Here is a 57269-nt window from a genome sequence, read left to right as displayed (position 1 = left end):
GCCGTATCAGGCGCTCTGGGCCGGTCTTGCCGCCGCCACCTCGCTCGCCATCGGCACCGAAAGCCTGCCCATTGTGGTCTCGGCCATCCTGGTCTTCGGCGTTCTGTTCGTGGCCTCGCCGGACCACAATGCCGCCGTGCGCAATTTCGGCCTCGCCTTCGGTCTGGGCACTTTGATCCATCTCGGCCTCGCCTTGCCGCCCGCGCTCTGGTTCGTGCCGGCATGCGATGCCAATTCCATTGTCTATGCCATGGCCGCCCTCGGGGCCGGGCTGGGGCTTGCCGGCCTTACCCTCTTGCCCTTGCATCGGGCCGGCTGGCCCCTGCGGCTGGCTGCCGCCATCCCCGCCGGCGCCGCCGTTCTGGTCTTGGTCGGGGCGCTCTTCCCGCACTGCCTTTCGGGCCCCTATGCCGGGGTCGATCCCTGGCTGGTCGAGCGCTGGCTGTCCCGTGTCGGCGAAGCCCTGCCGCTCTTGGCCGCCCTGGTCCGGCAGCCGTTCTACGTCGTTTCGGCCACCATCCCGGCCGCTATCGCACTGGCCGCCACGCTCTGCGCTGCCTGGCAGGCCAGGGGCGAAAAGCGCGCCGCCTGGCTGATCATGCTGGCTTTTTTCGCCGTGGCCATGGCTGTGGCCTTCATTCAGGTGCGCGGCCTGCGCCTTAGCCTGGCATTTGTCGGCCCGGCTGGGGCCTGGCTGATCCTTGCCGCCCGGGCCCATTATCTCCGTCATGCCAGCCCCGCCAGCATTGTGGGCCTGGCTGGCGCCTGGCTGAGCCTGACCGGCCTGCTCTGGGCGGCCCTGGTCAATCTGGCGCTCACGACAATCCCCGCCGCGGCCACTTTTGCAGCCGGCCCGGCTTCGGCCAATACCTGCCTGGTCCCCGCCGCCTATGCCGATCTGGCCGGCCTGCCGCCCGAGCGCATCATGACCCCGCATGACATGGGGGCCTTCATGCTGCTCTACACGCCCCATGCCGTGGTCTCGGCCCCCTATCACCGCAACAATCAGGGCCTGCTCGATACCTATCGCTTCTTCAACGGCCCGATCGCAGCGGCGCGCGGGATTTTACAGGCGCGCGGCATCACCCTGGTCGTCACCTGCGATCCCATGCCCGAAATGGATGGCCAGCCCGACGCCGCCCCCGACAGCTTCGTGCGCCTCGCCCCCACGGGCGCGCTGCCCGACTGGCTGGAAAATGTCAGCACGCCAGGTCCGCTCAATGTCTACCAGGTGCGGCCCGGGCCGTAGGTTGAGAGCCCCAATCCATCCGTCCAAAACCGTCAGAGCCCCAGTTCCGCCCGCGCCTTCCGCGTCAGCCGCAGCGTCACCAACCGGTGCGCCTCGACGAGATAGGCTTTGATCTCATCTTCGCTCAGCGGACTTTCGGCTGAGATCGCCACCCATCCCGCCCGGGCGAAATAGGGTGCCGGCCTGATGCCATCCAGCTCGGTCAACAGCTCATAGGCCATGTCGGAAACCTTGAGCCAGATATCGCCGGGGTCGCGATCGAGCAGGGCGAAAACCTTGCCGCCGATCTTGCCCACCGAATCGTCCCGCCATTGCCGCACCAGGGTCGCGCGCGGCAGGCTCAGGATGAACGCCTCGAAGCCCGGGCGATGCATGATGAGGGGATGTGTCATGCTCAATGCTAACAGTCTGCTAACCAAAACGCCGATCCGGTGAACCGGATCGGCGTAGGATCTTAGCCGATTCTTGCCCTATTCGGCGGCAACGCCCGTACCGATCGGGCACGAGACGCCCGTGCCCGCCAGGCCGCAATAGCCGTTCGGATTCTTCGCCAGATATTGCTGGTGATAAGTTTCCGCATAATAGAATTCGCCGGCCGGGGATATCTCGGTGGTGATGGCGCCCAGCCCCCGCGCCGTCAAAGCGGCCTGATAGACCGCCTTGCTGGCTGCCACGGCCTCCGCCTGTTCGGGCGTCGTGGTATAGATGGCCGAGCGATATTGCGTGCCCACATCATTGCCCTGCCGCATGCCCTGGGTCGGGTCGTGCTCCTCCCAGAAGGTCTTGAGCAGGGTCTCAAGGCTGATCGTCCCGGGGTCATAGACCACCTTGACCGCCTCGGTATGCCCGGTCATCCCCGAACATACTTCCTCATAGGTCGGGTTGGGCGTGCTGCCGCCCTGATAGCCCACCGCGGTCACGCTCACGCCGGGCAATTGCCAGAACAGGCGTTCGGCGCCCCAGAAGCATCCCAGCCCGAAATAGATTGTCTCGGCTTCAACCGGATAGGGTCCCTTGAGCGCTGCGCCATTGACATAATGCTGAGCGGCCACAGGCATTTGCGTGTCGCGGCCCGGCAGCGCATCGGCAGCGGCGGGAAGAGTGCTGGGCTTGGATTTAAAGAACATGGGATGCTTCCTTTCATGCCGTAAAGGCGAAGAAATCAGATCTGGTCCTGCCGCACGAAGCGCTCGCGCCGGGGTGTCCGCCCGGCCAGCGCCAGGACGATTCCGGGTACGCCGAACACGGCGAAAGCCGGATAGGTCAGCAGCGCATCAAGCCCCCGCTCCAGCAGGTCGGCAAAGAACCGGCTATCGAAAAAGCTGCGCACTGCATCAAGGCTTGCCCCATGCACCTGGGTCCAGGCATCGGCGAGGCTCGTGAACATCACTGCATTGGCGCCCAGCGAGCGGGTGCCATCGATAACCAGCAGAACCAGCGCCAGGCCGATCAGCCAGGTACCGGCAATTCGCAAAATAAGCCGCATCCGCTTTCCCTGTGCTGGACGGGGATAAGGTGTGGCTGGCTTACCCGTTCCTCCCGTGCACAACCTTCTTTTGCCATGCGGGCGGGTCGCCCCACAAGATGGGGAGCGCCCTCATGAAAAACAATCGTCATCTCTTTGACGTGATCCCTTGCGCCGAACCCGTTGATAAGTATATTGCGCCTCGCTCGCGCCGGCCTGACCGTCGGCCCCTCCGGCGATTCCAGCCCGGGGATAAGGCGATGCGGAGAGATGGCCGAGTGGTCGAAGGCGCACGCCTGGAAAGTGTGTAGGCGGGGAACCGTCTCAAGGGTTCGAATCCCTTTCTCTCCGCCATTTATCCCTTTCCGGCAGTTTCTCCACGTTGGCGCAATAGGCGAGCAATTTCCGTCCGGCACCCCTCTGTTCGGGGCTTTCTGCGGCGGGTTTCTCCGCCCGAAACGCAATATGTGCCCAGAATCCGGCCGTCTCCCACTGTGCTCAGACCGTAGGTCGGCTCGTAGGTCCTTATCCACTGGACTTGTCCCCCGAGCAGAGCGATGGTCCGCCCGACTTAACCAGTCGGAGGTTACGATGGCCCAGGGCAAGCGCGCGCTGTCTGCCCAGCAGGTGGCGGCGCTCAGCGACAATGGAACGCACCGCGTCGACAACCAGCTCTATCTGCAGATCCGTGAGCAGGGCACCCGCAGCTGGGTGTTCCGCTATAGCCGCAACGGCAAGACCCATTGGATCGGCTTGGGTCGGGCCAGCGACGTACCGCTGAGCCGCGCTAAGGAACTGGCGGTGGTGGAGCGGGCTAAGCTGGTCAATGGCGGCAGCCCGATCGAGGAGCGTCGCGCGGTCAAGGAGAGCCTACGGCTGGAACGCCAAGTCCAATCGGACGTCCCCACCTTCGCATGGTGCGCCGGGGAGTATATCGAAGGCCACCGGGCGAGCTGGAAGAACCAGAAGCATATCGATCAGTGGGAAAGTACCTTGCGCATGTATGCCGGACCAGTGATCGGCAAGCTGCCGGTCGACCAGGTGACGGTCGACCATGTCTATAAGATCCTCAAGCCGATCTGGCTGACCAAGCCAGAGACCGCCAGCCGGTTGCGTGGCCGCATTGAGAAGGTGCTGGGTTGGGCCGGGGCCAAGAAGTACCGGGCCGGTGAGAACCCGGCGCGCTGGCAGGGTGGTGAATTGAGCCATCTGCTGCCCGCCATCGGCAAGGTGCAGAAGATCGAGCACCACAAGGCCGTTCCCCATGCGGAGATGCGCGGCCTGATGGCCGATCTGCGTAAGCTGGAGAGTATTAGCGCAAAGGCTCTAATCCTGCTCATTCTCTGTGCCAGCCGGACTGGCGAAATCATCGGGGCCCGGTGGAACGAGATCGACCTGGATGCTGCGACATGGATCATCCCGGCCGAGCGCATGAAGGCAGGGGCCGAGCATCGCGTGGCGCTGTCGAGCGAGGCGGTAAAGTTGCTGAAGTCCATGGAACGTACCAGTGACTTGGTATTCCCTGGCCCCCGCGGGAAGCTCTCCAATATGGCGATGCTGCAGTGCCTGCGCGGCATCCGTGGTACCGGCGAGACTGTGCACGGCTTCCGAGCAACGTTTTCTACCTGGGCGCGTGACGAAACGGACTATCCTCGTGAGCTGATCGAAGCCTCGTTGGCGCATGCCGTGGGCAATGCAGTTGAGCAGGCATACAATCGGTCTGACTATCTGGCGAAGCGCCGTTCTCTCATGGACGCATGGGCTGCGTATCTGGCAGGGAAGGGCCAAAGGCCAACGTGAGCGCACAGGCGGCCAACGGCGGGATTACCACTCAGACTGGTGCTTGGACGCCATGGAGCTCCGATAACGGGCTGTGTGAGCCTTTGTGGCGATCAATATTGGCGATTGTAGTGTGTTGCGGTCAGATACGGGACGCTAACCCCCTATCGCGTCCGCTTTCCAATCCTTGAGCAGTAGGCCCGAGGGTTCATGTTTCCATTCGTGCGGTCCGCTCGCACTGCGGCCAGCGACAATGGCAGCAGCAGCGGAGGGGCTGGTGAAGACAACATCCTGAGTAAAGAGGAGCGATCCTGCTGGGGTCGCAGCAAGCGCCCCTCGTGCACGGAGTTGCTCCCGCAAACTCCGATAGGTGTCCGGCAAGGTAGCTGTGGTGGTTCGTCGGGCTGTAGAGCCGGCTAGAACAACAAACCCATCATCAGTCTCGGGGGCGCTGGCCGATGCCTCGCCAGTGGCAAAGACGAAAATGTCACTGCTGGCTGAGGGGAATTGAGAAGGAAGGACTCTATCGGGGCTCAACTGCCGGAAGATGTCAAAGCCAAACAGCGGCAGGATGAGCAGCGCCTGCTCGATGAACGTTTCCATATCCACTCGGTCAAATTCAGAAAGACCCTCGTATTCTGGAAACCGCTGGTTCGCCAAACGCGCTCGGCCGGCCTCACTTACCCGCTTGAGTAATTGGCTCTCCAGGAAACGGCTGCGCGACTTATCCAAGCTGTTATTGACCGTCACAACAAGGGCGAGGCGCTCAAAGTCCATCGTGTTCCGGTGCAGATGAGTTCGCATACGGCTGGCGACATCATCGGCTTCCCCGATATAGGTCAGCTTGCCGCCGGGCCGCTCCATATCCTCGCCGATCATGACATAGATCCCGCCATGGGCTGCTTCGGATCTCTTGAGCAGCTGTTTGACGCGGCTGGCCGGCGCACAGAGTATTTTCCCTGTCCAATTACCGGCATCGATGGCGATGAGCCCTTGGGGCGTTCCATCTTCAAGATAGACCCGAAGTGTGCGGGAGGCGAAAGCTGCAGCTGCGGTCATGGGCTTCTGCTGGTGGTAGCCAAGTGGGCAAAAGACCATAGAGAGATGAATAAATCCCTATTTGGGATAATCCCGCAATAGGATCAACTTGCTGCGCTCATCGTCCCTCTAGGCGCGGAATGAGCAGCTCCATCCACAGTCCAGAATATCAGGTTCTGCGAGAGCTGCTCGCTGCCCAGCGCAAATCTCAGGGGCTGACCCAAGCCGATGTGGCCAGCCTGATCGGTCGGCCGCAGTCCTTTGTCGCAAAGTATGAGGGCGGTGAACGACGCATCGATGTCGTGGAGTTTTTGGCTATTGCCCAAGCGCTCAATGCCGATCCGCAATCGTTGTTCTCGGCCTTCGTCAAGAACCTGGGCTAAGTCCGAACCGGTATCATGCGGCGCATAGACTTGTTCTGCAAATCACCGCTTTGTCCGTCCAGCAATGGACGAGAGCAGACATGGCTAGAGCAACACGACGGCAGGTGATTGTAGCAAGCGCCATGCTGGCTCTGTCCCCGGCTGGGTTCACACTGTCCCAATAAGCAGAATATCTCGGTGACCACGACCTGATCAGTCTTGGGCTTGAGCTGGAACGGCAAAAGCGCCGGGTTCGCAATCTCTATCGCCAATGGCAGCAGCAGGACACGCCTCGTGTCTGGACGGCATGGTCTGATGCTCGGACCGACCTGGAGCGGCTATGCGAGCAGATCGCGTGCGTGCCCGCCACCACGCTCCAGGGCATCGCCATTCGCTATGAGGCTCTCGCCGTGGGTCTATTGGATGACGACGTCATTATGGACGAGACCATTCGGCGCCAGGCTGTTCTCCTGCGGCGGTCCTTGGCACACATGGTCTCGGCCTGGTCAGATCGCTGATTGCGGCTGTAAAGCGAGATGGCTGCTTCGCGCCCTCATTTCGGCCGTTCACGCGGCTGAGAACAGTCCCGAAAAGCGGACATCCGTGTTGACTTGGCGAGCGTCGGGTCGAGTGGGACTGCCAAGCCATACCTACTTCCTTCTGTGCGCAATTAATTCTGTCGCAGTCGTGCGCTTAGCATCCAGGGTTCGAACACCTGTGGCACGATATCGACCTCATTGATCACGATGCTGAAGCCGCTCCGCTCCATTCTTCCGCTTTAGTCCCCGTCGCTGGGCGCGATGCCAAAAGGTGGCAAATCCAATAACCTCCTAGCGAGCCGATGAAAATTCGGCAGCCTATCGACGAACGCCTCGGCATATCCCTCGTTGAAGATTAGGCCCACCTCGCTCGCCTTGGCGAGCGGGATGATCTTGTCCATGGTCTCGGGCGGTGCCGTGAACAGGATGTTGGGAACGTCGCTTCGGTGCTCGGAAATTCCGACGATGCCGCCGTTGCATGAGCTGATGGGCGTGCCCCCAAGGGCGGAGATAGCCATGACCAAGCCAGCGACACCGGGATCGAGGTACGAGGTCGGCCCCATTGCCCCCATGTTCTCCTCGACGATCTCCTCGGCCTCGTCGGTGTCCCAATCGGCTTTTGCCAGATCGGCAAGCAATTGGGCCTCCTCTTCAACGCATTCGACCGCCTCGTCCATCGGAACGCCGCGATAGTCGGCATAGGCGTGGTTCAGGTAGATGCCATCCTCGGATGAGGCCTGCGCCTCCTCCAGGTCGCGCAACTCGCGAATGCCGTCGTCCCAGCGAATCTTTACACCTGCATCACGAAGCGGCATTCGCCTCTACTCCTATGTTCGGATCTGAGATCTCAGTCCGCTGGCGCGGAGAAGTCGAGACCGATCCTGGTGAATTCGACGCCCAATTTCTGGATCAGGTTCAACGCGTATTCGTATCGCAACTGGCCGACCAATCGGGCTTTTACGGGCTCGACTTCCATCTTCTGCCCCTTACCGGAAAGATAGCTGAGCTCGAGATCGGCGGTCCTGTCCTCGCCGATCTCGAACTTGCCATAGTCCTTGGCCATGAACAGCCTCCAAATGGGCGAACCGAACTCGCCGCCCCGGGGATAGACGCTGTACGTCTTGATAGCGTTGCCTTCCATCAAGAATATCAGCGTGTTGGAATTCACCTCGGCGCTCGAGTATTTCGGCTTCGGAGTGAGCCTGACAGCAACGAACGGCTTCACCGAAGCCTCACTGGAATCGCGAACGGCTGCAGTGGTCTTCTGCATGGGAACCAGGTCGCAAGACGGCGAAAGGCAGACCCACATCTCCTGATCGAACTTGAAGATGTGGCCGGGATGGAGATGCCAGCCCGAGATTTGCTTGGTTGAGATGTGCGCGTTGTAGTGTGCCAGCGCCTTATCCCTTTCCTTGACCGAGGACTTGATCGCGTAATGCTTTGAGAACCCTGGTCGTTTCGCGTTCGCTTCGCTCGGATCCGCCTCCAGCACCTGGAGGCCGAAAGAGACCGCCTTCTCGCCGATCAGATCCAGAAGACGCTCGGTATGACGAGCGGCGTGGCTCTCGAGAAGCGTCTTTCGGCGATTCTTGTGAGCGACGGGCGAAGTGTCTAGCGGGGCGCTGCGAAGCTCTTGGTAGTACTGCCAGTACGCGTGCTTGTCGCTCAGCGCATTGTCCTCGGCACCGGCGCCCTGCTTGCTGATCTCGGCGCGAATGCGGGAGGACATGAGCCTCGACGGGGACGGACGCCAATCCTCGATCGCAGCCTGGAGGATTTTCAGCAGTTCGGTGTTCTTCTTGTCGGCGAAGGCGATGAAGCCGCCGTTAGTCCGTATCCAAGCCTTGCGACGACTCCCCGGCACACTCCACCGCAGGTCCCTCGGCGGCGCTTCGTAGGCTGCAACCTTATCGTTGTGCAACGACATGCCCCATTCCATTACCTTGAGGCTATCATTGACATTCCAGCCAGCTCGGTCCGCGATTTCGCGATATGCTGTCAACTCGAGTGCCGACTTCATAAATTCGGCCGGCTTGCCGTCACTCATCACATGGCGCTGGAGTGCCACGTAGGCCGTCGCATTCAGCGCCGCCTTCAGTTCCTCGAGCACGTTCGCGAAACCCTGGTCACCGCTATCCTCTAGCGCTTCGATCAATACCAGGCCCTGAGCCACCCTGCCCGCCGGGATTGTCAACGGCGTGAGCAGTGACATCAGGATGGCGTTGAATGGATCGACCAGGTCGCCGATCGCAGTGTGAATCATCACCAGATTGAAGTGATTGTTGTTCAGAAGATCCGCGATGATCTCAGCCGCACGGACGCCGTGCGGCTCGTTCTTCTCAAGTTGATAGTCCAGCACCAAAAGGTCGGACTGGTGCAGGTAATTGCCGATCTGCTCGTTATGCTGGCCGTCATGGATGTCCACAGTCAGCGCTGGCGACACGTTCCTGAACTGCTTGATCACCTTCAGGATCTTGCTCTTCGATGTCCATCGGGTCTTGTCGGCGGAATCGTAGCCCTCGTCGCCGAAGATCTGCTCCCAAGTCGGGTATTGGTCGTCGATGATCAGCACCGACCTGATCGGGTCGATGAAGGCCTGCTTGACCAGATCGGTAAACGTCGGCTTGGGCTCCCCAGCCATTGCCAGTTCAGTCATTGATATTCGCCCCCCGGAACTTCATCGCGAAATTCGCGCCCGACAGGATCTTCTTGTCGTCGTCCTGCACATAACCGATCGTGTGACCGCCCGCGGCCAGATTGGCCTGGGAAAGATAGAGCCCCACCCCTCGTCCGCCCTCGATCTTCCTGGTGAAGAACAAGGAGAACAGACGCTTGAGGTCCATCTCCTCCACGCCAGGACCGTTGTCGGCCACGATGACCTCGTCGTCACGAACGTCGAACACGATCTTGGGATCGTCCACACGGGCATTGACCAACCAGTAGATGCTGTTGTTGACGAGGTTCACGAAGACCGGCAGCAGGCGCGATGGCTGGTCGAAGACGCTGAAGCGTCTGAATGCCGGCGTCGCGACGAACTCGATGCCGCTGGTGGCCATGGTGCGACCGAAGAATTCCGAGACGTACTGGTGGATGTAGTCGCCGCCGATGTCCCGAGGCTGCGGTCGGCCGGCCATCCGCAACGGCCCCAAGAAATCGAGGATCTGCTTGAGGCCGGCATAACCGGTGGCGAGCTGGTCGAGATCTTTATCCTTGCCCAGCTTCTTCTTCAGCCGCTGAATGCCGTCGTCGATAACGGCATCATGGGAATGGAGCTCATGGTCGAGGAATTCGACGGTGATGCCCAATTGGGCCAAGCCGTTCAGACGATCGACAGTGCTGCGGAGCTCGCTGTTCTCGTCGCCGCCCAGGATGGCGATCGCCTGAATGTCGATGCTGTCTTTGAGGTTCTCGAGCGCCAGAATGTAGTTTTGGAACAGCAGTTCGTTCTCGGCATCGATCTTGTTCTTGGCCTCAACGACCGAGCGGGACGCGGCTGTCAACGACATCCTGCCACTGCTGGTCTGCTCGATGAGCGGCGTGGTCTCCTCGCGCAGGAGCTTGTTGCGTTCTGTCACAAGGTCGCCAATGCGGACGCGTTCGGCGTCCTGCAGTACCCGGATCTCCTTGGACCAGCGCGTCACCCGCGAGGTAAGCTGGCCCTCATTGCGCTGGATCTGCTTGAGCACGATATCTTCGGGCGAAGGCGGATGAATGCGCTCGACTGCACTGGCAATGCTGGCAGAGAAATCGGCAACCATCTGGTTCAAATCGGTCATCGAGCGGCGATAGGATCGGTACTCATCCTCGAGTGTGCCGAGCGGAGATGGCGCACCAGGCAGGCGCAGCTCTGCCACGTTGGCCTGGGCCGCCTCGAGTCGCTCTTGAGCGACGGGAATGTCGTCGGCCACCTCGATACGGGTTGCCGCAATATCGGCACGCAGGCGTTCAGACACAGAAGGAATGCTCGCGGTCCGAGCCCTCAAATTCTTCCTGAACTGCATGCGCTGTTTCTGGCGCAGCTTGGCTTGCGCCTCCTTGGCTTTGAACTCGGCAAAATTGCGTTGTGTCTCTGCCAACTGCGGAACGCGATCGTCGGCATTTGTGCCGAAATAATCCAATGCCGACGATCTGAGAATGTTGATGATCAGCGTCTTGAGGGACTTGGCCGCCTTGTTGACGATGAATCCCTCACGACCAGCCTTGTCCTTGAGATTGGGATTGTGCTCCCTGCTGATCGCGATGCGCCCGAAGATCCTCCGGGCATTCCAGTACTCGCGCCCAGCGTGGGTGCTGCGGCGCTTTTCGATTTCGAAGAAGTCGTTGTCCTCGCGGCCGTAAGGCAGCACACGCAGGCCGTTGCGGTAGATCATGAGGCCGGCATGGGGGGAGGCGTGCTTCTTGAGGTATTCATAATCGATAGGAGTATGTGTGGAGTTCTTCTGCTCCTGCTCGAACGTCGCGAAATAGACATCGATCGGGCCAAGCGCAGATCCCGGTCCGGTGGGTAGAACGAATTCCTTGGGCGGTCTGATCTCGTATTCGGTGCCGACCTTGCGCCACTTGCCGAACGACTTGATCTGTCCCCTGAAGACACCCTTCTCGTCGATGCGGCCATCGACGATGTGCTCCATTCGATCCGTGAGCGACCGATTGAATTCCGCCGCCGAACCGATGACCTTGCTCGACAGCCCGTCCGAAGAGACGAAGACACCGTATTGGAAGTCGGGATTAGCGGCATTGACCTCGGGCCGTGCGGCGTCGAAGAGCGGATCGACGAAGCTGCCCAAGGTCGTCTCGAACCTTACCTTGTCGTCCTTCGCCGTGGCTAACGACGCGTTGGCGGGAAGCAAGGCGGCGAATTCTTCGCTGGCACCCGACACCACCATCACGGTGCCCTTCTCGCTCTCCCCGGACCACACGCCCCATGGCGCCATGTGATCGTCGGTCAACACGAACGATCTGCAGGCCGCCACGATGGACTGGGACGGCACGGCTCTTTCGCCGCTGCCCGCTTCAGCCTGCACGGCCAGATCGTACCTGTCCCAGGCGTCCACCATTCTGCTCGACCGCTCGTCCACGCTGCCTTTCCCGAGCACGTTCTCGAGCAAAGCCTCGGCCATCAGAGGCAGGAAGTCGGCGATCTCGGACCCGTCGTCGAACTCGATCACCGGGATCTCGATGTCGGTCAGGATAAGATACGGGTTCTCGAAAAGGCGCCAATCGAGCAGTGCCGCGGCCATCCTCTGCTGCCGGCGTTTCGTGACCAGCAGCATCAATGGGCCGAGATGGGCGGAGGAGAGGCGACCGATGCCCTTCTGGCCCTGGCGCGTCCGTGGCTCCAGACCATCGCGGTCCTCGTCCGATCTACCGTCGCCGAACAGCTTGGATTCGGTGCCGACGACCAGCCAGCGATCGACGAGCTCGTCCACGTTCATCCCATGGCCGTCGTCGGCGATGGTCACGACCAGAGGCGCCGCGTCGAAGATCGTCAGCGAAACCGACCGGGCGTAGGCGTCATACGAATTCTTCCAGAGTTCGGAAATGGCGGTGGGCACGTCGGCGATCTGCTCGCGGCCTAGATGGTCGACAGTGCGTGCCCGGGTCTTGAAGCTTACCGTTTTCATTCGGCCGCCCTCAAGACAGGCCGAGCGTCGTGCGCGCCGACGTTGCGTTCGGCGGCCAACAGTTTTTGGATATGGCGTATCAACGCTTCGCCGAGCACAATCGGCACAGCGTTCCCGATCTGCTTGCCCGCTGACATCAGTCCGCCTTCGAACTCGAAGTCATCTGGGAAAGTCTGGATACGGGCCGCTTGCCGCGGAGTGATGCCGTGGTCAAGTCGAGGATGAACGAACCGACCCTTGGACGGATTGATGCAAGCGGTCGTCATCGTTGGTGCCGGCGCCCGGGAGTCGATCCGACCATACACATCGCTATGGCCGTCATGGTTGGCATGACAGGGCAGTTCTCGACCCGAATCCGCGCGGCTACCTCCATCATGGGGAGTGTTCGCGAACGCTGCGGTAAGGGTAGGACCATGCTTCATATGCACGTCGTTGGGATCGCCAGGACGTGCCGGTGTGAATGCCGATGCACAGGATACCCAAGCTTTTTTGCCGCTCTTGATTTCGTCCTCAGAGGACGAGTGCGACGTCGGAGGCGGCCACTGGAAATCCGTTGCGTCGACGTCTTGGCGCAGGCCGAGAATGAACACCCGGTGGCGCCTCTGCGGCGTACCGTAGTCGCGGGCATCCAGCTTCACCGGGACGAAGATCTGATAGTCGTTGTCTCGGGCTCGGCGATAGAACTCTTCGACGTAGTCCTTGTGCCTGTCCCAGAGCATGCCGGGCACATTCTCCATGAGAAAAGCCCTGGGCTGCAACTTGGCGACGAACTCGAAATACTCGTGAATCAGCTTATTGCGCGGGTCGGCGATGCCAGCACCCTTGATGCGGTGGGCCGAGAAGCCTTGGCAGGGGGGGCCGCCGAGCAGCAGGTCGCAAGCGTCCCCGGACGAGAAATGCACTTCGGCCAACCCAGCTGCGCACAACGAAGTGATGTCCCGATTGTAGACCACGACGTTAGGGCTGCGGTGTGGGACGGCTATGTTCTTTTTGTAGGTGTCGGCGGCGTTCTTGTCGAATTCGACCGCGAACACGATCTCGGCCCCTGCTTGCACGGCGGCGAGCGAAAACCCGCCAGCCCCGGCGAAGAGGTCAACCACTTTCATGTTCGGGCTAGTCAATAGGCTCACCGCAACTCGTCACCGCTGCAGATCGGTCGCATCGGTCGTCCCCTCAGCAAATCCAATATACTTCATCCTGCAAAAAGCAAGAATTCAGCGCGGTTTGCACGCCAGTCTACAAGATTAGAGGTTACCGAGCCGGCAAGATTGCAGGAAATCGTGATTTGCACTGGCTTGTGCGAAGGAAGAATCTAACCGGCGGACATGCGCGACGCCAAGAGCACCCGGTTCAGACGGGCCATGAATGCTGGAGAACGAGATGCCGGTTGGCCGAGACTTGGGGGTGACGGCTGCGCGTTCCAAGAACATGCGGGCGGTGAAAGGCAAGGACACGCAACCCGAGCTCTTGGTCAGGCGCGCATTGCGTCGGCTGGGTTACCGATTTCGCTTGCATCGCAAAGATCTGCCCGGTCGTCCCGACATAGTTCTGCCCCGTTTGCATCTCGCCATATTCGTCCATGGCTGCTTTTGGCACCGCCATGAGGGCTGTCCTCGAACGTCCACTCCAAAGACTCGCGCGGATTTCTGGCAGCAAAAGTTCGAGGCGAACGTCGCGCGGGATCGACGGACCGAGCTCGCGTTGCGGGAGCTCGGATGGCGAGTGCTCATCATCTGGGAATGCGAGATCCGAACGCCACTGTCTCTCGACGCTCTGCTAAATTTCGGTCTGCCAAATGCAGAATGAGCCATTGAGCCGCCGATATTTTTGGTGGTCAATTCTTGGCGCTAGTCGCAGACCGGACCGGCAGGTCGAGCTCGGCTTTCTTGGTCAGCGATCCAAGAGAGCAAGGTCGACTTACCTGAGCAGATAAGCCGCCGATGCGAATTACAGGCAGAAAGTCACGCTCCGCGCAGCCGTAGACTTGGCGTTGGGTTATCCCATGAAGCCAGCGATGGCGGTGGTGCCGATGATGAGGTTGTGGGAGAGTTCAATGGTGGCGTCGATGGTCATGACTTCCTCGTGCAGCCGTTGCATCTGAATGTCCTGGAGAAGATCGTCGTCGGGGTGAAGTTGCTGGCGAGGTAGGCAGCCCACGCGGTTCGGCAGGAAAGGGACGAGAGATGGAACAGGTGGAGTTCGATCGCTGGATCGACGCGGCGCTGGTCGACGGACTGAGCGACGCCGAGGTTGCGGACTTGGCGCTCGCATTGGCCAGGTCCGGCGATCAGTTCCGCGCAGCAGCGAATACCGCCGACTTGGCCTCCACCGGAGGGCCGGGGTCCTTGTCCACGCTGATCGCTCCCTTGGCGCTCGTCAGTGCGGGCAAGCGCGTGCCCAAGCTGGGCGTGCCGGGCCGACCCGCTGGTGGCGTCGATGTCTTGGCCCAAATTCCCGGGTACGCGGTATCGATGGACGACGACCAGGCCCGAAAGGTCATATTGAATTGCGGCTACGTACACCTGGTCGCAGGGGGACGTTACGCCCCGGCCGACGCGAGGATGTTCGCCCGTCGTCAGGAACGCGGTGCGCAGGCGAACCCGGCGCTCGCCATCGCCAGTCTTCTCTCCAAGAAGCTCGCCATGGGCATCGAAGCAGTCGGTCTCGAGGTGCGGGTCGGGCCGCACGGCAATTTCGGCAGCGACCTCGTCAGCGCTCGGGACAACGCGCAAAGGTTCTGCCGCATCGCACGGGCCTGCTCCATCGACGCCGTTTGCTTCCTCACGCCGGGAAGCCTCCCTCAGCAGCCATACATCGGTCGTGGCGAGGCGCTTCTCGCCATGTCCCTTCTGCTCAGTTCGGATGCCGGCGACTGGCTCGCTCGCCATGAACGGGACTGCCTCGCCTGGAGCCAGAAGATCGCAGGGGGATCGGTCGCAACGAGAACGCAATTGCGGCAAGCGTTCGTCGAGAACGTCGTCGCTCAGGGCGGGTCGATGGGCGGTTTGGAGGACAAGGTCGTTTCGGTCGCCGCCAGCCATTCCAGATCGGTGCACGCGCAATCCGATGGTTGGATTCGGTACGACCTGGGCGGCATTCGGTCCGCAATTCTGTCGGCTCGCGGGAACGACGAGGATGGGCGGTTCCTGGATACTGCCGGAGTTATCCTGCTCGCCGAGAGTGGATCTTGGGTGAAGGCCGGGGCGCCGATCGCTTCGGTTCGATGCGAAGAAGAAACATGGGATTCGTTCAGCGCGGGCCTGTCGAGCTCCATGGCGCTGTGCGCGGAGCCATGGGAGAAGAGCGGGAGCGGTCCTGTGGAGGTAGTTCGTGTCTGAAGTCGGTCGGTATTGCTGCTTCACCTGTCCCGAGTACGATCAGGCGCCGAAGCGACTGGACGATGCATGCCCCACCTGCGGCCAGGCCTACGGCTTCCCGCTGGAGCAGGTGCCGCAGCGGATCGGCAATTTCGATGTGGTGCGGTCGATCGGACGCGGCTTCTATGCGGCGACGTACGTGGCGCGCCCGCGCTCGGGACTCAACCGGACGCCCAGGGTCCTGAAAGTGAGCCCTGCCGCCCTCTACGAGAAGTTCGGGAAGAACTTCGCTGAGGAAATGGAAAGGCACGCTGCGGTCGCTGTTGGCGCCGATCACGTCGTCGAGGCGGAGGACATCTTCGACGACGTCGTCGATTTCGACGGACTGGAGTTGCCCTGCCATGTCGCCGTGCTCCAGTTCGTCGAAGGGGAGACGTTGGCCAAGCATCTCCGGGCGGACGGCAACCTTAGCGCCTCCCAGGCGGCGCAGATCGCCTGCGATCTGTTTCGCATGCGGGAAGAGTTCGAGCGTCAGCAGGTCCATCACAACGACCTGCATGCCGCGAACATCATCATCCAAGAGCTACCGATGGGCAGGCGCCGAGCGGACGCCATAGAACCGGCCATCCGTGCAGTTGCGATCGACCTCGGTTCGGTTGCCGAGGACCGGCGCTCCGGTGGCGACTACAAAGGCGATCTGCACTGGATCGGGCAGCACATCAACGATCTGGCCGAGCGTTTGCTCGCCAGAGGCGATGCGGCGCCCGATCTCGACAGACGCGTGGGGCTTCAGCTTCAGATCATTGCTCAGAGCATCGCGTCGGTGACGGAAAACCAACGGACGCCCGCAGCCGACGATATGATTAAGATCATACGCGAGCAGTATCATCGCACGGCGGAGCCCTGGAGGCCCTGGCGCAACCAGGCCGTGCTCAGGACATTCGCGGCATCGTACAATGCGCAGACGCTTGACGCATGGTACGTGCCGCAGCTGCTCGTTGACCCTGGCGGCACCTGGTTGCATCGCGTGGGTGCGCCGGGACCGCTCGTGATGACGGGCATGCGGGGTTGCGGCAAGACCATGCTGCTCCAATCCATCCAATTCCATGCACGCGCAACAGTGCTTCCCGAAGAAACCGACGCCGAGGCACTGGCCCGAATAAAGGAGGATGGCTACGTCGGGCTTTTCGTATCGGCGCAGCGGCTGATCCCTGTGGATCCCAAGGCAAGCAGGCCTTCCATGGAGGAGCTTCTTGCCCGACTTCTGGTCGCCTACGCGGTTCAGGCCGCACGAGCCATGGCGCATCTGGAGGACATCGAGCCGGGCCTGCTGGCCTTCGATGCTGGCGCTTCCTTAGTTCGCGCAGTCGCCGAGACGCTCGAACCCAGGCCCGAGATCGCTGCCACCAGCACCGTCGAGCAGCTCGAACGTGCGATGAGCGATCTGCTGATCCGAGTGAGCCGCAACAATTCGGGCATTCGGCTGGCGACCAACCCCAATATCGCTTTCCCGCTGCTGTCGAACGCCGTTCGCCATGCCTCCCCGATCTGGCAGGATGCGCAGGTGTTGTTCCTGCTCGACGACGTGTCGACCCGATACCTCGACGCGGAACGCATCGAGGATCTGCTGTCCTCGCTCCTCTTCCAGCACACCGATTGCGCCTTCAAGCTGACGTCCGAGGCCCAGACCATTTTCCTGAGCCTCAAGTCGCCCGGCAAGGTCCATCCTGCCGCAGCGGGGCGCGACTTCGCGACCTTCGACTTGGGCGCGGACGTTCAGAACAGACTCAAGGATCGAAGCGCCAAGACCTTCTTGAACGACATCCTCGATGCTCGCGCGAGACTCTTCCCCGGTCACCCGAAACAGAGCAGCGCACAGGTGCTGGGGGACGTGGATCTCGAAACCATTGCGAGGACCATCGTCGAAACTCAGTCGCAGAACCGGTCCAGGGAAAGGAAGCGGTTGTACCACGGCGTGCGGGCCCTTGCGGGCGTATGCGTGGGCGACATCGGAACTGTCATTCAAATCTATCAGGAGATGTTGGCGGGCATCCAGTTGTCACTGCCCATATCGCCCGAACGCCAGCACGAGGTCTTCCGAGATTTCTGCGCGCGTCATCTCTATCACTTGGATCGACGCCACAGCGATCTGAAGTCGGTGGCCTTGCAATTCGCAGAGGCGTCTCATCACTTGCTGGTGGAGTCGGGAAAAGGAAAGCCCACCGGCCGTATCCGCCAGTACACGTCCCTCTACGTCAGGGTGACGACCGGTGATGTTCAGGCGCAGATGACCCGCCTCAGGGAGCTGGTCGATGCGGGCGTGTTCGTCTTCACCGGTGGCACCGCCCGGACGAAGACCCATGACTCCGATCCTGTGCAGCAATTCAAGCTGACTTTCCGCAAGATCTACGGCCTCGCGAATTTCATTGGGCTTTCCGATCGGGACAGGTTCGAGCTTTCGGGCGACGACCTCGAGCGTTGGCTCAATCAGCCCGCCCTCGGGCGCGATATCTTGCTCCGAAACCTCTCCAAGTCCTCGATCGAGGACGATGCGGAGGAATCGGACATTGGTGGTCTCGATGCTCCATCGCGAGGGCTCGGGACTGCCCGCAATCGGCAAACCGCATTGACTGAGTTCTTCCCCCCGAGCGATCCGACCGACGCGCCGCTGTCGCCTCTACCGGAGAGCGCGACCACTCCTCCTGAGGTCACTGAACTCGGCGAAAGAGATCTCGAAGGCCTCGAGGTGGAAGACCTCGTGCTCGGCTTGGGCTTCGAGGAGCGGGCGCCTGAGTCGCTGCGGCGGATCCTCGACTTGGTGGCGCCCAGCAGGGTCGTGGCGGTTCGCTACGCCGTCGATGGCAACGCCGGCGCCATCCTCGACCTTCTTCAGGAACGCGGCGTCCCCGTCAAAGAAGTTCTTTACGAGCAGATCAACCAAGATGGGGCTGCGCTCGATCTTCGAGGCACGACACTGGTCGACCTCACCGGCTTGGCGAAGCCAGCTCTGTTCCATGCGGTTCGAGCGGGACTCTCGACGTTCAGTCCATTGCTCCTCAGCTACACCAGTGCGCTCCAGTATTACCCGCTGGAGGAGGAACTTCAGCAGGTTCTCGACGCGGCGGAGTCCGAGGACGAGCACCTTCTGCTGTCGGCGTTGCGCGGCGTCCTGACGGGTGAATCGGGCCCCTATGAGTCCGTGCCGCTATCCGCGGCCGTATCCGATGGTACGAGGCTGCGGGCTCTATCGGCCTTTGCCTCTCCTCGCCATGAGCGTCTGCTGCACTTGGCCGGCGAGCGAGAATTCGACGCGCTTGAGATCATGACGGACAAGGCGGAGACCTCGCGAGCCAGGGTCGGCACCATCGCGGCCAGAATCGCTCTCGAGGAGACTCCACGCGGCACCGTTCTTCCTGTCGACGCCAAAAATCTCTCGGAGGTTGTGGGCCATCTCGTCCGGCAGCATCAAGACTGGTTCGTCCGCGGCGGGCTGGATTATGAGATCGGCTTGACCGGTAGCAAGCTTCAGGCCGCGGCGGCCGCGATCGTCGCCGCAGTCCTGCCGGTGAACCAGGTCTGGTACGTCCGGCCGAAGCACTTCGACGAGACGCATTTTTCGTCAGGGGTGGGGGTGACTAGACACTTCCGCGTCGCTCAGGCGACAGGGCTCTACGTTCGACAACAAGAGAGGCCGCAAGAGGGATGAGGTGCCTTGGGGGTTCGCCGGCACCATCGCGTTACCAACGGCGGCCTTTCTTCGTGCGGCGACTAAACGAGCAATTTCGACGGGTTTCCACGCTAAAAGGGTGCGCCCGTCACTTTTTATTCTAAAAATTTTTGCGTGGCTAATATCGATTTGGCCCCACACAGAGCCCCGTTGAAGCCCCTCTAAATATCGGCATGTAGGGGAGGTAGTCTTTTTTAAGATAAGCGGCGACATGAATCGCTTCCCGTCAGTATTCCACTCGCTTTGCGTTCATTGACCAAGCGTTTTGCTGTTGCGACAATACAGCTTAACTATGTCCTTTCGCTGCGACCGAACGACACTATTGGCGCGCCGGGAGGGACCGGAACTGGTGGCTGCCCACCGAGGCTATGTCGGCCTAGCCGACCACAAGGAGTGTTTACCATGACCCTCTCCGATGAAATCCCCGGCCTGAATAATAAGTACTGGTCGCGGTACGAGGATATTCAGGACTTAAAAAGCAAACTATGTGATGGAGCATTCGCGCCGACACCAGCTCGACTCAGCAGGCGCTGGACGCGCGTCGATTGGGTGGATCTGACGCAGCTTTTGGCTTCCTACAACGCGTGGGTAAGGCTCTGGAATGTCCACGAGACATCGATAGATCTGCCGTTGTCACCAGAATGGTGGGACGGCAAAATCCCTGCCAGCGTGGGATCCATTCTCGAACTGGTGCTTAATGATGGCCGTATAGTCGAGGTTAAGCTTCGTGGCTGGTTCCACTTTTATGATGGCATGTCTTTCTGCCGAAACGAAGCACGTGTCACAGATGTAATGTGGGCGAGGCAGCGGCTAACGCGATGACCGACGTCGCTGTTCTTCGCACAATGGCCGGGCAGGGCATCCGTTTCCTCCCGCTGAAGCCCCGAAGCAAATCTCCGATTGAGAAGGGGTGGCCTGCGAAACGCTACCCGCCCAGCGCCATCAAGGAGGCTGTGCGGCGTGGTTGCAATATCGGCGTGAACATCCGGCAGAGCGGTTTGCTGGTGGTGGACGCGGACCCACGCAATGGTGGTGAAGCCTCGCTGGCAAAGCTGGCTCAGGATTTCACGTTGCCAGAGACGCCTATGGTCTGGTCCGGCCGTGGTGACGGTGGTCACCACATCTATTGGCGTGCCCCGGTGGGCATTCATTTGCCGACCAAGGTCGGCGCGTATCCGGGCATTGATTTTAAGAGCAGCGGCCAAGTGGTCGCGCCGGGCAGCATCCATCCCGACACCGGCAAACCTTATGTGGTCGATGCTTGGTTCGATTTCAGCATCACCATTGCCGAAGCACCTGCCGACCTCGTCGCATCACTGGGCACGCAGATGATCGCCAAGCCTCCTTCTGTAGCTGCCGCCTCAATTGGCAATGAGACCTTGGCGGAGCTGCTGTCGGTGCTAAACCCCTGCGATTACGCGGGCACTGGTCCCAGGGACTGGCTGGCGTTGATGATGGCTTGCCACGATGCCACGGCCGGGGCGGGGGTGGAGGAGTTCATCGAGTGGTGCGCCGGTGATCCCGAATATGCCACGGAACACCACATGCAGATGAATCGCCGTCGCTGGGCTTCTGTGACCGCAGCGGCTAATTTCGACATCGGCTCCCCATCACCAAGGCCACGTTGTTCAGGGCGGTGGCCGAGGCTGGCTATGCGCGCATGATCGCCGCGCTGGGTCTCAACGCCGCTGGAGACTTCGATGCTGATGAAGCGCTGAACCGCTTCATAGGAGATGAGAATGACTGACCCCGCGACAATAGCCGTGCAGAAGTTCAGGGCGCTTCCGGTCACCGAACTCAATGGTCTGTTCGCCGATGACAAGAAGGTAGCGCTGCTCGCGCTCCGGCAGAAGGATAGGCCAGCCTACGAGGACCTGTTCGATTTCTGGAGGCAGAATGGGTGGCGCAACGTGCATGCTCTCAAACGCGAGGTGGAGTCCTTTGCCCGACAGATGAGCAAACCCACAGGCCAGCTCGATCCGGATATACCGATGGCGTCTGCAAAGCGCTTCCGGGAAGAGGTCTACCCGACCCTCATCCGCTATGAGAACGACTGGCTGGTGCATCGCGGATCGCACTAGGAAGTCGTAGAGGCAGACAAGGTTCGGGGGGAGGTGTTCAAGTTTCTCCATGAGGTCGGGGATTTCCCGCCAACATCAAAGTCGGTCAGCAATGTGGTCGATGCCCTGAACGCGATTTGCCATGTCGAGCGTGGCACCTATGCGCCGCCGTGCTGGCTGGACGATGGGCGCGAAAAATACCCTTCTGATGAGATATTGGCCTGCCGCAATGGGCTGCTGCATCTGCCTTCCGGCGAATTGCTGCAACGACGCCTCAGTTCTTCACGCGCAACGGCCTGCCATACGATTATGACGCCGATGCGTCTCCACCAGAACGGTGGCTTCGGTTCTGCAACGAGGTTTGGGAACATGACCCGGAACAGATTGACCTGCTGCAGGAGGTGTTCGGCTATCTGCTGACGCCCGATACATCGATGCAGAAGTTCTTCATGATTCTGGGTCCGACCCGAGGTGGCAAGGGCGTCATTACCAAGACGCTGACCAGTCTCGTGGGGAAGCGCAGCGTTTGTAGCCCCAAGCTGGCGGATCTTGGGCTGCGCTTCGGCCTGGAGGCTACTCTCGGGAAGTCCCTTGCCACAGTAGCCGACATGCGCATCGGCGCTAAGTCCGACCGGCAAGATATCGTGGGCAATATCCTGCGTATTGTCGGCGAGGACGATGTGGATGTGGAGCGCAAGAACATTGGTGGCGCATGGACCGGGAAGCTGGATATCCGCATCTTCATCGCCTCGAACATGATGCCGCCATTGCCAGATGTCAGTGGGGCGTTGATCGCCCGGCTCATCACCTTGACCACGCAGCGATCATTCGTCGGCCAAGAAGATCCCGCACTGGGCAAGACCCTTCAAGACGAGCTACCCGGTATCCTGAACTGGTCCATCGAGGGCTGGCGGCGACTGCACGAGCATGGGCGATTCACGGCCACAGCAGAAAGCAAGCTAGTCGCGGAAAAGATGGCTGACCTTGCGTCTCCTCTGAATGCCTTCCTGCGGGAGTGCTGCGAACTGGACCCGGAGGCCAAGACCCCAAGGGATGACGTCTGGCGGGCATATGATCAGTTCGTGCTGATGCGCGATCTGCCAGTGGTCTATTCCGCGTCCAACTACTTCCACCGGGACCTCGAGGTGGCCGCCCAGCACCGCATCACCGAGTTCCGTCCGCGCGTTAACGGCAAGCAGGTCAAGCACTGGAAGGGGCTTCGTCTCCTACCACAGGACGATGATTGACCGCGCTTGTCGCCTTATTGGGCTGATTGGCTTGATCCTGCCACTGGGATAACCGCATTGTGGGTGAGGTGTGCAGGGTGTTTCCGACTTCTTACGCGTAATGAAAAGGTATCTATGTGGGGTGTCGTCATAAAGGGCTGAGCGAGTTGGAAACACCCTGCACATCCTGCACACTCGGCTTCGCGGCCTAAATGCCTGACGGGCGACAGACGCCAGCTGGTGGTAGTTTAGCGCCGGATATCCATAGTGCCCCAAAGAAATCCCACGGGTCCTCCGGCCGGGCCACCCCATGTGGGCGGGGGCTCCAGCTCGATCGAACTCCAGCTGATGGAAATTTCTCATCGAGACAGCATCCATTGCATTCGACGCATCCTGTTAACGCTTAGCGCCTCTAGTTAACCATCTCTCCGGCACCCACTCCCGATGGTGGTGCATCACTAGAACGCCGAAGGCGCCGTTCGGTCCCAGCGGTGGGCAACGGCAGGGATTACGCCAATACGACAGGGCTGACAGCGGTCACAAAGGATAATCGACTCGATGGCCGTCGATTAGATTGCTCTGACAAGCCCGGCTAGGAGGTTGGAGGATGCGGACCGCCAGCCTACTGTCAACTTTTGGAAGGCGGCGCTCAATAGCGGACATTCACGGTAAGGCATGAATTTGCCGTAGATAAGCTCCAGGTCGGCTGCCCTTAGCGTTCCGCGGTCAGTGATCGCAATGACCGCAGAGTCGCCGCAAACAATGAAGTTGACAACGGCGTTCTGCTCGAGGGCGACGAAGATGGCTTTGGCGGCCACGTTATCCAGATCGTTTCAGATCTTGGCAACGGCATCTCGGTCAGTGCCGCTCTGGAAAACCTTGAGGGCACCTCGATTGGCCGTATCGGCCCCGGCGGCGCTCCGCTTAGCGGCGCTAACAGCGCCGGCACCGTGATTGGTGTTGTGAGCTATGCCGGTGAAGCCGTCACCGCCCACCTCACCGGATTTGCCGGTGGCGTCCTTGATGGCAAGGCCGACTTCTATGGCGTTCACGCTGGTGCTACGGGCAGCTTCGAGCAATTCAAGGTCCGCGCCGCGCTTGGTTATCTCCAGAACGAAGTGATCGACGACTCGAAACTCCATGCCCTAATTTCGGCGGAAGCTGGCCTCGACTTCTTCACCGTCGCCGCTTCGGCGGAATTTGTCGATGCATACGGCAAGGAAGGGTACGGTCTTGCCGGCTCGGTCGGCGCCAACATCACTGACGGCGTCAAGATCAACCTGGGCAGTCGTTGGTTCCATGGCAACGCGTTTGGCACCACCGCCGCTTATGACACTGTCCAGGTCGCGGTTCAGTTGGTCGCCGCAGTCACAGAAACCGTCGAAATCACCGGCGAAGTCGGCGGCTACTTTGGCAATAGCATCAAGCGCAGCTCGTTGAACCAGGACGGCGTTGGCTACGGGGCCTTGGGCCTCAAGTGGGCTCCCGGCGGCGGTTTCACCTCCAGCCTCAAAGGCGAAGCAACGACCGAAAGCGCCTACAAGGTGTCGTTCACTGCCGAGAAGACCTTCGACTAACCGTCGATCCTATCTTGAATTGGGAAGGGCCCGCTTGTCGGGCCTTTTCTTTTGGCCACGCTTCGCACGTTGCAAATATGGACGATGAATCGGGTCGCGAAGAGGCATTGGCGACTTGTTCGAAACAGCCGCCACCCTTCGCCCTTCTGGCGAGCATTTTGAACATATGCGTCATATCTACACGTTCCCTGCATGGAACGTGCACATAGCCAGGTCACAGTAGATCGTCATTGACCTCCAAGTCGTAATGACAGTCTGCCTGAGGTGCTGGCGTACATGCACCGCCAGCACCTCAGGGTCGTATTTTGCTATTTGCATAAGCTGCGGGGCCCAGGTTCGAAACGAACTTCCAGCTTCTGCAACTCGTCCAAAGGGCGTCAACCAACCCGATGTCATGATCGTTGAGGTCCATAGAGCCGGCGCCAGGTTGGGATGGCCTGATCACAACGGTTTATCAGAGCCGACACATTGTTTTCCGGCTTCGAAAAAGGGGCCGCCGATGAGGCGGCCCCAAGGCGGGGTTGGCGGGAGGTCCAACCCAGGTCCCGGCCGATCCCGCCAGCCTCAAAGTGGGCGACACCGTCACCCTGGGCATCCGCCCGCATGACCTGCTCGAGCAATCTTCCGGCAATCTGGCAGGCGAGGTGAGCCTGGTCGAGCGCCTCGGCAACGAAACCAATGTCAGCCTGCGCCTGCCCTCGGGCGCCTCCTGGCTCGCCGTGCTCGACGGCGACCACGAATTGCGCATCGGCCAGAGCCTGCCTCTGACCTTCGCCCCTGAACGGGCCGTCATCTTCGACAAGGCGGGAACCGCCATGTACAGGCAAAGGCAGGTTGCTGCAGGCTCTATGGTCGTTGACGCCCACCAGCTATGACATGCGTGCCTCAAGCCTCCGGCAGTGTCCGCAATGGGACCCCAAAAGCAGACTATCGTTAGTTGAGACGGCACACTGGCCACGTCCCGCCACCGTCTCCACCCTACGGATGATCAAGCCCGGGAGACCGGCCGGTTGTTGGCGCCAGGGTACCACTACGGTTGCCCGAGATTATCCGTTCAATGCCGACTTTGTCGTACTCGCCGACCCCGGATAAGAGCCTTCTGCGTCATCCAGAAATCGGAAATAGCGAACTCAGCGACAGGGAGGCCCAGATTCTGTTTCTATTCAGCCACTGCGGTCGAGTGGATTTTGCTGCTGCCCTTCAAGCCGAAAGGTGGTCCTGACCATCAGCGTTCGGAACGACCTCCACAGTGGGGGTGAACTGATATCCGCCCAGCCGCACAGTTCTAAGAAGCTGTGGCTGCGCGGGGTCTGGTTCGATCTTGCGGCGAATTCTGCTGACGAGAGTGTCGATGCTGCGATCGTCCGAGGCTACACCGCGATTATGGGTCAACCGCAGCAACTGCGGCCGGGACAGGATCTCGCGAGATCGTTCGCAGAAGACTGTCAGCAGATAGAATTCAGCGCTGGTCAGCTCCACCTTCTCGCCGTTCGGGCTCGTTAATTGCCGGCTTACGGTGGTCAATTGCCATCCCGCAAACCGATAAGAGCGCATTTCTTCCGGTGGTGCCGATGTGGAGCCATGATCGGCACGCCGCAAAACGGCGCGGATACGAGCAATGAGCTCCCGTGAACTGAACGGTTTGGCAATGTAGTCGTCAGCACCGAGTTCCAATCCAACAACGCGATCGGTTTCGTCATTCATTGCTGTCAGCATGATGATCGGGCAACGACGTCGCGCAAACATGCGCCGGGCAATGGAAAGGCCGTCTTCTCCCGGCAACATGACGTCGAGCAGCATCAAATCAGGGTTCTCAGTATCGAAAACCCTGTCCATGGCCCTGCCATCGTGCACGGCCTTTGTCCGGAACCCCGCTCGGCCGAGGGATGTCTCCAGCAAGGTCGCAATTTGCCGATCGTCCTCGACAATCAGGATGTAAGCAGGATTGTCGTCCATTTGAGCTTTCCCGTCCGGTCACGCGCGATCGCCAATTGCAATTGGTACTTGGCCGATACCTCACGACCGTCAAGTAGATATCGATGGAGATATTTGTCTAGATATTGCTGATGGCAGGTTAGCCATCGACTGGCACAGCACTCTTAACGGCGCATGTTGAGTGACCTAACGGCGTGGAATAGGAAACACTGTCGCATCCTGAAAGCTCGGTCTGGCCGAGCTTCGTTGTGGAGCCATGCCGATGTTGTCGTTGCAAAATCGTATCGCGCTTATCCTCGTGGCCTCCATGTTGGCGGTATTGGCGATAGCGGTAGCCGTTAGTTTTGTCGTGGTGACTAGATCCGATCTGAATGTATCCGTTGGTCCTGCGGCGGAGTTTCTGGTCGGCTTGGGGAACACCGATGCCTTGCCTGTGTCCCCACCATCAGGCTTGACCCTCGATGTGCCAACGCAACGATTGCAACAGGAGATAGCCTGGCGGGGAGGGCATGTCGACGGTGCTCGTATTATCGAGGACCCCACAACTAAACGCCGTGTTGCGGCCTACCAGTTGCCCAATGGCAGGTGGGCGACCATAGACGTCCCCGATATCCCCCCACCGCCGGGAGCGGCCTGGTTGGTGCTAGTAACGTGGCTGACGGTGACGGTAATCGGGGTAGGATCGGTTGCTCTTATTATGGCGCGCCGCGTTACCGAGCCCTACAGCATTATCGAACGTGCTGTTGCTTCCGTTGACCCGTCCGGCGAATTGCCTCATCTCAAGGTGGAAGGTTCTGCAGAAGCTCGGCAGGTTAAGGCGTCACTCAATAGCCTTTCGGGGCGGCTAAAGTCGGCGCTGCAAGCTAGGATGCGATTGGTCGCCGCTGCTGGTCACGATCTGCGTACGCCAATGACGCGAATGCGCCTGCGGGCGGAATTGCTGCCGGATGCTGACCAGGCCGACTGGCTTTCCGATATCGACGAGCTTGAAAAGATCGCCGAAAGTGCCATCGGCTTGGTTCGTGAGGAAAGCGGAACAGCAGATCACACAAGCGTCGATATGGCCGTGCTCGTTCGAGAGACTGTGCAAGAGCTAAACGCCGCTGATCTGTCGGTAGATCTAGGAACTCTTGAAGATGCTTGGGTCCATGCTGGGCCGCTTTCGCTTCGGCGGGCTCTGCGCAATCTCATCACCAATGCAGCCACCTATGGTGGTGGTGCGACCGTTTCACTTCAGCAACAAGGCGAAACGGTTTTCGTGCGCATTGAAGATAATGGTCCGGGCATTCCCGAACATATGCTGACTCAAGTCTTTGAGCCCTTCTTTCGCGCGGATTTCAGCCGAAGCAACACGAAGGGCGCTGGTCTAGGGCTAACCATAGCCAACGAGATTGTGGAGCGGTTGGGTGGATCGCTGACGATTGAAAACCGGCCAACTGGCGGACTGCTCCAAATTGTAGCGCTCCCGTCCGCATGGTGATCGTGGAATAGCCCGAGCACCGAAGTTTTGTGTCTGGATGTGTCCAATCGGATGCAGCAATCTGGAGGCACATGTCTCCACACCCCTCAGAGAAGTCGTGCGCTATCTAGCCTCCATGCCCGTCGCTGGAACGGGCTCATGAGGAATAGACATGCTCAAAAATTTCGCACTGCTGGTTATGCTTGCCGTGTTCGGCGCTTCCACAATGCAAGTCCAAGCGCAGGACCTGCCACTGCTCGCTGATGGGGCGCCCTGGAGTGTCAAGGTACCAGACGGGCCGGAAGTGCAGATGACTTTCAACCCCGACGGCAGCGGGCAGGTCAAGCTGGGTCTTTTCAGCAATAACGTGACCTGGGCTGTGCGGGATGGCGCCTTCTGTATCGTGGGTATCCCGGAAGGGGACGCCTGCATGACGCTGTCGGTAAGCGGTAATAGCGTGATTGGCACATCTCCCAAGGGCGAACAGTTCGTTTTCGAGCGCGCGTAGGCGTGCCCTACAGGCGACGTTTGCGAACCCTCTCGAAGATCTGCGGAGTGATATCGCGATGGAGATGTTAACTGACGGTCTCCGGGCGTTGGGGGAGCGGCGGATACCAAATTTCAGGTTGCGCAGCGATCCTAAGAAATTGGCGGCGGCAGCGCTTGAGGTCTTCTCCGCGACGGAGTTCGACAAGGCCACTCTGTCTGGCGTAACCCGGCGGCTCGGCCTGAATAGAAGCGTCATTTACAGATACTACGCCTCAAAACGCGAGCTGCTCGACAAGGTTATCGAAGAGTTTTGCCTGGATGGCGAGCTAACCAACCAGAACACCATGGATGCCCTTGAGCGCCTGCTGCAGTCTGACGCGGCCGCCAAGGTGCTGCGCATCGTTCTCAGGGAATGGTCCAATATTCCCGAGATCGGCGCTCACTATATCAACGCCCTCTCCGCCAAGATCGCTATCAAGATGAAAATCTCCGACATCGAAGAAGCGCGAAGGCTGGCGATTGCCGCTGTCGTACCAGAAGTCACCGCAATCGTCTTTTCGCGCGAAGGAAAGGCCAGTTGAAAAAGCTGCGTGTGCAATTGCCGGTATTCGCTTTGGGCATTGCCGTTCTGGGCGCGAGTGCTTGTCAGGTCTATGCGCAGGGACCGCTTCCATTTCCTCCGGCCGCGGCCCCTCTTTCAAGTCCTGGCATAGGCGCCCCCGGCGTAGCTCCGGGCCCGGACTTTGACGTCGGGCAAGGGGAGCTAGATCGTTATCCAGAATGGCGAGGCAGGCCGGAGATGTCGCTGCCGATCGTCGGTCTAGTTGTCGGCGTCATCGTGGCGGCAGCCGAGCGGCCGACGGAATCGGCCTTCGAACCCTGGAGCGCGGAATGGCATCGGTATTGTGCCGACCGATATCGAACTTTCGATCCGAGAACCGGCACGTTTCTTGGGTCTGACGGCAATCGTCACTTCTGCAGCCCGACCTGACAGATTTGGCGAGGGGCGTTCCGAGGCAACAACCCTCTGCTTCGGAACGCTCTCCAACTCAAGCAACAGCAAGTTCAAAAGCATGGGGCTGAAATGCCCCGATTGCCATCGGATGGCAATCTATTGGAGCAATTATGCGTACCTCCAGGGTCCTGATTTCCACATTCATGGTGGCGCTTCCAGCGTCGTCTGTCGCCGCTAATGATTTCGATCTTTATGGCGGTGCGTCGCCCGATTTAGTCGCGCCAAAGCAGGGGCCCGGCATCATCGTCGAATTGGGCTTGGGCGTGGGTGTTGAGCCTGCCTATGAAGGCGCATCCGACTATACCGTGGTCTTCTCCCCGATCGTTGAAGTCGAAAAGCTAACCATCCCTGGATTGATCAACGTCAATAAAACACGGGGCGGCCTCTCCATATCTCCGGCCATGGATTTTGTCTCCGAACGTATAAGCGGGGACCATGACTGGCTTGCAGGTCTCAACGATGTTGATGCCACCTACGCACCGGGCGTCCGTATCGGCTACGAGATGGAATTGACCGACGGATTGAGTGGTGAGCTTTACGCCAAGCTGCAATATGCCTTTGGCGGTGCCGAGGACTTCCTGGGCGCAGTGGGGGCCAACCTCTCCTGGCGTCTTACCCCGCAATTGACCCTGACGGGTGGGCCCGCCTTGAGCTTTGCGGGCGACGATTACATGAACACCTATTTTGGCGTTACGGCGGATGAGTCGAACGCGACAGGTGGAAGGCTGGCCGCCTATCAGGCGGAAGGCGGGCCGAAGTCGGCGAGCCTTAGCGTCTCCGCCAAATACGAGATCATTACCGACACTTTTGTCACCCTTAGCGCCTCATATCGCCAGCTCCTTGGTAGCGCTGCAGACTCTCCGATCGTCGAGGAAGAAAGCCAATTTACGGTCGGGCTTGGCCTGTCTCGACGGTTTTCGTTGGGATATTAGCCATGGATTTTGTCGGCTCGCGCGCACTGGCTCTGTTGCTGACGTTGTTCATCCTTGCCGGCTGCGTGGCGAGGCCCACGGCCACGGTCTTGCAACCTCTGCAAGCTCCGGTGCGCCCAACGCAAGAAATCAGCATACTTGCAGTCACCAACCGCCTCCAGGCAGGCGATGGTGGCTTCACGGCCATTCGATCGAACGAACCGACTTATGAGCGTTACACGATCTCTGTTCCGCCAAAACGGCAGGCGGCAGGTGTCAACTTCGTCGGTCGTCGTCCAGACCTATCAAGTGAATATGTCGTGGTTTCCCGTGAACGGCTCAGTCGGTCGACGTTTCTGCAGGCCGTACAACAAGGACTAACGCCAGGCGGGGCCAGTGGCATCTATGTTCACGGCTATAACCAGACCTTCCAGGAGGCACTGTTCCGGCTAGCCCAGGTCACCGCCGATGCCGGCGTGAAAGAGCCCACTATTCTTTTTTCGTGGCCATCGGAGGCGAGTCTGCTGGGCTATATGGCTGATCGCGATGCCAGCATTGCCTCACGCGGCGATCTCGTAGAACTGATCGATTTGCTGGCTGCACAGCCGCGTATAAAGCAGATCAATATCGCAGCACACAGCATGGGCGCATTCCTTGTGATGGAGGCGGCGCGTCAGCTCAAGCTCTCCAATAAGAGCATCCCGCTCAGAAAGCTCGGTATCATTCTGGCAGCGCCGGACATTGATACCGACGTTTTCTCCTCGCAGATGGAGATCATCGGCCGGCCGGAAAAGCCGATGCTGATCCTGGTCTCCAAAAATGACCGCGCGCTGGCCGCGTCCAGCGCACTCGGCAGTGAGCGACCACGGGTCGGAATGTTGGATGGCAATGATCCGTTTCTGCGGAATCTGATCGACCTATACGGTCTCTCGATTGTCGACATCAGTTCCGTGCAGGCGCCGGATGCTTTCGGTCACGAGGGTTTTGCCACATTGGCGGCCCTGGCCAGCAACGTCACGACCCTGGAAGCCAACCGCAATACGGCGCTCACTCAGGCCGGGCTTTTCGTCGTTGACGCAACCAAGTCGTCCCTCACGGCCGTCCGGTTTCAGCAGTAGCGCGCGATAACAAACGATTGGAAGACGAAATGACGGTCAACCCTAAAAAACCAGAATGGGCACAGAGCCGCGGCGATGAGGCCACCGCAGAGCAAACCGCAGGCCCCGTGCCGAAGCGTAGAATCCTGCCATGGCTGCTGCTCACCATTGCGGTTGCGGGTGCAACGATCCTTGTTATGACCAGGCCGGAACCGGAGGCCGCCGTTTCCATCGGGCAAACGCCAATTGTCAAACAGATCAGACGGTCGGAAACGACCCAGGTTTCTCCTTCCAATATGCAGCAAACCATAAAGGTTTCGGGGCTGCTGGCGCCCGCTCGACAGTCTGATGTCGCCGCGCAGGCGGGAGGCCAGGTCCTCAGTGTTGAGGTGCGGCCGGGCGACACCGTGCGGGAAGGCGATATTATTGCGCAGATCGATACCGAGAGCCTGTTGATCCAGTTGGAGCAGCAGCAGGCTACTGCCGAAGCGACGCGCGCTCAGCTTGTACTTTCCGAGCAACAACTTCAACGCACCGAAGAGTTGGCAAAACAAGGATTGAATACCCCATCGGCGCTTGAAGAGGCGCGCTCGTCGGCCGCAGCACTTAGAGCCAACCTCGTTTCGCTGGAGAATGTTGTCAAATCCGCTCAGCTGGCGCTGGACAACGCTACGGTGCGTGCACCGATCAGTGGGATCGTTTCAAGCCGATCAGTGGAGCCAGGTCAGACCGTCGCTATTGGGGCATCCCTGGTGACGATCGTGAACATCGACAGCATCGAATATCAGGCCTCTGCCTCGATGAGCGCCAGCACCCTGGTCGAAGCGGGGCAATCGGCGAGCATCACGGTCAGTGGCCTCGAACACAGAACATTCACCGGTACGGTCGTGCGCGTAGGTCCGGTTGCAGCGTCAGGCACACGGGCGGTGCAGATATATGTCAGCATCAAAAATGCCGACCACGCCCTTCGAGGCGGCATGTTTGCAACCGGATCGGTAACGGTCAGCGAAAAGCATGACGTGATCGCATTGCCGTCCCAGGTACTGCGCGAAGATTCCGAAGGTAGCTACGTCCTGGTGTTGGAGGGCCAATTCCTGCAACGCCGAGCGGTTGAGCCCGGTATGAAATGGGATCGCGGGCGCATGATTGAGCTGTCGGGCGTCAATGCCGGCGATGTCATCGTCTCGGCCGCACTTGCCCAACTCTCCGCCGCCGACCCCTTCAAGTTGATCGAGGACTAATCGATGTTCCTGACCCGCATCAGCGTCAATCATCCGGTCTTTGCGACCATGATCATGGTCGCCATCATGGTGTTTGGCATTTATTCTTATCAGCGCTTGCCGATCGAGCAGATGCCCGATGTGGATTTGCCGATGGTCACTGTGATCGTGAACTATCCTGGCGCTTCACCGGAGACGGTCGAGGCCGATGTCATCGAGCCTATTGAAGACGCAGTAAATACCATTTCCGGCTTGGATAGTGTCCAATCGACTGCCCAGACAGGCCGCGCGACGATCTCGCTGTCTTTCAATCTGGGCGAAAACTCGCAGGACAAGGCCCAGGAAGTGCGCGATAAGCTGGACCCGGTGAAGGCCGGGTTGCCCGATGCGGCGGACGATCCCCAAGTCATGCGGTTCGATCCAAGTGCCGCGCCTATGATGTCGCTGGCGGTCAGCTCGGACACACTGTCCGACCGCGACCTGACGACATTGGCCGAAGATGTCATTGCAAAACGTCTGTCGAACATATCAGGCGTCGGCAGTGCCTCGGTGGTTGGCGGTGTACCACGCCAGCTCAATATCGAGATCGACCCTGATCGGCTTGCAGCCTTTAATATTAGCGCCAATACGGTGATCGCGGCCCTGCAAAACGCCAATAAAGATTTGGCTGCGGGTTCAGTAACGCAGGGCAGTCTTGTACAGCCCTTGCAAGTGCTCGGGCGTATCGAGGACAAGGACGATTTTGGCGACATCATTGTCGGCAATTTGGGAGGGCAACCGGTTTATCTGAGCGATGTCGCAACCATTGAAGATGGTAGTGGCGATGCGGACAGCCTCGCCATTCTGAATGGTCAGCGCGCGCTTGCGGTTGATGTTGTAAAGACGCAAGGCGCCAACACGGTCGGGGTAGCTGAGGAAGTCCAGCAAACCATCCAATCGCTTATGGAGAATGAGCTCGCAAAAGCCGAGGTCAAGATTGAGGTGGTTGTCGATAACGCAAAGTCAGTCAAAGAATCCTTCTACGCCGTGCAGAATATGCTCATAGAAGGCGCGGTTCTGGCCGTTGTGATCGTCTTCCTGTTTCTCAATTCCTGGCGATCCACAGTCATAACTGGCCTCACTCTACCGATCTCCCTGATTGGTACAATGGTGGCTTTGCACCTGTTCGGCTTTACGCTGAACCTGATGACGATGCTGGGCCTGTCATTGGCTATCGGCATCTTGATCGATGACGCGATCGTTGTGCGCGAAAATATCACCCGGCATCTCCACATGGGCAAATCGCACCGCCAGGCCGCCCTCGACGGAACCGACGAAATTGGCCTGGCAGTGATGGCCACGACCTTTTCCATTATCGCCGTGTTCATGCCTGTTGCCTTCATGGACGGGATACTGGGCCGCCTCTTTCTGCAGTTCGGCGTCACCGTTTCGGTTGCTGTGCTGATCTCGCTGTTTGTCGCCTTCACCCTCGACCCAATGATGTCGAGTGTTTGGTATGATCCGGCCTCTCATCCCGACGCCAAACGCGGACCAATCGGGAAGGCGGTCCAGAAATTCGATCAGGCCTTTGGACTGGTCACGGCGGGATACCGGCATTTGCTGCGCGCCTCCCTCAAATATCGCAAGACAGTCTTACTGATTGCCTTGGCGTCTTTCGTTGCAGCAATAGCCCTCGTGTCCAGGGTCGGTTACGAGTTTGCTCCTTCGGCCGACAATGGCGATTTTACCATCACGGTCACGACCCCACCGGGCTCCTCCAAGGAGTCCACCGCGTCCAAAATCCGGCAGGTTGAGGCGGTTGTTCACCAATATCCTGAAGTCGCCAGCACCTATTCGACAGTCGGTGGTGGAAATAGCGGCTCCGCCAATTCCGGCACGCTGACAGTCACACTCGTTGCGCAATCGGAACGTGACACCACGCCGCAACAACTCGTCCCCGTCGTGCGCCTCGCCTTGCAGGCCGTGCCCGGCGCGACGTTCGAAGTGGCAACGGCATCTGGGTTGGGACCCGCATCCGCACCGATTTCAGTGACCCTTTATGGCGAGCAACTGTCCGTGCTGGAGGATCTTTCCCGGCAGCTGGTTGGGAAGTTGAACACCATCAAAGGGATCACGGATGTCACCTCGAGTGTCGACGAAGCCCAACCGGTGCTCGGCGTCCGCGTGGATAGCGATCTTGCCAACACGGTGGGGGTCTCCGCGAGCCAGGTTGCCGCTACCCTCTCACCGCTTATTGGTGGTGAGGACGTCGCTGACTGGACTGCCCCGGACGGCAATGCCTATTCGGTCATGGTTCGTCTTCCCGAAACCTTGCGTAACGATGTCGATGCGGTTGGCAACCTGCCCATCGCGCAATCCAGTTCGTCTGGGGCGACAGCAATGGTCACGCTCAATCAGGTGGCGGAAGTGGTCGAGATGTTTGGTCCCGAAACGATTACGCGCAAGGACCTCCAGCGCGGCGTGACGATCGAAGCCTATTTGGATGGCATAGAAGTGGGAACTGCAACGCCACTTGTGCAAAGCGCAGTCGACTCGCTGGACTTTCCGTCTGGCTATCGGAGTTCCTTGGGCGGGGACGTGGAAATGCTGGGTGACGCAGCTGGCTCGGTCATATCCGCACTGCTGCTGGCCATCATCTTCATCTATCTGGTTCTAGCCAGCCAGTTTGGCAGCTTTCTGCAACCCCTGGCGATCATGGGCTCGCTGCCTTTAGCGTTACTCGGCGTTGTCGTTGGCTTGTTGGTTGGTGGGTCCACTCTCAACATTTATTCGGCCATAGGTTTCATCATGCTGTTGGGCCTGGTCGTGAAGAACGCTATTCTGTTGGTGGACAATGCCAATCACCATGTCCGCCAGGGCTGGAATCTTTATGAAGCGCTGGTTGAGGCGGGCGTGACGCGTTTTCGGCCAATCATTATGACGACCCTGGCGATGATTTTTGGCATGCTCCCTCTCGCGCTCAATGTGCACGGGGGCAGTGGTCAAAATGCTCCCATGGCGCACGCGGTGATCGGCGGATTGGTTAGTTCGACGGCACTAACACTTGTGGTTGTTCCGGTGTTGCTGACCTACACGGACGCCTTCAGCGCTTGGCTACGGCGGCTTTTTCCGAAAGCCCCTGACGACATCGTCGAAACACCAAAGGAAAGAGCCTAGCTCGTCCCAACGCCATTGGCATGGATTTGATTGAGGGTGTTTGTCAGCACTCCTCAATCGGTCAGCCTTCCAACTACAAGGTGCGTTTGGGCTTCGAAATCAGTGGCGAAAGCTAACGCTTCTCCAGGCCGCACTGAAGCCCTCATCCATGTTGTCTCATATCATCACACCTGCAGAGAGCATTCTCAGGGACTTCCCTGAAATGACAACACGTCTGCATGCCAACCGGCTGGTACATTACCAGCAGTCGCTTCAATGGGTTGAACTTAAGACAGCAAAGGACATTGCTCCGCTCTTCAGCGCATTTCGCGCGACGAAGCATCGGGCCGGAGTTTCGTTGGCCAACCCATTCGCTCGTCCGCTGCGAATTGGGGAGCTTGTGAACCGATTTGACCAAATGAATAGCGAAACAAGGAGCCCTTTCGAGGCTATGCGGAACCATTTCCTCGAACACGGAGTACCCGCGACACTGGAGCTGCCAGCTTATGCCGTCGGACCTGGTCAATACTTTTTGCTCGATGGCAATCACCGTGCCGCTGGACTTTACCTGGTAGGCGCCGATGTCAGCTTGCGACTGCGCGTTCTAAATGCGCCGATAGACCGACGATTTTTGATCGACCTCAAGTACTGGGATGGTGGCTGGCGGCGCTTTTTGCATCGCAGCCAAAAATAGGTTCAGCCGCAAGCGCGCCGCATGCGGCGCTCGCCATGAATATATGAGAGCTGAGTGGCAAGGCATTAATAGACACGGGCCGGAAGCCGCCTTTGGTGTGAATCACGATTTCGTACCTCTTTTTTCTTGGTGTTCTTTGCACTTGGGCTCATTGTTCCGCTTCCGCTTCCGCTTCCGCTTCCGCTTCCGCTCCGGCCGGTTGATAGTCGGTGCGCCCTCTGCAGGAGATGGAAGTCACACCGATGCCCTTGATGAGATAGTCGTACTGGGTCGGAGTGAAGTGCCGTGCATCGAAGTCCACCACCCGGTGGCCGATCTGTTGGCCTCGCAGGTTAAAGTCGAGCGCGATGAGTTTCATATGTTGATCTCCTTTGTGCCGCCGCATTGTTACGGCGCGCTGGAGACCAACAGGCTTGGAAGCATCGAAAAGTGTAGTCGAAACAGTACGCTGCGCGAGCGCAATAGCCAGAAAGCCCACACGGGCACACAGGTGGCCAACGGCAGGATTATCACCTTGTTGGCCATCGACCCTCGATCCAGATCGATAGTCGGCCTGTGCGGCCGCGACAGGCGAGGTTATCTTGCCGCGTGTGCCTTGCCTCGCCGTGGTCCCGACGCCAATACAACTTCTGCCACCTCTTCGACGGTCTCGTTGGTGAGGACAATCGTGACGGGCATTTTCCGCGCACCTCTCAAACTGTTTCTTGCCGACGCGAACATCTTCGCCACCTTGGTCGCAAGAATGAAAGCCTGTCATAGCTAGTGCCGTGCTGGTTCTTTCGGGTCAGTGCTGCGTATTGAAAGGCACACCTTAGCAACGACCCACCCGCGAACGCTACCGTCGCCGGATGACGGCAGCTTTAGGGAATTGTCGAAGTGCCCCAAACGGCGGGAATGGGATGCTTAATCGTCTGGCCGCTTCCGACTCCATTACGGACATTCTGCTCCAGTCCAGGTACCCTGAAGCTGCCGTTCCGGTGAGCCTTAAGGATTTTCTGGGAAGAAGCGGTCTGCCAGGGGAAGACATGCGGCACCAATGGCGGCGCCTTTGGATCGCAGCGACCCCTCGTTCACGAAAGGAATGTCGCCGTCGGTGAGGTCGGACAGGGCCGAGCGCAGTTCCGACGTGAGCTTGTGCAATTGGTCTTGGGGTAAATCGCCATCAACGATCACGGCGTCGAAGTTCACTACCGAACTGGCCGAATGGACGGCATAGGCAATGTTGCGAGCCAGGCCCGGAACACGATCCACGTGAGGGCGACCTTCGTCAGCGAGCGTCCGAAGCGGAACCAGCGTGCCCTTGGCCGTTGCGACGAGGAATTGCCCGATGTTGGGGCCGGTGTCGTCTCGGGAAAAGCGAATTCGGCCGTTCTGCACGAGGCCGCCGCTGATCGAGTGGTCGATGAAAACATAGAGAAAATCGGCCACGCCGACGCCGTGGCCATAGATCAGCTCGGCACTGCAGGCCGAAACCGCGTCGCTGGAGACATAGGTCGCAAGGCCAAGTGACTGGCCAAAGTCGAAGAAGGCCGTTTCCACCTGCTTCCAGGGTAGGTTGGCGCGGTCTGCACTGCCGGACGAGAGAGAGACGCCCAGGCCCTGAACCCGTGCCCACTGGTCGGCATCGAAACCGGCGCGAAAGCCCGTAATGGCCTCGCTAGCAAAAGTGATGATCCTGTCGAGATCCACGGCGGACAGGTCCAGCACGTGCTCGGCGATGATCGAGCCGGTGAAATTGACCAGGGCCAGTCGCGCCTCGCTATCCTCCACATGGATGCCGAAGAACATGGCGCCATCCGGATTGAGGCTCATCGGCACATAGGGTTGGCCGACCTTGCCGCGCACCGGTTCGCCGACGACCAGCAATCCGGCCTCGACCAGGCTTCGGGCGATGACCGAAGCAGTCTGGGCCGTGAGGCCGGACAGATCGGCAATTTGCGCTTTGGACAATTGGCCATGGGTACGGATGAGCGAGAGCACAAGCCGCTCGTTGGCAGCGCGCAGGGCAACGTGGTTTGACCCCAGGCTATGGGGGAGGTGCGCCACCTGCGTGCGGCGGAGAACAGTGGTGCCAGGTATGTGACCGGTCAAATCGTACCTACAAGCCGCTTGGATTCGCTGTTTTAATAAGTAAGAATGAATTATCTAAAGGTGGCCAACTTTTCAAGTTGGTACCGCGCAAGCATCGAGAAAGGTGTGTGACTTGACCAATCGCTGGATCGCCTCGTGGACGGCCTCGCCCATGAATGTGTGGGCGCCCGATGCGCCCCTGGCCGGCATCTATGGCCAGACGATACGTGAATTTGCCCGGGTGTCTCTGGGTGGCAACCGTATTGCCGTTCGTTTTACCAACGAGTTCGGGGACACGCCACTCGTATTTGACGAGGTGGAAATCGCCATTGGCGGCATCGGCGGCAAAGCGGCTGCATCGAGCGGAAGGGCAGTTACGTTCGGTGGTTCGCGTGTGGGAACCGTCTATCCCGGCGCGCCGCTCATCAGCGATCCCATCGAGTTGCCGGTTGCGCCACTGAGCCTACTGGCCGTCAGCTATTTCTCATCCGGCTTCATGCCGTTCCACACTCATCATTTCGAGGCGCAGCAGACCGCCTATGTGTCGGTGCCCGGCAACTTCGTCGGCTCGGATCTCATGGTGACGCAGAACATCACCACCAGCCACTATGCCCTCTCCTCGATCCTGGTCGAGGTCGCTCAGGACGCCCGCGCCGTCGTCTGTTTCGGCGACTCGATCACCGATGGCTTCGGCTCCAGCATCGATGCGAGCGCCCGCTGGCCCGATCTCCTGGCCGAGCGCCTTGCCACCGAACCGGGCTTTGAGAATGTCGCGGTGCTGAACCAAGGGATCGGCGGCAATCGGCTGCTGCATGATCGGCGCGGCGCCAAGGCGCTGGCACGGTTCGACCGGGACGTATTGTCGCTGGCCGGCGCTACCCATCTCATCCTGCTCGAGGGCATCAACGACATCCTCTGGCCGCGGACGGTGTTGGCGGGTCCCGAGGAAGCCGTCTCCGCCGCGCAGATGATCTTAAGCTACCAGCAACTCATGGCGCGGGCCCGCATCGCCGGCCTCAAGGTCATCGTGGGCACGCTCATGCCATTTGAAGGCACGCGGCCCGACCTCCCCCATGGCGGCTATTACACCGCCGACAAGGAGAAGGTCCGCCAGGCGGTCAACCGCTGGATACGCACCGAATCCAACGCCGACGGCCTGCTGGACTTCGACGAAGTCGTGCGTGACCCTGCGCGGCCTTCACGCTTGCGCTCAGATTTCGATTGCGGCGATCACATCCATCCCAATGACCGTGGCTACCGTGCCATGGCCGACGCGATCCCGATTTCGTTGCTGCATATTAAGTCAGAGTGATTTATTTATTGACTTTGGAACGAATGCCTGAGCAATTGCGATCACCGTCGGAGGAACGGTTCGTAGCCCAGCCTTTGCCACTGGGGGTCCAGGTGCCCGGCCAAGGTCTGACGTTACGCGCAGTACGATGGCGCACATGGAGGAAACTATGAAACGTCGTATTCTGATTGCCTTGGCAGCGGCATTGGCTGCTTCGGTTGCCGTGCCGGCGATCGCCCAGGACAAGCCCTATGCGGGCATCCGCCTGTCGGTGCTGATGGAAGGTCACCCGACCACCGATGGCATCCAGGCCCTGCTGCCCGAATTCACCGCCGAAACCGGGATAGAAGTCGATCTCGAAATCGTGCCGGAATCGGATGTGTCGCCCAAGATCCTGCTCGAATTCTCGTCGGGCTCGGGCCGCTACGACGTGGTGCAGAACAATATCATCTTTGTGCCCGGCTACGTGCAGGCCGGCTATATCGAGCCGCTCGACCAGTTGGCCAACCAGTTCGGGCCGTATTTCGACCGCACCGACTTCGTCCCCGGCTATCTCGGTCCGAACGTGATCGACAACGTCCTCTACGGCTTGCCCGTCTTCGGCGAAAGCACCTTGCTAATGTACCGCAAGGACCTGTTCGAAGAGTATGGCATCGAAGTGCCAAAGAGCTTCAGCGATATCGAAGCGGCGGCCAAGACGATCAAGGAAAAGTCGAACGGCGAGATTGCCGGCATCACCATGCGCGGCGCCCAGGGCATCCACAGCGTCTATGTCTGGGCTGGCTGGCTCTGGGGTTTTGGTGGTGAATTCATCAATGCCGACGGTGGCTCGGCGCTTGGCACGCCGGAAGCGGCGGCTTCGCTGGAAGCCTATGCCCGCGTGCTGCGCGATTATGGTCCGGTCGGCGTCGCCAATTTCGGCTGGGAAGAAAACCGCATCCTGTTCCAGCAGGGCAAGGCTGGCATTACGCTCGACGCGACCGTGAACGGTGCCTTCAACGAGGATCCCTCGGTCTCCACTGTCGTCGGCAAGGTCGGTTATGCGCCGGTGCCGATCGAAACCGCCAATACCAAGGGCGGCTCCTCGTCGCTGGGTGCGCACAGCCTCTATATCGCTTCGGCGTCGGCCAACAAGGAGGCCGCCTGGCTCTTCATCTCCTGGGCGACGGCCAAGCAGCAACAGATCAAGTCGCTGGCCATCGCACCCAATTCCGGCGTCACCTCGACGGCCGCCTTTGCTTCGGAGGATTTCAGCTCCCGCTACGGCGCCTTTAAGGACGCCATGATTGCGTCGATCAATCAGGGCAATCCGCAATACCTGCCGACGGTCCCGGTCGCCAACGAGATCATAAACAATGCCGGTATCGCGGTGTCCAAGGTCCTGGCCGGTACGGCCAGTTCCGCGGATGCGCTTGCAGAAGCCGATGCCGCTAACGCGGCTGCACTCACGCGCTGAGTGCGGGCGACCCCGCCCCAGGTGGCGGGGTCACTTTCTTGTAGGATTTGCAATGGCTCACGACGCCACAAAACTCTTCTACCGACCGATCATGCTCGTGATGGGCATCATTTCGGTCATCGTTATTGTCTATGTGCTTTGGCTGACGCTGCAGAACATCTCGCTGCTCCGCCCAGGCCAGCAGCAGTTCATCGGTCTCGATAACTACCTGCGCCTGCTGTTTGACATGCGCGGCCTCTCAGCACTTGGCCGCACCGTGATGTTCACCATCGCGGCCACCGGCATCGAGCTGATGCTCGGCCTTGGCATCGCTCTACTACTCGATCGTGAATTTTCCGGCAAACGGGTGGTTCGGGCGCTGATCCTGGTGCCGATCGTCATGACCCCGGTCGTGGTCGGCCTGACCTGGCGCTTCATGTTCGACCCATCCAGCGGCATGGCCAATTACCTGCTGTCGACGATCGGGCTGGGGCCGGTCGACTGGCTGGGCAATCCCAATGTCGCGATCTTCTCGCTGCTCATCGCCGATATCTGGCAGTGGACGCCCTTTGTGGTGCTGCTGACCATGGCCTCGCTGGAATCGCTGCCCGGCGATCCGCAGAACGCGGCGCGCGTCGACGGCGCCCGCGAGTGGCAGGTGCTTTGGCACATCACGCTGCCGATGATGCAGCGCGCGCTGCTGGTCGTGGGCGTCATCCGCGCCATCGACAGCATCAAGGCCTTCGACATCTTCTACATCATGACCCGAGGCGGGCCGGCTCTCTCCACTGAGACGTTCAACCTCTACGGCTACATCGTCGCCTTCACCAATTTCGACATCTCCTATGCGCTGACCATCGCCATGGTGCTGACGATCCTGACCAATGTCGCACTGCTGGCCGTCTATGGCTTTGCCTTCCGTCCGCAGAAGAGGGGATGAGTCACATGCGCAAGATCGCCTTCTACATCCTGATCGTCGTGCTCATCATCGTGGTGTTGTTCCCACTCTACTGGGTAGTGGCGACCTCGATCAAAACAGGGCGTGACGCCTTTGCCATCCCGCCGGTCTGGCTGTTCGAGCCTACTTGGGAGAATTACGGCAAGGTGCTCCAGAACAGCGTGTTCGTTCGAGCCTTCTTCAACAGTATCGTCGTCTCGTTCACCGCTAGCATCATCGCTGTGGCGATCGGTGCGATGGCGGCCTATGGCCTGGTGCAGCAGGACGACAAAACCAAGCAGGACAACGAGAAGTTCGTCCTGAGCCTGCGCATCGCGCCGCCGATCATCTTCGTCATCCCGACCTATTTCCTCGCGTCCCAGCTCAAGCTGCTCAACAACCATTGGCTGCTGATCGCCATCTACGCCTTCATCAACATCCCCTTCGCCATCTCGATGCTGCTGACCTTCTTCGAGGACATTCCACGCGAGCTCCGGGATGCGGCCAAAGTGGATGGGGCGCGAGAGTTCACCATCTTCCGCGAGGTATTCCTGCCGGTGGCAAGGGGCGGCATCATCGCCACGCTCATCATGTGCGTGCTCTTCACCTGGAATGAGTTCTTCATCGCGCTGGTGCTCAGCGGCCGCGATACGCAGACCCTTCCGGTCAGCATCACCTCATTCCTCACCTTCCAGGGCGTCCAGTGGGGGGCCCTAACCGCAGCCGCAACACTGGTGATGCTGCCCATGCTCGTCCTGGGCATGCTGGTGCAGGGGCAGATCGTCCGCGGCATGTCGCTCGGCAGCATCAAGGGATAGATCCATGTCCAGGCTTTCACTCCAGCTCAACAACATCACCAAGTCCTACGGCGCCGTGCCGGTGCTCAAGGGCATCAATGTCGAGGCGGAAGACGGCGAGTTCGTCGTGCTGCTTGGCCCTTCAGGCTGTGGCAAGTCGACCCTGCTGCATGCCATCGCCGGACTCCACCCGATCGATGGCGGCGACATCGTCATCGAGGGACGCTCGGTCACCACCATGCCGACGCGCGAGCGCGACGTGGCCATGGTGTTCCAGTCCTATGCGCTCTATCCCAACATGACAGTGGCCCAGAACATCGGCTTCCCGCTGCGCATGCGGAAGACGCCGGTCGAGCAGATCGGTCAGCGCGTCGCCGAGGTCGCCCGCCTGCTGCAGATCGAGCCGCTGCTAGAGCGCCGCCCACGCGAGCTCTCGGGCGGCCAACGCCAGCGCGTCGCAATCGGCCGGGCGCTGGTGCGCGACCCGCGCATCTTCCTGTTCGACGAGCCGCTCAGCAATCTCGACGCCACTTTGCGCGTTGAAACGCGCTCCGAGATCAAGCGGCTGCACGCCCAGCTCGGCAAGACCATGATCTACGTGACGCACGACCAGATAGAGGCCATGACTCTTGCCACCAAGATCGTGGTGATGAACAAGGGCGACATCCAGCAGATTGGCACCCCCTACGAGGTCTATCACCAGCCGGCCAATCTGTTCGTCGCCCGCTTCATCGGTTCGCCATCCATGCAGTTGCTGACCGGCACCCTCAAGCAGTCCGCTGAGGGCGCCCTGTTCGAAGATGGCTATGGTTGGTCGGTCCCGCTGGGCCGGATAGACCGGGCCGAGGGAAGTATCCTCCTGGGCATACGGCCCGAGCATGTCACGCTCGCCAGTGACGGGCTGGGCGAGACGGCCAAGGTCGATAGCGTTGAGCCTACCGGACCGGAAGACAATGTCGTGCTGACGGTGCATGGCCAGAAGCTGGTAGCACGTTTCCCAACGGGGAAGGTTTCGCCAAACCAACTCGTCCAGGTGTCCATCGCGATTCCGCAAGCGACCCTGTTTTCAGCCGACACGGGCCAACGCATCCCTCGTTGACCCGCTTTATCAAGATCCGCCAACGACATGGCCACGCGGGCATTCGCGGTCATTGGAGGCGGTACGCTCCGGCAGACGGGTCACTCTTCCCACCGATCTGCCGGAGCGCCACGCGGCTCAAAAGGCAGGATGCACGGTGCCGTTGTAGAGTGGGTGCTTCCTCACAAGGCGCTGAAAGATCGCCTCCGTGTCACCCGGCAGGACGCCGTCAAAGGTCGAGCGGAAGGCCGCAAGCGACGCTATCTCAGACTTTTCGACTCCCCGGGTATGGTCAATCTGCGTACTGACAAAGCGCATCCTGTAGCCGCTGCCGAACACGAACTCGAAAATCTGCTGGACCCGGGGCAGATGGTAAGCGCTGGAGACTACAGTGAGGTCACGGATGTGCGAAGGTTCGACCACATTGCGCTTGACGAAGAGAGCATCGCCAACTGTGTCTCTGGCCGAACTGTCCGTAAGTATGCGGTGGGGCGCGATGCCATGGACGTTTCGAGCGCAGTCGCGCATGGCATGGGCGATCATGATCGACGAGTCAGGTCTGTAGTTCCATCCCGAAGTGATGAGACGGCTTTTCGGTGTCTCCTTCAAAATGCCGACAGCCGTTTCGAGGCGGGCTGACGAGTCGTCGTTTAGGCGACCATACCGGTCCATGAGGTTCGCCAACACGATAACTGCCTCTGAGAAATCTGGCGGAGATCGAGACATTGTTTGATGCCCTTTCAATCAGATCATCTCGGACGCTCTCAACGTGGAACGATGAACGGCGGACCGTTTGAGATGACAAGAGCTTGCCCGTCGTTCAGAGTTTTGAAGGGAATGCCATTTGCCCTGTAGAAATCGGCCTCTTTAGAAGCGCCCTCTGACTCCGAATGCTCGGAGGCAAAATGCACGACGATAGAGAAGGGTAACATGTCAAGCCCTTCCCAAGGCACGTCGCTCGGATAGCCCTCCGGCACATCATTTGGATCGTCGACGAGTTCGAGGCCTTGCAAACTCTTGTGCAGCACAACGGCCGCTGCGCTGAATCCAGCATAGGCAATCCGGTCGTTACCCAGTGCCTCCCGAATGGCGACGTCGAAGTCGCTTAGGGCCATTGCGCGTCGCAGAACGAAGGTATTGCCGCCGTTTACCCAGACGGCATCCAGTTGGGCCAACTTTTCCTTTATCTGAGACGCCGGGCCGAAATGCTCCCGCAGATCAAGCGGCTCCACCGTAAAGCCAAGGCCAGAGAGCTTTTCCGTTTGGGTATCCTGCCAGCTCTGGCGAGCATCGGGAAAATTGTCCAAGGCGTTCATGATGATGCCGACGCGCCCATCCGGCGCGAGCTTCACCAGCTCAGTTGGATCGTCTCCAATATCAAACGATGAAAGGTAGAGCCTCATGGTCAGATGGTGCCATAGGACAAGCCGTCTTCAAAGCAGGTTTGGTTTTGGCATTGACGAGGGCCACGCCTTCTAGAGCTTTCTCCCGCGACAATGTCTGTGTTCACAGACAATTACAAAAGCAGTCAGTCCACCTTCCACCCCAACGTAGCCAATCCGCCCTCTCGCGTACGTCGTCTCGTAGGTCGTCGGCTTGCCCCCGCCTCAAAGGCCCACGAACAGCCTAGTGCGTCCTGACTTTCTCTCCGCCATTCATTTCCCGCTCCGGCCAAGCCCTTCCACCCGGTTCTGCCGCCGCCATTCCGAGGGCGCAAGGCCCGTCGATTGGCGGAATTGCGCCGAGAAGTGAAAGGCCGAGCTATAGCCGAGATAACCCGCTATCGCCTTGACCGACTTATCCGAATTCCGCAGCAATTCGCAGGCCCGCCGGATTCGGACCTCGGTGCGATATTGCTTGAGCGACATGCCCGCATGCTGCCGGAACAGGCGCCGCAGCGTCGGATAGCTGATGCCGAGCTCCCGCGCGATGGAATCGAGCGATTGCCCATCCCCGCTTTTCTCCATCAACGCCCGCCGCGCCCGCTCGACCATCCGCACCCGGCCCTGCTCGGCAAGATCGCGTGACTGGCAGAGCTGAGCCAGCAATTGTAATCCCAGTGCCGACAGGGTGGGCTGATGCAGGATCGCATCCTCGCGCGCCAATTGGTGCACCGTCTGGAACACCGCGCTGGCCCGCTGATCGGCCCGCCAGACCGGGGCTTCGATCTGCACCAGACCCATATCGAGCACCCGATCGAAGGCCGCGCCCCGGCATTCGATCCAGCTTTCCACCCAGCCGGTGTCCGGGTCCGGCGCAAAGCGATGCCAGACCCCGGGAAACATCAGGATCACGTCGCCGGCTTCGACCGGGTGGATGATCTCGGGATTGGGCGCCGCCTGCAGCCGCCCACGGCCCTGGCTGATATAGGCAAATTGATAGGCCTGCAGCGTCCTTCCCTTCTCCCAGAGGAAGTGATGGTCATCCGGATGCCGCACCGGCGGATAGGCCGAACCCGGCGGAATATGGGTATAGCCGGTCGACAGGGCCGTGCAGCCCCAGGCCTCGCACAGGCTATTGTCTGGCAGATAGGTATAGTAATCGGGCTCAGCCATTGATCAGTTTTCATATGCAACAGATCAGTTCGTGAAAACACTACCGGCTTTGCGTGCCGGGATCGAGTGCTAGTGTGTCCTCCAAGATCAGTTTTTGAATGACGGCGCCATAAGGCGCTGCCGCGGCACAAAATTCGCGGCCTTGGAGGATAAGAATGGCATTGGCTGGATTGGTCCCGGCGGGGGATCGGCCATTGAAGGTTGGCCTGTTCGGCATCGGGCTCGAGGCCTATTGGCCCCAGTTCGAGGGCCTCAAGGCGCGGCTCGAAAGCTATGTCGGCACGGTTGCCGCCAAGCTCGACCGCCCCGGCGTCGAGATCGTCAATCTGGGCCTCGTCGACACACCGCAAAAATCGGTCGAAGCCGGCCATCGCTTCCGCACCGCCGATGTCGACGTGATCTTTCTCTATGTCACGACCTATGCCCTGTCATCGACAGTGCTGCCCGTGGTGCGTCGCGCCGGCGTGCCCGTCATCATCCTCAATCTCCAGCCGGAGCGGGCCATCGACTACCAGGCCTTCAACCGCCTGCGCGACCGCACCCAGATGACCGGCACGTGGCTGGCCTATTGCGCCGCCTGCCCGGTGCCCGAAATCGCCAATGTATTCAATCGCGCCGGCATCCCCACCCATCAGGTTACCGGCGTGCTCGAGGGCGATCCCCATGTCGATGCCGAGATCGAGGATTGGATCGAGGCTGCCCGGGTCGCCCATGTCATGGCGCATAACCGGCTGGGCGTCATGGGCCATTACTACAATGGCATGCTCGATATCTATTCCGACCTCACCGCCCAATCGGCGGCCTTCGGCACCAGTATCGAGTTCCTCGAAATGGACGAACTGGCCCAGTTTCGCCGCGCGCTGGGCCCGGCCGAGATCGACGCCATGCTGGCCCGCATCGAGGCCGAATTCGAGATCGAGCCCGGCTGCGATCCCGCCGAATTGCGCCGCGCCGCCGCCACCGCCGCCGCGCTCGAAAAGCTGGTCCTGGCCCATGATCTGGGCTCCATGGCCTATTTCTACGTCTCGGTGCCCGGCCACGAGCATGAAGACCTCATCTCGTCGGTCATTCTGGGCTGCTCGCTCCTCACCGCCTCCGGCGTGCCGGTGGCTGGCGAATATGAAATCAAGAATGCCCAGGCCATGAAGATCATGGACGCCTTTGGCGTCGGCGGCTCCTTCACCGAATATTACGCCATCGACTACAATGACGATGTCGTGCTCATGGGCCATGACGGGCCCGGCCATACCAAGATTGCCCAGGGCAAGACCAAGGTCCGCCCGCTCGAAGTCTATCACGGCAAGGTCGGCAAGGGCGTCTCGGTCGAAATGTCGGTCCGCCACGGGCCGGTGACGCTGCTCTCGGTCATCGAGCGCGCCGGCAAGGTCGAGTTGCTGGTGGCCGAGGGGGAATCCGTCCCCGGCCCCATTCTCGAAATCGGCAATACCAATTCACGCTACCGCTTCGCCAATGGCGCCCGCGCCTTTACCGAAGCCTGGAACGGCGCCGGCCCCGCCCATCACTGCGCCGTCGGCGTCGGCCATATCGCCGGACGCATCGAAAAATTGGCCAAGCTGCTTGGCCTGCAATTCACGCGGGTCGTCTGAACCCGCGCGGATACCTTTGGAGGAGGAGAAGAAAATGACCATGTTGAAAACCATAGGACCGATCGGCCGCTTGCTGGGCCTGGCCGGGCTCATCGGCGCAATGGCCCTGCCGGCCCTGGCCCAGGATGCCGGCATTGCCCCGCCGGCCGAAGTCGCCCAGTTTGGCGACATCGCGCCCGGCAGCGGGGACGGGCTGACCATCGGCTTCACCCAGCTCGGCCTGGGCGTGCCCTTTACCGAGGCCTTGCAAAAGGGCATGGAGGAGGCGGCCAAGACGGCTGGCGTCAATCTCGTCACCTGCGATTCCAAATTCGATGCGGCGGCGGCGCTCGATTGCGCCCGCCAGTTCCGCACCCAGAATGTGGATGGATTGGTGACCTTCCAGGCCGATGCGGCGGCCGCCGCCAATATCTGCGCCGAAGGCCCGCAAGTGCCTGTCATCGCCATCGATATCGAGCAGCAGCCCTGCCAGACGGCGTTCGTTGGCGCCGCCAATACCTATGCCGGCGAGATTGTCGGCCATGCCATCGGCCTCTATTTCAAGGAGAATTTCGATTGCCAGTATGACGCCTGGGTGTCGCTGGAATCCCTGGCCGTCGGCGTCGTCAACGACATGCGCATGGGCGGCATGCGCGATGGCTTCGCCCAGGTCTGCGGCGAAGTACAGAACCTGCGCGTCATCGATACCGGAGCAGGCGGCCAGGCCGATACCGCCCAGCGCCAGGTCACCGATACGCTGACCGCTCTGCCCGGCGCCCAGCGCATCATCGTCGTGGGCATCAATGAAGATGTGGTGACCGGCGCCCTTGCCGCTGCCCGCTCGCAGAACCGCACCGACAATCTCTATCTGGGCGTGCAGAACTTCGATCCGGGCAATTGCCATATCTGGACGGCGCCGCATTTCATCGCCTCGGCCGCCTATTTCCCGGAAAAATACGCCCTGCTCATCCTTCCCAACCTGATCAAGGCGATCAAGGGCGAGGAGATCGGCAAGCAGATCCTGGTGCCGCACGAAGTGATCACCAAGGATAATATGCTGCAGTTCTATCCGGAAACGAGCTGCTGATATGGATGCTCCGGCCTTTCTTTCCGTTCGCGGAATCAGAAAGTCGTTCGGTTCGGTCAAGGTCCTCCATGGCGTGGACCTTGACCTGGCCCCCGGTTCGGTCACCGCCCTTCTGGGCGAAAACGGCGCCGGCAAATCGACTTTCGTGCGCATTCTGGCCGGTGATCATCAGGCCGATGAAGGCAGCATCGCCATCAATGGCGCGCCGGCCGCCTTCCGCACCGTCGCGCAATCGCGTGATGCCGGCATTCGCCTGATTGCGCAGGAAATTGCCGATGCCCCCACCCTGAGCGTGGCCGAAAACATTGCCTTGGGCGCGCTGCCCAACCGGCTGGGCTTTGTCGATTACCGCGCCATGCGGGAAATAGCCGCCCGCGCCCTTGCCTCCCTGGGCGCCGATCTGCCGCTCGCTGCGCCGGTATCGAGCCTGCGCCTTGGCGAGCGCCAGATTGTCGAGATCGCCCGCGCCACGGCCGGCGCCTCGCGCTGCCTGATTTTCGATGAACCGACCGCCGCCCTATCCGATGCCGAAACCAGGCGTCTCTTTGCCCTCATCGAGCGCATGCGCGCGCAAGGCGCGGCCATTCTCTACATTACCCATCGGCTCGACGAAGTCTTTGCCATAGCCGATCGGGTCTGCGTGCTGCGCGATGGCCGCGTGTCGCTCAATGCCGCGGTGGCCGATACCGATCAGGCTGCGGTGGTCGCCGCCATGGTGGGCCATGCCATCGCCACCCATCACGATCACTATGCCTATGCCGAAAAGCCCGGCGACAAGCTCATCTCCGTGCGCGGCCTGACCGCGGAAAGCTTCAGCGATGTCGCGCTCGACATAGCGCCTGGCGAGATCGTCGGGCTCTATGGCAAGATCGGCTCGGGCGTGCCGGAATTGGCCGGTGCCCTTTTTGGCGCCGTGCCCTATTCGTCCGGCGAGGTCATGATGGATGGCCATCCCTTGCGCTTCCGCCATCCCGGCGAAGCGGTGGCGCGCGGCATTGGTTTTCTCCCCGCCGACCGGGCCAGCGAAGGCCTGCTGCGCCAGCGCAGCGTGGCTGAAAACCTGGCGGCGCCAAGCTGGCGGCGGCTGGCCCGCGGGCCCTTCATTTCCCGGGCCATCGAAACGGCAGCCTTTGCCCGCTGGCACAAGACCTTGAAAGTGCGCTCGCGGCCTGATGGCGCCGAGCGCATCCTGACCCTGTCGGGTGGCAACCAGCAAAAGGTCTTGCTGGGACGCTGGCTCGAGGCCGGATCAAGGCTCCTGCTCCTCGTGGAACCCACGCGCGGCGTCGATGTCGGCGCCCGGCAGGAAATCTATCAGGTGCTGCGTGATCTGGCACGGCAGGGGCACGGCATTCTCATCGCCAGCTCCGACTACGAGGATATCGTCGAGGCCGCGACCCGGGCCATCGTCATGGTGCGGGGGCAGGTGGTCGCTCACCTGGCGCAGGAACACATTTCAACGGCGCGGCTCACCGAAGCTGCGGGAGGGGGCGCACATGCCTGAGCAAGTCCAGACCACGGCCGCCGCGACGGGCCCCGCCGCCACCATGCGCGCCCGCATGAAGGCGCCCGAATGGGGCGCGCTGCTGATTTTCCTGCTGGCCGAGATCGTGTTCTTCGCGATCAACTCGCCCTATTTTCTGTCCTGGCCCAATGCCGTCAACATCATCACCGCGCTCTCCATCACCGGCATCCTGGCCGCGGGCGGCACCATCCTGCTCATCGCCGGCCAGTTCGACCTGTCGGTCGGCAGCGGCACCGCCTTCGTCGCGCTGATGTTCGCCCTGGCCGCCCAGAGCCTGGGCATCCTCCCCGCGACCGGCATTGCCGTTATCGTCGGGGTCGGTATCGGCATGCTCAACGGTTTCCTGGTGACGGTGGTGGGCGTCAATGCGCTGATCACCACGCTCGGCACGCTGGCGATTTTCCGCGGGCTCACCCTTTCCATCGGCGGCGCCAGCAGCGTGCGCATTACCGGTTTCGACTGGGCCATTGCCCGCCCCTTTCTCGATATTCCGCTATCGGCTGTGCTGTTCCTCGTCATCGCGTTGATCATCGCCGTGCTGCTGTCGCGCACCGTCTTCGGCCGCACCATTTACGCCATCGGCGCCAATGAGAATGCGGCGCGTCTCGTTGGCATCCGCACCAAGAAGACGCTCTTCGTCGGCTTTGTGATTTCCGGCCTCTGCATGGCCATTACGGGCCTGGTCAGCGCCTCCCAACTGGGCTCGACCTCGGGCACAACCGGCATGGGGCTCGAACTGGCGGTGGTTACCGCGATTATCCTGGGCGGCACTTCACTCAAGGGCGGCACGGGCAGCATGTTCGGTACCGTTCTGGGCCTGCTCATCGTCGGCGTGCTCAATAATGGCATGACGCTGATGAACATCAATTCCACCTGGCAGCAGGTCGCGGCGGGGACCCTGCTCATCCTGGCCGTGTCCTTCGACCAGGTCCGCCAGCGCTTCATCCGGGTCTGAAAGAGAAGTCAAATGTCGGAACACATGGCCTTCAGGCTTCTCGATTCCGTCGAGATACCGATGCGGGACGGTTGCGTCCTGCGCGCCGATATCTGGCTGCCGGACGGGGAGGGCGCCTGGCCCGTGCTGCTGCAACGCACGCCCTATCGCAAGGAAGATGCCTTCGGCACCCAATATATCTCCGCCCTCGATTTCCGGGTGGCCTTGCGGCGCGGCTACGCCATTGTCGTGCAGGATACGCGCGGCCGCTACAGCTCGGATGGCCAGTTCGTGCCGTTCAGCCATGAGATCGACGATGGCGCCGATACGCTGGAATGGCTGCGCCGGCAGGATTTCTGCAATGGCGAGGTCGCCATGTTCGGCGCCTCCTATGTCGGAGCGACGCAGGTTTTGGCCGCCGCCGGCAATCCTCCCGGCCTTAAGGCCATTTCGCCCCATCTGAGCACCGCCCGTCATGGCGAGACCTGGACCTATCGGTCCGGCGCCGTCGAACTGGGCTTTCTCCTGCTCTGGATCATCGAATCCCTGGGGCCCGAGGACTTAAACCGCCGGCTCGCGAACCTCTCCGCAGACGCCGCCGCCCGCGCCACGCGCCTGCTTGAAATGTTCCGGCGCGATCCCCAATCCGCCTTCGAGCGCCTGCCGGTCATCGATGACGACCTGCTCGCCCTGGCGCCCTATGCCGCCGACTGGTTCAATGCCTCCCGCGCCGCTTCTGCCGCCGCAGACCGCGAACATCTCGATGCGCTGTCAGCCACCAGGCTGCCAATGCTCGTCAGTTGCGGCTGGAACGATCTCTTCCTCGAAGGCGCCCTGGAACTATTCGAAACGGCCCGCAACCGCTGGACCAGCCCCGATACCGTGCCCGATCGCCTGATCATCGGCCCCTGGTCGCATGGCAATCCCTCCGATTGGCAGGGCGATTTCTGGCTCGGCTATCCCGCCGCTACCGCGGGGCTATCCGATTGCCAATTGGATTTTTTCGACGCGGCCCGCGTCGCAACGAAACCGGCCTCCCCCGTGGTGCAATATTTCCGCACCGGCACCAATAGCTGGCATGCCGCGCCCGATTGGCCGCTGCCGGGCACGCAGGAAAGGACATTCTTCCTGGGCCCCGACGGGCTGGCCGACGCCGTTCCCGCCGTGGATTGGTCCCTCTCCTATGTCTCCGACACGCTCAATCCCGTTCCCAGCCTTGGCGGCGCCAATTTCCTGCCCGGCCTGCTACAGGGGCGCAATTCCGGCCCCAAGGATCAGGCCGGGATCGAAAGCCGCGACGATCTCGTGCTGTTCACCTCCGCCCCCCTGGCGCAGGGCACGGAAATCACCGGCCTTGTCGAAGCGATCATCTGGGTATCATCCACCGGCCAGAGTGCCGATTGGACGGCCCGGCTCTGCGAAGTCGATGTCTCGGGCCGCAGCATTGGGCTGGTCGACGGCATCTGCCGCCAGCCGATGGCGGGCGGCGAAGTGACCATCCGCCTCGGGCATATCAGCCACCTGCTGCGTCGTGGCAGCCGTCTCAGGCTGCAGATCGCCTCTTCAAACTTCCCGCGCTTCGATCGCAACCCGCAATCGGGCATGGCGCCCGAATTGGCGCAAGCCGCCGATTTCGTCCCGGCAACGCAAACCATTCACGGCGGCGCCGAGCGTCCATCCCGTCTCCTGGTTGCAACCATTCCCGAGCCCTTCCCCACGGTGAACGGCTTCCGCTAGATCGGCAATGCAGCCTCCGATTGGAGCGCCCGGTGCAACCCGGCAAAGCTGGGCGCCGTCGCGACCACGCGGGGCTCGGCCTCGATACCCCTTTGGCGCAGCGCGCGCAGGTAGCGCTGCGCTTCGGGGCTTGTGCCCAGCACGAGCACCGGGCCGCTGTGCAGCGCCCATTCCTGCTCGGCTTCCGCGATTTCCGCCCCCGCGAGGAGCCCCGCGATATAGCCGGAAATCTCTTCGGCCGGCATGCGTTCGAAGAGCACCAGGCTTCGTGCCGAAAACAATCGCCGCAACACGTCGCCGGGCAGGGCATCGTCCCACGCTGCCATGAGCCCGCGATCATATCCCGCTTCACTCAGCGGCGCTCCTGCCGGAATCAACCGGCTGATCAGCGAGTCGCGGCTCAGCAATTTTGCCGTTTCCCCGCCCATATAGGTGCCCAGCCGCGTGATGCGGCCGGCCTCGACCGCCACATATTTGGTGTGCGGCCCGGGCATGACCGCCGTGGCTTTGGCATGCTCCCCTGCCGCCGCCAGCACGCGGATCTCCTCGCCGCGCATCACGTCCGGCAGGGCTCCAAGCGACGAAACCCCCGGCAGGAAGACGAGCGGAAGGCCGCGGCCTGGCTGCCTCACCGCCGCTGCACCAAGATCGGCCAGCCCCGCCGGAGTATTGGCGAAGCCAGTTTCGACCCAGCCGCCCCGGCCCGTGATCATGCCCGAGAAATAAACCGCCTCGGCCTGATCGAGCCAGCCCTGTGGCACGATCTCGGCAAAGGTTTCGGCGAAACGGGCCTCCCGAATCGTCGCCGTACCGGCATCCCTGTGCAGCTCCGCGATCACCTCGCCGGAACTATCGATGAGCTGGGCGTCAAAAGCTTGCGACGTCCATTCCACTCCAATCAGCATTCCCGCTCCTCTCCCTTCGCGGTCGGCCCGCAACGCGCGTTATCGCCAACCATGCTCTTGACCACTAGCACGTCATATGCACATAGTTCCACTAGAAAGAAATAAGTTCCAATATATGGAACAAGTACTGAGGAGCTGATCCAGCATGTTGTTTGGGGTCCTGCCGGTCTTGCCGACGCCCTTTGACGCGAGCGGTGGCGTGGATGCCGCCGCCATGGCGCGTGTCACCGAGTTCGCTTTGGACGCTGGCGCCGACGGGGTTGTCTTTCCCGGCGTCGCCAGCGAATTCGATCATCTCGATGCCGGCGAACGCGCGCTTCTTGTCGGCGTGGTCGGCCGCACCCTGGCGGGACGCAAGCCCTTCGTGGTCGGCGCCAGCGCCGCCAGCCCGGCCGAGGTCATCGCCTTCTGCCAGGCCGGCAAGGCTGCCGGCGCCGTGGCAGCCATGATCATGGCCCCGGCCAGCATCGGCACCGACCCCACAGCTTTGATTACCTTCTTCTCCGCCGTGGCCGAAGGCGCCGGGCTTGATATCATCCTGCAGAATGCTCCCGCGCCGGTGGGTTCGGGCCTGTCGGTCGAGGCCATTGCGGCGGTGGTGCGCGCCGTGCCCGCCATCCGCTTCGTCAAGGAAGAAACCCTGCCATCCGGCCCCAAGATTACCGCGCTGATCGAAGCGGCGGGCGATAGCCTTGATGGCGTCATGGGCGGCGGCGGCTCGCGCTATGTCTTCGACGAACTGGAGCGCGGCGCCGTGGCGCTGATGCCGGCCGTCGAGATTGCCGATCTCCATGCCGAGCTTTTTGCGGCCTACCGCGCCGGCCGGCTCGAACGGGCGCGCGAGCTCTATATCCGCTCGCTGCCCATCCTGCTGGTGCAGATGATCTACCGCATGAGCCTCACCAAGGAAGTGCTGATCCGGCGGGGCGTGTTTTCCTCGTCTGCGGTGCGGGCGCCTCTACCCAGGTTCGATGCTTTGGGCCTGGCTGAAATCGACATGATGCTGAGAGAACTTTCCGATCTGCTGACCCTTGGCAATGCGCCGGCCCAACGCGCAGCAGGAGAAGCCCGATGACCAGCCGCATCAAATCGGTGGAGAGTTTCACCATTCAGATCGCCCGCCAGGACGAGCCCTATCTGGGCGGTCCCAAGCCCGGCGAGAGCGTCAACGAAGCCGGCTACTTCGTGCGTGGCGGCAATCGCACGGTCTATCCGACCAAGGACCGCACCGTCATCTGCCGCATCGAAACGGTCGACGGCACTGTCGGCTGGGGCGAGACCTATGGCATTGTCGCACCCGGCGCCGTCCGCGCCATTATCGATGATCTGCTGGCCGGCTTCGTCATCGGCCGCGATCCTTTCGACGTCACCGTCATCTACGAAGACCTCTATGACCTGATGCGCGTGCGCGGCCACGATGGCGGCTATTATCACGATGCACTGGCCGCGGTGGACATTGCCCTGTGGGACATTTGCGGCAAGTTGCGCAATGCGCCGGTGGCTAAGCTCTTGGGCGGTCAGCGCCACGCCGAAATTCCGGCCTATGTGTCGGGCATTCCGGGGCCCAGCCTTGAGGCGCGTGCCGATTTCGCCCGCAGCTGGCTCGACAAGGGTTTCACCCAGTTCAAATTCGCCTCGCCCCATGCCGATGACGGCGTGGTCGCCGAATTTCGCTCGCTGCGCACTGCGCTGGGACCCGAGGCCATGATCGCGGCGGACCTGCACTGGACGCTGACGGATGTGGAAACCGTCGCCCTGGCGCATAAATGCCTGCCCTACGATCCCTGGTTTCTCGAAGCGGTCTGCAAGCCCGAGGATATCGAGGGCATTGCCCGCGCCGCCGAGCACTCGCCGGTGCCCATCGCGGCCGGCGAGGAATGGCGCACAGTCTATGACGTTCGCCGCCGCCTCGAAGCCGGGCCCCTGGCGATCATCCAGCCCGAAATGGGCCATACCGGCATCACCGCTTTCCACCGCATGGGGCTGCTGGCCGGCTCCCATCATCGGGCGGTCATTCCGCACGCCACGATCGGCACCGGCATTTTCCTTGCCGCGAGCCTGCAGGTCAGCGCCACGCTGCAAAATGTGCGCGGGCACGAATTCCAGCACTCGGTCATGGCGCGCAACGCGCCCTACATCGAGAGCGCATTGGAAGTGAAAGCGGGGCGCTACATCGTGCCCGACAAGCCTGGCATCGGCGCCGAGCCCTCGGCTCAGGCGCTGGCCGAAATGGTCAAATAATCATGTCATCTGGGAGGATACATATGAAGCTGACAAACACCCTGACCGGCCTGCTGCTGGCCGGCGCCATGGCATTGCCAAGTGCCGCCATGGCGCAAACAACCCTCAATTTCGTCTCCTGGCAAGTCGGCGAAAAGGGCTATGGCGACTGGTGGAATGCGGTCATCGAGGAATTCGAGGCCAGCCATCCCGACGTCAAGATCGAATTCACCCTGGTCCCGCGCGACGGCTATACCGACGCCATGATCACCCAGTTCGCTGCGGGTGCTCCGCCCGACATCGTTCATCTCACCTCGTTCGAATACCAGACCTTTGCCGAGAATGGCTGGCTCGAGGATCTCGGCCCCTGGATCGAAAAGTCCGGCATGGATCTGACCGGCTGGGCCGGCCAGAATGCCTGCGTTTGGAAGGGCAACACCAATTGCATCATGCTGCTCTATTTCGGCTACATCCTGGCCTATAACGAGCAATTGCTCGAAGAAGGCGGCGTCGCCGTTCCCACCAATTGGGACGAATTCCTGGCTGCCGCGCGCGCCACCACCATCGATCGCGACGGCGACGGCATCAAGGATGTCTATGGTACCGGCGTGCACCTGGCCACGGCCAATTCGAGCTATACCAATGACGTGCTGATGTATGTGCTCTCGGCCGGCGGCCGCTGGACCGATAGCAATGGCAAGGTGACGATCAACACGCCTGAAACCATCGAGGGCATCAACCGCTGGCGTACGCTGGTGGAAGAGGAACTGACCCCCATGGGCATGGTCGGCGGTGATACCGACCAGCTCTTCATGGAGGGCAAGGTCGCCATGCGCATCAATGGCCCCTGGATCAACGGCTTCGTGCAGCGCGCCGAGCCCGGCATCAAGGAACACCTCAAATTCGCTGCCTCCCCGCTCCAGCCGCCGCTGGGTGGCTCATCCAACGTGATCACCCTGGCCAGCGAAACGCCGCAGGAGAAAAAGGAACTGGCCTGGGAGTTCATCCAGCTCGCCACCAGCCAGAAATTCCAGGAGCTCTATTCCGAACTCGGCGCCTCGCCCGCACCCCGGCCCAATTCGGTCAATGAAGCCGCCTTTGCCGCCGTGCCGCATATGCAATTGCTGATCGATGCCACGGCTGCGGCCTCCGCCGCCGGTGTCGACCGCATCCCGACCGGTCTTGAAGCGCAGA

At 60.7% G+C, this 57269-nt stretch carries 52 protein-coding genes and 1 tRNA gene (2 of these 53 running past the window's edge); 37 read left to right on the top strand and 16 right to left on the bottom strand.

Annotation, left to right across the window (positions count from 1 at the left end):
- On the top strand, positions 1-1249 hold the 3' portion of the coding sequence (locus tag QQL79_RS17040) for a hypothetical protein (RefSeq protein ID WP_284392756.1). 533 nt of this gene lie to the left of the window's left edge; 1249 of the gene's 1782 nt are visible here — the last part of the coding sequence; the start codon falls outside the window, past its left edge; the stop codon is at positions 1247-1249.
- Between the two features lie 32 nt (positions 1250-1281).
- Here the strand turns inward: QQL79_RS17040 and QQL79_RS17035 are convergent, their stop codons facing one another.
- The 3 genes from QQL79_RS17035 to QQL79_RS17025 form a co-directional block, all read right to left on the bottom strand.
- Positions 1282-1641 (bottom strand): MmcQ/YjbR family DNA-binding protein, encoded by a 360-nt coding sequence (locus tag QQL79_RS17035; protein ID WP_284392755.1) that lies wholly within the window; start codon positions 1639-1641, stop codon positions 1282-1284.
- Positions 1642-1719: 78 nt separating this feature from the next.
- Positions 1720-2376: a peptide-methionine (S)-S-oxide reductase MsrA gene (gene msrA, locus QQL79_RS17030; RefSeq protein WP_284392754.1), complete on the bottom strand. Its 657-nt coding sequence runs from the start codon at positions 2374-2376 to the stop codon at positions 1720-1722.
- Positions 2377-2411: 35 nt separating this feature from the next.
- On the bottom strand, positions 2412-2735 hold the full coding sequence (locus QQL79_RS17025; RefSeq protein WP_284392753.1) for a hypothetical protein: 324 nt from the start codon (positions 2733-2735) through the stop codon (positions 2412-2414).
- 243 nt (positions 2736-2978) lie between these two features.
- Between QQL79_RS17025 and QQL79_RS17020 the strand changes: the two genes are divergently transcribed.
- Positions 2979-3068: transfer RNA gene (locus tag QQL79_RS17020), tRNA-Ser, on the top strand.
- Between the two features lie 237 nt (positions 3069-3305).
- Positions 3306-4514, top strand: a complete 1209-nt coding sequence (locus QQL79_RS17015) for a tyrosine-type recombinase/integrase (protein WP_284392752.1) — start codon at positions 3306-3308, stop codon at positions 4512-4514.
- A gap of 135 nt (positions 4515-4649) precedes the next feature.
- Here the strand turns inward: QQL79_RS17015 and QQL79_RS17010 are convergent, their stop codons facing one another.
- On the bottom strand, positions 4650-5552 hold the full coding sequence (locus tag QQL79_RS17010) for a GIY-YIG nuclease family protein (protein ID WP_284392751.1): 903 nt from the start codon (positions 5550-5552) through the stop codon (positions 4650-4652).
- Positions 5553-5671: 119 nt separating this feature from the next.
- Between QQL79_RS17010 and QQL79_RS17005 the strand changes: the two genes are divergently transcribed.
- Both QQL79_RS17005 and QQL79_RS17000 read left to right on the top strand, forming a co-directional pair.
- Positions 5672-5914, top strand: coding sequence for a helix-turn-helix domain-containing protein (locus QQL79_RS17005; protein WP_284392750.1), 243 nt, complete (start codon positions 5672-5674; stop codon positions 5912-5914).
- Between the two features lie 338 nt (positions 5915-6252).
- Entirely contained in the window at positions 6253-6411 is a 159-nt protein-coding gene (locus QQL79_RS17000; protein ID WP_284392749.1) for a hypothetical protein, read from the top strand.
- A 260-nt stretch (positions 6412-6671) separates the two neighbouring features.
- On the opposite strand, the gene QQL79_RS16995 is transcribed toward QQL79_RS17000, so the two are convergent.
- Genes QQL79_RS16995 through QQL79_RS16980 form a run of 4 tightly spaced genes read right to left on the bottom strand, consistent with a single transcriptional unit; the run spans position 6672 to position 13186 of the window.
- Positions 6672-7247, bottom strand: a complete 576-nt coding sequence (locus tag QQL79_RS16995) for a hypothetical protein (protein ID WP_284392748.1) — start codon at positions 7245-7247, stop codon at positions 6672-6674.
- A 32-nt stretch (positions 7248-7279) separates the two neighbouring features.
- Positions 7280-9088 carry a response regulator receiver domain gene (locus QQL79_RS16990; RefSeq protein WP_284392747.1) on the bottom strand — a complete coding sequence of 603 codons (1809 nt, stop codon included), beginning with the start codon at positions 9086-9088 and terminating at the stop codon, positions 7280-7282.
- Positions 9081-12056, bottom strand: coding sequence for an ATP-binding protein (locus QQL79_RS16985; protein ID WP_284392746.1), 2976 nt, complete (start codon positions 12054-12056; stop codon positions 9081-9083). Before QQL79_RS16985 ends, QQL79_RS16990 begins: the two co-directional genes overlap by 8 nt.
- Positions 12053-13186 carry a DNA cytosine methyltransferase gene (locus QQL79_RS16980; RefSeq protein ID WP_284392745.1) on the bottom strand — a complete coding sequence of 378 codons (1134 nt, stop codon included), beginning with the start codon at positions 13184-13186 and terminating at the stop codon, positions 12053-12055. Before QQL79_RS16980 ends, QQL79_RS16985 begins: the two co-directional genes overlap by 4 nt.
- Positions 13187-13421: 235 nt before the next feature.
- Between QQL79_RS16980 and QQL79_RS16975 the strand changes: the two genes are divergently transcribed.
- The 7 genes from QQL79_RS16975 to QQL79_RS16945 all read left to right on the top strand — a co-directional run bounded on the left by QQL79_RS16975 (position 13422) and on the right by QQL79_RS16945 (position 22407).
- A complete protein-coding gene (locus tag QQL79_RS16975) occupies positions 13422-13862 on the top strand; it encodes a very short patch repair endonuclease (protein WP_348523183.1) in 441 nt (146 codons plus the stop codon).
- Positions 13863-14239: 377 nt separating this feature from the next.
- The gene (locus QQL79_RS16970; protein ID WP_284392744.1) at positions 14240-15394 is read left to right on the top strand and encodes a hypothetical protein; all 1155 of its coding nucleotides are present in this window, start codon (positions 14240-14242) and stop codon (positions 15392-15394) included.
- Complete coding sequence (locus tag QQL79_RS16965) at positions 15387-19079, top strand: ORC-CDC6 family AAA ATPase (RefSeq protein ID WP_284392743.1); 3693 nt, start codon at positions 15387-15389, stop codon at positions 19077-19079. The genes QQL79_RS16970 and QQL79_RS16965 overlap by 8 nt, the downstream gene beginning before the upstream one ends.
- A gap of 423 nt (positions 19080-19502) precedes the next feature.
- Positions 19503-19922 carry a hypothetical protein gene (locus tag QQL79_RS16960; RefSeq protein WP_284392742.1) on the top strand — a complete coding sequence of 140 codons (420 nt, stop codon included), beginning with the start codon at positions 19503-19505 and terminating at the stop codon, positions 19920-19922.
- Positions 19919-20764, top strand: coding sequence for a bifunctional DNA primase/polymerase (locus QQL79_RS16955; protein WP_284392741.1), 846 nt, complete (start codon positions 19919-19921; stop codon positions 20762-20764). The genes QQL79_RS16960 and QQL79_RS16955 overlap by 4 nt, the downstream gene beginning before the upstream one ends.
- Positions 20765-20839: 75 nt before the next feature.
- A complete protein-coding gene (locus tag QQL79_RS16950) occupies positions 20840-21181 on the top strand; it encodes a hypothetical protein (protein WP_284392740.1) in 342 nt (113 codons plus the stop codon).
- A 194-nt stretch (positions 21182-21375) separates the two neighbouring features.
- A complete protein-coding gene (locus QQL79_RS16945; protein WP_348523187.1) occupies positions 21376-22407 on the top strand; it encodes a DNA primase family protein in 1032 nt (343 codons plus the stop codon).
- A gap of 548 nt (positions 22408-22955) precedes the next feature.
- Here the strand turns inward: QQL79_RS16945 and QQL79_RS16940 are convergent.
- Positions 22956-23204, bottom strand: coding sequence for a hypothetical protein (locus QQL79_RS16940; protein ID WP_284392739.1), 249 nt, complete (start codon positions 23202-23204; stop codon positions 22956-22958).
- Positions 23205-23348: 144 nt separating this feature from the next.
- Between QQL79_RS16940 and QQL79_RS16935 the strand changes: the two genes are divergently transcribed.
- Together QQL79_RS16935 and QQL79_RS16930 are read left to right on the top strand one after the other, a co-directional pair.
- On the top strand, positions 23349-23963 hold the full coding sequence (locus QQL79_RS16935; RefSeq protein ID WP_284392738.1) for a hypothetical protein: 615 nt from the start codon (positions 23349-23351) through the stop codon (positions 23961-23963).
- A 521-nt stretch (positions 23964-24484) separates the two neighbouring features.
- Complete coding sequence (locus QQL79_RS16930) at positions 24485-24838, top strand: TOBE domain-containing protein (RefSeq protein WP_284392737.1); 354 nt, start codon at positions 24485-24487, stop codon at positions 24836-24838.
- A gap of 325 nt (positions 24839-25163) precedes the next feature.
- Here the strand turns inward: QQL79_RS16930 and QQL79_RS16925 are convergent, their stop codons facing one another.
- Positions 25164-25919: a response regulator gene (locus tag QQL79_RS16925; RefSeq protein ID WP_284392735.1), complete on the bottom strand. Its 756-nt coding sequence runs from the start codon at positions 25917-25919 to the stop codon at positions 25164-25166.
- 241 nt (positions 25920-26160) lie between these two features.
- Between QQL79_RS16925 and QQL79_RS16920 the strand changes: the two genes are divergently transcribed.
- The 9 genes from QQL79_RS16920 to QQL79_RS16880 all read left to right on the top strand — a co-directional run bounded on the left by QQL79_RS16920 (position 26161) and on the right by QQL79_RS16880 (position 35918).
- A complete protein-coding gene (locus tag QQL79_RS16920; RefSeq protein WP_284392734.1) occupies positions 26161-27378 on the top strand; it encodes a sensor histidine kinase in 1218 nt (405 codons plus the stop codon).
- A gap of 151 nt (positions 27379-27529) precedes the next feature.
- Positions 27530-27865: a hypothetical protein gene (locus QQL79_RS16915; RefSeq protein ID WP_284392733.1), complete on the top strand. Its 336-nt coding sequence runs from the start codon at positions 27530-27532 to the stop codon at positions 27863-27865.
- Between the two features lie 58 nt (positions 27866-27923).
- The gene (locus QQL79_RS16910; protein ID WP_284392732.1) at positions 27924-28427 is read left to right on the top strand and encodes a TetR/AcrR family transcriptional regulator; all 504 of its coding nucleotides are present in this window, start codon (positions 27924-27926) and stop codon (positions 28425-28427) included.
- 218 nt (positions 28428-28645) lie between these two features.
- Positions 28646-28837 carry a BA14K family protein gene (locus QQL79_RS16905; protein ID WP_370461231.1) on the top strand — a complete coding sequence of 64 codons (192 nt, stop codon included), beginning with the start codon at positions 28646-28648 and terminating at the stop codon, positions 28835-28837.
- A gap of 134 nt (positions 28838-28971) precedes the next feature.
- Positions 28972-29793, top strand: coding sequence for a MipA/OmpV family protein (locus QQL79_RS16900; protein ID WP_284392731.1), 822 nt, complete (start codon positions 28972-28974; stop codon positions 29791-29793).
- A gap of 2 nt (positions 29794-29795) precedes the next feature.
- The gene (locus tag QQL79_RS16895; RefSeq protein ID WP_284392730.1) at positions 29796-30890 is read left to right on the top strand and encodes an alpha/beta hydrolase; all 1095 of its coding nucleotides are present in this window, start codon (positions 29796-29798) and stop codon (positions 30888-30890) included.
- 29 nt (positions 30891-30919) lie between these two features.
- Positions 30920-32110, top strand: coding sequence for an efflux RND transporter periplasmic adaptor subunit (locus QQL79_RS16890; RefSeq protein ID WP_284392729.1), 1191 nt, complete (start codon positions 30920-30922; stop codon positions 32108-32110).
- Positions 32111-32113: 3 nt separating this feature from the next.
- Entirely contained in the window at positions 32114-35245 is a 3132-nt protein-coding gene (locus tag QQL79_RS16885) for an efflux RND transporter permease subunit (protein ID WP_284392728.1), read from the top strand.
- A 148-nt stretch (positions 35246-35393) separates the two neighbouring features.
- Positions 35394-35918, top strand: a complete 525-nt coding sequence (locus QQL79_RS16880) for a hypothetical protein (RefSeq protein ID WP_284392727.1) — start codon at positions 35394-35396, stop codon at positions 35916-35918.
- Positions 35919-36066: 148 nt separating this feature from the next.
- Here the strand turns inward: QQL79_RS16880 and QQL79_RS16875 are convergent, their stop codons facing one another.
- Positions 36067-36276, bottom strand: a complete 210-nt coding sequence (locus tag QQL79_RS16875; protein ID WP_284392726.1) for a hypothetical protein — start codon at positions 36274-36276, stop codon at positions 36067-36069.
- Here QQL79_RS16875 and QQL79_RS16870 point away from each other — a divergent pair, their 5' ends adjacent.
- Positions 36277-36681: a hypothetical protein gene (locus QQL79_RS16870; protein WP_284392725.1), complete on the top strand. Its 405-nt coding sequence runs from the start codon at positions 36277-36279 to the stop codon at positions 36679-36681. It begins immediately after the preceding gene.
- A gap of 221 nt (positions 36682-36902) precedes the next feature.
- On the opposite strand, the gene QQL79_RS16865 is transcribed toward QQL79_RS16870, so the two are convergent.
- The gene (locus QQL79_RS16865) at positions 36903-37898 is read right to left on the bottom strand and encodes an ROK family transcriptional regulator (RefSeq protein ID WP_284392724.1); all 996 of its coding nucleotides are present in this window, start codon (positions 37896-37898) and stop codon (positions 36903-36905) included.
- Positions 37899-38121: 223 nt separating this feature from the next.
- Between QQL79_RS16865 and QQL79_RS16860 the strand changes: the two genes are divergently transcribed.
- From QQL79_RS16860 to QQL79_RS16840, 5 genes are all read left to right on the top strand, one after another.
- Positions 38122-39300, top strand: coding sequence for an SGNH/GDSL hydrolase family protein (locus QQL79_RS16860; protein ID WP_284392723.1), 1179 nt, complete (start codon positions 38122-38124; stop codon positions 39298-39300).
- A 148-nt stretch (positions 39301-39448) separates the two neighbouring features.
- Positions 39449-40735, top strand: coding sequence for an ABC transporter substrate-binding protein (locus QQL79_RS16855; RefSeq protein WP_284392722.1), 1287 nt, complete (start codon positions 39449-39451; stop codon positions 40733-40735).
- Between the two features lie 52 nt (positions 40736-40787).
- The gene (locus QQL79_RS16850) at positions 40788-41654 is read left to right on the top strand and encodes a carbohydrate ABC transporter permease (protein WP_284392721.1); all 867 of its coding nucleotides are present in this window, start codon (positions 40788-40790) and stop codon (positions 41652-41654) included.
- A gap of 5 nt (positions 41655-41659) precedes the next feature.
- Positions 41660-42469, top strand: coding sequence for a carbohydrate ABC transporter permease (locus tag QQL79_RS16845; RefSeq protein WP_284392720.1), 810 nt, complete (start codon positions 41660-41662; stop codon positions 42467-42469).
- Between the two features lie 4 nt (positions 42470-42473).
- Positions 42474-43547, top strand: coding sequence for an ABC transporter ATP-binding protein (locus QQL79_RS16840; RefSeq protein WP_284392719.1), 1074 nt, complete (start codon positions 42474-42476; stop codon positions 43545-43547).
- Between the two features lie 117 nt (positions 43548-43664).
- Here QQL79_RS16840 and QQL79_RS16835 read toward each other — a convergent pair whose 3' ends face one another.
- From QQL79_RS16835 to QQL79_RS16825, 3 genes are all read right to left on the bottom strand, one after another.
- A complete protein-coding gene (locus tag QQL79_RS16835; protein WP_284392718.1) occupies positions 43665-44252 on the bottom strand; it encodes a YdcF family protein in 588 nt (195 codons plus the stop codon).
- 38 nt (positions 44253-44290) lie between these two features.
- Positions 44291-44929: a Type 1 glutamine amidotransferase-like domain-containing protein gene (locus tag QQL79_RS16830; RefSeq protein WP_284392717.1), complete on the bottom strand. Its 639-nt coding sequence runs from the start codon at positions 44927-44929 to the stop codon at positions 44291-44293.
- A 252-nt stretch (positions 44930-45181) separates the two neighbouring features.
- Entirely contained in the window at positions 45182-46081 is a 900-nt protein-coding gene (locus QQL79_RS16825; RefSeq protein WP_284392716.1) for a helix-turn-helix domain-containing protein, read from the bottom strand.
- 155 nt (positions 46082-46236) lie between these two features.
- On the opposite strand from QQL79_RS16825, the gene QQL79_RS16820 reads away from it, so the two are divergent.
- From QQL79_RS16820 to QQL79_RS16800, 5 genes are read left to right on the top strand one after another with little or no spacing between them, the layout of a single operon-like run.
- On the top strand, positions 46237-47688 hold the full coding sequence (locus QQL79_RS16820; protein ID WP_284392715.1) for an arabinose isomerase: 1452 nt from the start codon (positions 46237-46239) through the stop codon (positions 47686-47688).
- Between the two features lie 34 nt (positions 47689-47722).
- Positions 47723-48754 carry a sugar ABC transporter substrate-binding protein gene (locus QQL79_RS16815; RefSeq protein ID WP_284392714.1) on the top strand — a complete coding sequence of 344 codons (1032 nt, stop codon included), beginning with the start codon at positions 47723-47725 and terminating at the stop codon, positions 48752-48754.
- A gap of 1 nt (position 48755) precedes the next feature.
- A complete protein-coding gene (locus QQL79_RS16810; protein WP_284392713.1) occupies positions 48756-50258 on the top strand; it encodes a sugar ABC transporter ATP-binding protein in 1503 nt (500 codons plus the stop codon).
- A complete protein-coding gene (locus tag QQL79_RS16805) occupies positions 50251-51234 on the top strand; it encodes an ABC transporter permease (RefSeq protein WP_284392712.1) in 984 nt (327 codons plus the stop codon). The genes QQL79_RS16810 and QQL79_RS16805 overlap by 8 nt, the downstream gene beginning before the upstream one ends.
- A gap of 12 nt (positions 51235-51246) precedes the next feature.
- Positions 51247-52950, top strand: coding sequence for a CocE/NonD family hydrolase (locus QQL79_RS16800; protein WP_284392711.1), 1704 nt, complete (start codon positions 51247-51249; stop codon positions 52948-52950).
- On the opposite strand, the gene QQL79_RS16795 is transcribed toward QQL79_RS16800, so the two are convergent.
- The gene (locus tag QQL79_RS16795) at positions 52947-53855 is read right to left on the bottom strand and encodes a 2-dehydro-3-deoxygalactonokinase (protein WP_284392710.1); all 909 of its coding nucleotides are present in this window, start codon (positions 53853-53855) and stop codon (positions 52947-52949) included. The two genes, QQL79_RS16800 and QQL79_RS16795, sit on opposite strands and share 4 nt — an antisense overlap.
- Positions 53856-54000: 145 nt before the next feature.
- Between QQL79_RS16795 and QQL79_RS16790 the strand changes: the two genes are divergently transcribed.
- The 3 genes in view from QQL79_RS16790 to QQL79_RS16780 are tightly spaced (at most 23 nt apart) and all read left to right on the top strand, a layout consistent with a single transcriptional unit that may run on beyond the window.
- Positions 54001-54930, top strand: a complete 930-nt coding sequence (locus QQL79_RS16790; RefSeq protein ID WP_284392709.1) for a dihydrodipicolinate synthase family protein — start codon at positions 54001-54003, stop codon at positions 54928-54930.
- Positions 54927-56096 (top strand): mandelate racemase/muconate lactonizing enzyme family protein, encoded by a 1170-nt coding sequence (locus QQL79_RS16785; protein WP_284392708.1) that lies wholly within the window; start codon positions 54927-54929, stop codon positions 56094-56096. The genes QQL79_RS16790 and QQL79_RS16785 overlap by 4 nt, the downstream gene beginning before the upstream one ends.
- Before the next feature lie 23 nt (positions 56097-56119).
- Positions 56120-57269: the 5' portion of an ABC transporter substrate-binding protein gene (locus QQL79_RS16780; RefSeq protein WP_284392707.1), read on the top strand. 113 nt of this gene lie beyond the right edge of the window; only the first 1150 of its 1263 coding nucleotides appear in the window; it begins with the start codon at positions 56120-56122; its stop codon lies beyond the right edge, outside the window.

The sequence above is a fragment of the Devosia yakushimensis genome (genome assembly GCF_030159855.1).
Taxonomy (GTDB): domain Bacteria; phylum Pseudomonadota; class Alphaproteobacteria; order Rhizobiales; family Devosiaceae; genus Devosia; species Devosia yakushimensis.
Note: the sequence above shows the minus strand (reverse complement) of the source record. Positions and strands in the feature narration are given on the sequence as shown.

What these genes read in the sequence shown, in the direction of transcription:
- QQL79_RS16810 (WP_284392713.1), top strand. Translation starts at nt 48,756, where the DNA reads ATGGATGCTCCGGCCTTTCTTTCCGTTCGCGGAATCAGAAAGTCGTTC.
- QQL79_RS16900 (WP_284392731.1), top strand. Translation starts at nt 28,972, where the DNA reads ATGCGTACCTCCAGGGTCCTGATTTCCACATTCATGGTGGCGCTTCCA.
- QQL79_RS16820 (WP_284392715.1), top strand. Translation starts at nt 46,237, where the DNA reads ATGGCATTGGCTGGATTGGTCCCGGCGGGGGATCGGCCATTGAAGGTT.
- QQL79_RS17015 (WP_284392752.1), top strand. Translation starts at nt 3,306, where the DNA reads ATGGCCCAGGGCAAGCGCGCGCTGTCTGCCCAGCAGGTGGCGGCGCTC.
- QQL79_RS16815 (WP_284392714.1), top strand. Translation starts at nt 47,723, where the DNA reads ATGACCATGTTGAAAACCATAGGACCGATCGGCCGCTTGCTGGGCCTG.
- QQL79_RS16840 (WP_284392719.1), top strand. Translation starts at nt 42,474, where the DNA reads ATGTCCAGGCTTTCACTCCAGCTCAACAACATCACCAAGTCCTACGGC.
- QQL79_RS16970 (WP_284392744.1), top strand. Translation starts at nt 14,240, where the DNA reads ATGGAACAGGTGGAGTTCGATCGCTGGATCGACGCGGCGCTGGTCGAC.
- QQL79_RS16990 (WP_284392747.1), bottom strand. Translation starts at nt 9,088, where the DNA reads ATGACTGAACTGGCAATGGCTGGGGAGCCCAAGCCGACGTTTACCGAT.
- QQL79_RS16830 (WP_284392717.1), bottom strand. Translation starts at nt 44,929, where the DNA reads ATGAGGCTCTACCTTTCATCGTTTGATATTGGAGACGATCCAACTGAG.
- QQL79_RS16975 (WP_348523183.1), top strand. Translation starts at nt 13,422, where the DNA reads ATGCTGGAGAACGAGATGCCGGTTGGCCGAGACTTGGGGGTGACGGCT.
- QQL79_RS16800 (WP_284392711.1), top strand. Translation starts at nt 51,247, where the DNA reads ATGTCGGAACACATGGCCTTCAGGCTTCTCGATTCCGTCGAGATACCG.
- QQL79_RS16955 (WP_284392741.1), top strand. Translation starts at nt 19,919, where the DNA reads ATGACCGACGTCGCTGTTCTTCGCACAATGGCCGGGCAGGGCATCCGT.
- QQL79_RS16895 (WP_284392730.1), top strand. Translation starts at nt 29,796, where the DNA reads ATGGATTTTGTCGGCTCGCGCGCACTGGCTCTGTTGCTGACGTTGTTC.
- QQL79_RS16870 (WP_284392725.1), top strand. Translation starts at nt 36,277, where the DNA reads ATGTTGATCTCCTTTGTGCCGCCGCATTGTTACGGCGCGCTGGAGACC.
- QQL79_RS16985 (WP_284392746.1), bottom strand. Translation starts at nt 12,056, where the DNA reads ATGAAAACGGTAAGCTTCAAGACCCGGGCACGCACTGTCGACCATCTA.
- QQL79_RS16790 (WP_284392709.1), top strand. Translation starts at nt 54,001, where the DNA reads ATGTTGTTTGGGGTCCTGCCGGTCTTGCCGACGCCCTTTGACGCGAGC.
- QQL79_RS17010 (WP_284392751.1), bottom strand. Translation starts at nt 5,552, where the DNA reads ATGACCGCAGCTGCAGCTTTCGCCTCCCGCACACTTCGGGTCTATCTT.
- QQL79_RS16960 (WP_284392742.1), top strand. Translation starts at nt 19,503, where the DNA reads ATGACCCTCTCCGATGAAATCCCCGGCCTGAATAATAAGTACTGGTCG.
- QQL79_RS16825 (WP_284392716.1), bottom strand. Translation starts at nt 46,081, where the DNA reads ATGGCTGAGCCCGATTACTATACCTATCTGCCAGACAATAGCCTGTGC.
- QQL79_RS16885 (WP_284392728.1), top strand. Translation starts at nt 32,114, where the DNA reads ATGTTCCTGACCCGCATCAGCGTCAATCATCCGGTCTTTGCGACCATG.
- QQL79_RS16855 (WP_284392722.1), top strand. Translation starts at nt 39,449, where the DNA reads ATGAAACGTCGTATTCTGATTGCCTTGGCAGCGGCATTGGCTGCTTCG.
- QQL79_RS16890 (WP_284392729.1), top strand. Translation starts at nt 30,920, where the DNA reads ATGACGGTCAACCCTAAAAAACCAGAATGGGCACAGAGCCGCGGCGAT.
- QQL79_RS16880 (WP_284392727.1), top strand. Translation starts at nt 35,394, where the DNA reads ATGTTGTCTCATATCATCACACCTGCAGAGAGCATTCTCAGGGACTTC.
- QQL79_RS16785 (WP_284392708.1), top strand. Translation starts at nt 54,927, where the DNA reads ATGACCAGCCGCATCAAATCGGTGGAGAGTTTCACCATTCAGATCGCC.
- QQL79_RS16915 (WP_284392733.1), top strand. Translation starts at nt 27,530, where the DNA reads ATGCTCAAAAATTTCGCACTGCTGGTTATGCTTGCCGTGTTCGGCGCT.
- QQL79_RS16995 (WP_284392748.1), bottom strand. Translation starts at nt 7,247, where the DNA reads ATGCCGCTTCGTGATGCAGGTGTAAAGATTCGCTGGGACGACGGCATT.
- QQL79_RS16795 (WP_284392710.1), bottom strand. Translation starts at nt 53,855, where the DNA reads ATGCTGATTGGAGTGGAATGGACGTCGCAAGCTTTTGACGCCCAGCTC.
- QQL79_RS16925 (WP_284392735.1), bottom strand. Translation starts at nt 25,919, where the DNA reads ATGGACGACAATCCTGCTTACATCCTGATTGTCGAGGACGATCGGCAA.
- msrA (WP_284392754.1), bottom strand. Translation starts at nt 2,376, where the DNA reads ATGTTCTTTAAATCCAAGCCCAGCACTCTTCCCGCCGCTGCCGATGCG.
- QQL79_RS16835 (WP_284392718.1), bottom strand. Translation starts at nt 44,252, where the DNA reads ATGTCTCGATCTCCGCCAGATTTCTCAGAGGCAGTTATCGTGTTGGCG.
- QQL79_RS16920 (WP_284392734.1), top strand. Translation starts at nt 26,161, where the DNA reads ATGTTGTCGTTGCAAAATCGTATCGCGCTTATCCTCGTGGCCTCCATG.
- QQL79_RS17005 (WP_284392750.1), top strand. Translation starts at nt 5,672, where the DNA reads ATGAGCAGCTCCATCCACAGTCCAGAATATCAGGTTCTGCGAGAGCTG.
- QQL79_RS16910 (WP_284392732.1), top strand. Translation starts at nt 27,924, where the DNA reads ATGGAGATGTTAACTGACGGTCTCCGGGCGTTGGGGGAGCGGCGGATA.
- QQL79_RS16950 (WP_284392740.1), top strand. Translation starts at nt 20,840, where the DNA reads ATGACTGACCCCGCGACAATAGCCGTGCAGAAGTTCAGGGCGCTTCCG.
- QQL79_RS16905 (WP_370461231.1), top strand. Translation starts at nt 28,646, where the DNA reads ATGTCGCTGCCGATCGTCGGTCTAGTTGTCGGCGTCATCGTGGCGGCA.
- QQL79_RS16845 (WP_284392720.1), top strand. Translation starts at nt 41,660, where the DNA reads ATGCGCAAGATCGCCTTCTACATCCTGATCGTCGTGCTCATCATCGTG.
- QQL79_RS17025 (WP_284392753.1), bottom strand. Translation starts at nt 2,735, where the DNA reads ATGCGGCTTATTTTGCGAATTGCCGGTACCTGGCTGATCGGCCTGGCG.
- QQL79_RS17035 (WP_284392755.1), bottom strand. Translation starts at nt 1,641, where the DNA reads ATGACACATCCCCTCATCATGCATCGCCCGGGCTTCGAGGCGTTCATC.
- QQL79_RS16805 (WP_284392712.1), top strand. Translation starts at nt 50,251, where the DNA reads ATGCCTGAGCAAGTCCAGACCACGGCCGCCGCGACGGGCCCCGCCGCC.
- QQL79_RS16875 (WP_284392726.1), bottom strand. Translation starts at nt 36,276, where the DNA reads ATGAAACTCATCGCGCTCGACTTTAACCTGCGAGGCCAACAGATCGGC.
- QQL79_RS16850 (WP_284392721.1), top strand. Translation starts at nt 40,788, where the DNA reads ATGGCTCACGACGCCACAAAACTCTTCTACCGACCGATCATGCTCGTG.